Source organism: Vibrio sp. 99-8-1, assembly GCF_013114595.1.
Taxonomy (GTDB): Bacteria; Pseudomonadota; Gammaproteobacteria; order Enterobacterales; family Vibrionaceae; genus Vibrio.
In genome coordinates, this window is record NZ_VTXE01000015.1 from 1 (window position 1) to 57,671 (window position 57,671).

General features: G+C 42.3%; 51 protein-coding genes and 1 other RNA gene (1 of these 52 running past the window's edge). 32 read left to right on the top strand and 20 right to left on the bottom strand.

What is annotated here, in order from left to right:
* Window positions 1-150: 150 nt before the first annotated feature.
* The 8 genes from F0227_RS10015 to smpB all read right to left on the bottom strand — a co-directional run bounded on the left by F0227_RS10015 (window position 151) and on the right by smpB (window position 8,990).
* Window positions 151-903 carry a LuxR C-terminal-related transcriptional regulator gene (locus tag F0227_RS10015; RefSeq protein ID WP_171753062.1) on the bottom strand — a complete coding sequence of 251 codons (753 nt, stop codon included), beginning with the start codon at window positions 901-903 and terminating at the stop codon, window positions 151-153.
* 303 nt (window positions 904-1,206) lie between these two features.
* Entirely contained in the window at window positions 1,207-3,078 is a 1,872-nt protein-coding gene (locus tag F0227_RS10020) for a methyl-accepting chemotaxis protein (protein ID WP_171753063.1), read from the bottom strand.
* 448 nt (window positions 3,079-3,526) lie between these two features.
* Window positions 3,527-3,682, bottom strand: a complete 156-nt coding sequence (locus tag F0227_RS10025; protein WP_171753064.1) for a hypothetical protein — start codon at window positions 3,680-3,682, stop codon at window positions 3,527-3,529.
* A gap of 466 nt (window positions 3,683-4,148) precedes the next feature.
* Window positions 4,149-4,397, bottom strand: a complete 249-nt coding sequence (gene hipB, locus F0227_RS10030; protein ID WP_171753065.1) for a type II toxin-antitoxin system antitoxin HipB — start codon at window positions 4,395-4,397, stop codon at window positions 4,149-4,151.
* Between the two features lie 540 nt (window positions 4,398-4,937).
* Complete coding sequence (locus F0227_RS10035) at window positions 4,938-5,960, bottom strand: AAA family ATPase (protein ID WP_171753066.1); 1,023 nt, start codon at window positions 5,958-5,960, stop codon at window positions 4,938-4,940.
* Complete coding sequence (locus F0227_RS10040) at window positions 5,945-7,510, bottom strand: AAA family ATPase (protein ID WP_171753067.1); 1,566 nt, start codon at window positions 7,508-7,510, stop codon at window positions 5,945-5,947. The genes F0227_RS10035 and F0227_RS10040 overlap by 16 nt, the downstream gene beginning before the upstream one ends.
* A gap of 559 nt (window positions 7,511-8,069) precedes the next feature.
* Window positions 8,070-8,436, bottom strand: a transfer-messenger RNA (tmRNA) gene (gene ssrA / locus F0227_RS10045).
* Window positions 8,437-8,504: 68 nt separating this feature from the next.
* Window positions 8,505-8,990, bottom strand: a complete 486-nt coding sequence (smpB, locus tag F0227_RS10050; protein WP_171753068.1) for an SsrA-binding protein SmpB — start codon at window positions 8,988-8,990, stop codon at window positions 8,505-8,507.
* Window positions 8,991-9,101: 111 nt separating this feature from the next.
* On the opposite strand from smpB, the gene F0227_RS10055 reads away from it, so the two are divergent.
* Together F0227_RS10055 and F0227_RS10060 are read left to right on the top strand one after the other, a co-directional pair.
* Complete coding sequence (locus F0227_RS10055; RefSeq protein WP_171753069.1) at window positions 9,102-9,530, top strand: SRPBCC family protein; 429 nt, start codon at window positions 9,102-9,104, stop codon at window positions 9,528-9,530.
* Between the two features lie 18 nt (window positions 9,531-9,548).
* The gene (locus F0227_RS10060) at window positions 9,549-9,860 is read left to right on the top strand and encodes an RnfH family protein (RefSeq protein ID WP_171753070.1); all 312 of its coding nucleotides are present in this window, start codon (window positions 9,549-9,551) and stop codon (window positions 9,858-9,860) included.
* Window positions 9,861-9,909: 49 nt separating this feature from the next.
* Here F0227_RS10060 and bamE read toward each other — a convergent pair whose 3' ends face one another.
* The 5 genes from bamE to nadK all read right to left on the bottom strand — a co-directional run bounded on the left by bamE (window position 9,910) and on the right by nadK (window position 16,183).
* Window positions 9,910-10,269 (bottom strand): outer membrane protein assembly factor BamE, encoded by a 360-nt coding sequence (bamE, locus tag F0227_RS10065; RefSeq protein ID WP_171753071.1) that lies wholly within the window; start codon window positions 10,267-10,269, stop codon window positions 9,910-9,912.
* A 435-nt stretch (window positions 10,270-10,704) separates the two neighbouring features.
* Window positions 10,705-11,964, bottom strand: coding sequence for an amino acid permease (locus F0227_RS10070; RefSeq protein ID WP_253822077.1), 1,260 nt, complete (start codon window positions 11,962-11,964; stop codon window positions 10,705-10,707).
* Between the two features lie 987 nt (window positions 11,965-12,951).
* Entirely contained in the window at window positions 12,952-13,080 is a 129-nt protein-coding gene (locus tag F0227_RS22030; protein WP_301338356.1) for a hypothetical protein, read from the bottom strand.
* A 348-nt stretch (window positions 13,081-13,428) separates the two neighbouring features.
* Window positions 13,429-15,090, bottom strand: a complete 1,662-nt coding sequence (gene recN / locus F0227_RS10075) for a DNA repair protein RecN (RefSeq protein ID WP_171753072.1) — start codon at window positions 15,088-15,090, stop codon at window positions 13,429-13,431.
* A gap of 208 nt (window positions 15,091-15,298) precedes the next feature.
* Entirely contained in the window at window positions 15,299-16,183 is an 885-nt protein-coding gene (gene nadK, locus F0227_RS10080; protein WP_171753073.1) for an NAD(+) kinase, read from the bottom strand.
* 166 nt (window positions 16,184-16,349) lie between these two features.
* Here nadK and grpE point away from each other — a divergent pair, with 166 nt between their 5' ends.
* The 8 genes from grpE (at window position 16,350) to tadA (ending at window position 23,571) form a co-directional block, all read left to right on the top strand.
* Complete coding sequence (grpE, locus tag F0227_RS10085) at window positions 16,350-16,961, top strand: nucleotide exchange factor GrpE (RefSeq protein WP_171753074.1); 612 nt, start codon at window positions 16,350-16,352, stop codon at window positions 16,959-16,961.
* Window positions 16,962-17,192: 231 nt separating this feature from the next.
* Window positions 17,193-19,118, top strand: coding sequence for a molecular chaperone DnaK (gene dnaK, locus F0227_RS10090; RefSeq protein ID WP_171753075.1), 1,926 nt, complete (start codon window positions 17,193-17,195; stop codon window positions 19,116-19,118).
* A gap of 186 nt (window positions 19,119-19,304) precedes the next feature.
* Window positions 19,305-20,447 (top strand): molecular chaperone DnaJ, encoded by a 1,143-nt coding sequence (gene dnaJ, locus F0227_RS10095; protein ID WP_171753076.1) that lies wholly within the window; start codon window positions 19,305-19,307, stop codon window positions 20,445-20,447.
* A gap of 222 nt (window positions 20,448-20,669) precedes the next feature.
* Window positions 20,670-21,179: a prepilin-type N-terminal cleavage/methylation domain-containing protein gene (locus F0227_RS10100; protein ID WP_171753077.1), complete on the top strand. Its 510-nt coding sequence runs from the start codon at window positions 20,670-20,672 to the stop codon at window positions 21,177-21,179.
* A complete protein-coding gene (locus F0227_RS10105) occupies window positions 21,160-21,747 on the top strand; it encodes a hypothetical protein (protein ID WP_171753078.1) in 588 nt (195 codons plus the stop codon). Before F0227_RS10100 ends, F0227_RS10105 begins: the two co-directional genes overlap by 20 nt.
* A gap of 1 nt (window position 21,748) precedes the next feature.
* Window positions 21,749-22,138, top strand: coding sequence for a hypothetical protein (locus tag F0227_RS10110; RefSeq protein ID WP_171753079.1), 390 nt, complete (start codon window positions 21,749-21,751; stop codon window positions 22,136-22,138).
* Complete coding sequence (locus F0227_RS10115) at window positions 22,128-22,580, top strand: prepilin-type N-terminal cleavage/methylation domain-containing protein (RefSeq protein ID WP_171753080.1); 453 nt, start codon at window positions 22,128-22,130, stop codon at window positions 22,578-22,580. The genes F0227_RS10110 and F0227_RS10115 overlap by 11 nt, the downstream gene beginning before the upstream one ends.
* Window positions 22,581-23,061: 481 nt before the next feature.
* Window positions 23,062-23,571 carry a tRNA adenosine(34) deaminase TadA gene (gene tadA / locus F0227_RS10120; protein ID WP_171753081.1) on the top strand — a complete coding sequence of 170 codons (510 nt, stop codon included), beginning with the start codon at window positions 23,062-23,064 and terminating at the stop codon, window positions 23,569-23,571.
* Between the two features lie 344 nt (window positions 23,572-23,915).
* Here tadA and mltF read toward each other — a convergent pair whose 3' ends face one another.
* A complete protein-coding gene (gene mltF, locus F0227_RS10125) occupies window positions 23,916-25,520 on the bottom strand; it encodes a membrane-bound lytic murein transglycosylase MltF (protein ID WP_171753175.1) in 1,605 nt (534 codons plus the stop codon).
* 280 nt (window positions 25,521-25,800) lie between these two features.
* Between mltF and purL the strand changes: the two genes are divergently transcribed.
* Entirely contained in the window at window positions 25,801-29,694 is a 3,894-nt protein-coding gene (gene purL / locus F0227_RS10130; RefSeq protein ID WP_171753082.1) for a phosphoribosylformylglycinamidine synthase, read from the top strand.
* Between the two features lie 773 nt (window positions 29,695-30,467).
* Entirely contained in the window at window positions 30,468-30,701 is a 234-nt protein-coding gene (locus F0227_RS10135) for a DUF3622 domain-containing protein (protein WP_171753083.1), read from the top strand.
* Window positions 30,702-30,782: 81 nt separating this feature from the next.
* Here F0227_RS10135 and F0227_RS10140 read toward each other — a convergent pair whose 3' ends face one another.
* A complete protein-coding gene (locus tag F0227_RS10140) occupies window positions 30,783-32,252 on the bottom strand; it encodes an aminoacyl-histidine dipeptidase (protein WP_171753084.1) in 1,470 nt (489 codons plus the stop codon).
* Window positions 32,253-33,190: 938 nt separating this feature from the next.
* On the opposite strand from F0227_RS10140, the gene F0227_RS10145 reads away from it, so the two are divergent.
* The 14 genes from F0227_RS10145 (at window position 33,191) to pgpA (ending at window position 46,063) form a co-directional block, all read left to right on the top strand.
* Entirely contained in the window at window positions 33,191-34,480 is a 1,290-nt protein-coding gene (locus F0227_RS10145) for an NCS2 family permease (protein ID WP_171753085.1), read from the top strand.
* A 46-nt stretch (window positions 34,481-34,526) separates the two neighbouring features.
* Window positions 34,527-34,985 (top strand): xanthine phosphoribosyltransferase, encoded by a 459-nt coding sequence (gene gpt, locus F0227_RS10150; protein ID WP_171753086.1) that lies wholly within the window; start codon window positions 34,527-34,529, stop codon window positions 34,983-34,985.
* A gap of 327 nt (window positions 34,986-35,312) precedes the next feature.
* Window positions 35,313-36,554: an esterase FrsA gene (frsA, locus tag F0227_RS10155; protein WP_171753087.1), complete on the top strand. Its 1,242-nt coding sequence runs from the start codon at window positions 35,313-35,315 to the stop codon at window positions 36,552-36,554.
* Window positions 36,555-36,791: 237 nt separating this feature from the next.
* Window positions 36,792-37,196 carry a sigma factor-binding protein Crl gene (gene crl, locus F0227_RS10160; RefSeq protein WP_171753088.1) on the top strand — a complete coding sequence of 135 codons (405 nt, stop codon included), beginning with the start codon at window positions 36,792-36,794 and terminating at the stop codon, window positions 37,194-37,196.
* Window positions 37,197-37,317: 121 nt separating this feature from the next.
* Complete coding sequence (gene proB, locus F0227_RS10165) at window positions 37,318-38,457, top strand: glutamate 5-kinase (RefSeq protein ID WP_171753089.1); 1,140 nt, start codon at window positions 37,318-37,320, stop codon at window positions 38,455-38,457.
* 10 nt (window positions 38,458-38,467) lie between these two features.
* Window positions 38,468-39,733: a glutamate-5-semialdehyde dehydrogenase gene (locus F0227_RS10170; RefSeq protein ID WP_171753090.1), complete on the top strand. Its 1,266-nt coding sequence runs from the start codon at window positions 38,468-38,470 to the stop codon at window positions 39,731-39,733.
* Window positions 39,734-39,882: 149 nt separating this feature from the next.
* Window positions 39,883-40,332 carry a transcriptional regulator NrdR gene (gene nrdR, locus F0227_RS10175; RefSeq protein ID WP_171753091.1) on the top strand — a complete coding sequence of 150 codons (450 nt, stop codon included), beginning with the start codon at window positions 39,883-39,885 and terminating at the stop codon, window positions 40,330-40,332.
* A 3-nt stretch (window positions 40,333-40,335) separates the two neighbouring features.
* Complete coding sequence (ribD, locus tag F0227_RS10180; RefSeq protein WP_171753092.1) at window positions 40,336-41,445, top strand: bifunctional diaminohydroxyphosphoribosylaminopyrimidine deaminase/5-amino-6-(5-phosphoribosylamino)uracil reductase RibD; 1,110 nt, start codon at window positions 40,336-40,338, stop codon at window positions 41,443-41,445.
* 7 nt (window positions 41,446-41,452) lie between these two features.
* A complete protein-coding gene (locus tag F0227_RS10185; RefSeq protein WP_171753093.1) occupies window positions 41,453-42,109 on the top strand; it encodes a riboflavin synthase in 657 nt (218 codons plus the stop codon).
* A gap of 77 nt (window positions 42,110-42,186) precedes the next feature.
* The gene (ribBA, locus tag F0227_RS10190; RefSeq protein ID WP_171753094.1) at window positions 42,187-43,299 is read left to right on the top strand and encodes a bifunctional 3,4-dihydroxy-2-butanone-4-phosphate synthase/GTP cyclohydrolase II; all 1,113 of its coding nucleotides are present in this window, start codon (window positions 42,187-42,189) and stop codon (window positions 43,297-43,299) included.
* A 110-nt stretch (window positions 43,300-43,409) separates the two neighbouring features.
* Window positions 43,410-43,880 carry a 6,7-dimethyl-8-ribityllumazine synthase gene (ribE, locus tag F0227_RS10195; RefSeq protein WP_171753095.1) on the top strand — a complete coding sequence of 157 codons (471 nt, stop codon included), beginning with the start codon at window positions 43,410-43,412 and terminating at the stop codon, window positions 43,878-43,880.
* On the top strand, window positions 43,880-44,347 hold the full coding sequence (gene nusB / locus F0227_RS10200) for a transcription antitermination factor NusB (protein WP_171753096.1): 468 nt from the start codon (window positions 43,880-43,882) through the stop codon (window positions 44,345-44,347). Before ribE ends, nusB begins: the two co-directional genes overlap by 1 nt.
* A 240-nt stretch (window positions 44,348-44,587) precedes the next feature.
* Window positions 44,588-45,559: a thiamine-phosphate kinase gene (gene thiL / locus F0227_RS10205; RefSeq protein ID WP_171753097.1), complete on the top strand. Its 972-nt coding sequence runs from the start codon at window positions 44,588-44,590 to the stop codon at window positions 45,557-45,559.
* Window positions 45,560-46,063, top strand: coding sequence for a phosphatidylglycerophosphatase A (pgpA, locus tag F0227_RS10210; RefSeq protein ID WP_171753098.1), 504 nt, complete (start codon window positions 45,560-45,562; stop codon window positions 46,061-46,063).
* A 113-nt stretch (window positions 46,064-46,176) separates the two neighbouring features.
* Here pgpA and dxs read toward each other — a convergent pair whose 3' ends face one another.
* Genes dxs through xseB form a run of 3 tightly spaced genes read right to left on the bottom strand, consistent with a single transcriptional unit; the run spans window position 46,177 to window position 49,220 of the window.
* Window positions 46,177-48,060, bottom strand: a complete 1,884-nt coding sequence (gene dxs, locus F0227_RS10215) for a 1-deoxy-D-xylulose-5-phosphate synthase (protein WP_171753099.1) — start codon at window positions 48,058-48,060, stop codon at window positions 46,177-46,179.
* 21 nt (window positions 48,061-48,081) lie between these two features.
* Complete coding sequence (gene ispA / locus F0227_RS10220; RefSeq protein WP_171753100.1) at window positions 48,082-48,966, bottom strand: (2E,6E)-farnesyl diphosphate synthase; 885 nt, start codon at window positions 48,964-48,966, stop codon at window positions 48,082-48,084.
* 2 nt (window positions 48,967-48,968) lie between these two features.
* Window positions 48,969-49,220, bottom strand: a complete 252-nt coding sequence (gene xseB / locus F0227_RS10225) for an exodeoxyribonuclease VII small subunit (RefSeq protein ID WP_171753101.1) — start codon at window positions 49,218-49,220, stop codon at window positions 48,969-48,971.
* A 377-nt stretch (window positions 49,221-49,597) separates the two neighbouring features.
* On the opposite strand from xseB, the gene pomA reads away from it, so the two are divergent.
* The 6 genes from pomA to rlmM all read left to right on the top strand — a co-directional run bounded on the left by pomA (window position 49,598) and on the right by rlmM (window position 55,692).
* Window positions 49,598-50,362: a flagellar motor protein PomA gene (pomA, locus tag F0227_RS10230; protein ID WP_171753102.1), complete on the top strand. Its 765-nt coding sequence runs from the start codon at window positions 49,598-49,600 to the stop codon at window positions 50,360-50,362.
* Window positions 50,363-50,374: 12 nt separating this feature from the next.
* Window positions 50,375-51,361 carry a flagellar motor protein MotB gene (locus F0227_RS10235; RefSeq protein ID WP_171753103.1) on the top strand — a complete coding sequence of 329 codons (987 nt, stop codon included), beginning with the start codon at window positions 50,375-50,377 and terminating at the stop codon, window positions 51,359-51,361.
* A 116-nt stretch (window positions 51,362-51,477) separates the two neighbouring features.
* A complete protein-coding gene (gene thiI, locus F0227_RS10240) occupies window positions 51,478-52,926 on the top strand; it encodes a tRNA uracil 4-sulfurtransferase ThiI (RefSeq protein ID WP_171753104.1) in 1,449 nt (482 codons plus the stop codon).
* A 372-nt stretch (window positions 52,927-53,298) separates the two neighbouring features.
* The gene (locus tag F0227_RS10245) at window positions 53,299-54,207 is read left to right on the top strand and encodes a transcriptional regulator GcvA (protein ID WP_171753105.1); all 909 of its coding nucleotides are present in this window, start codon (window positions 53,299-53,301) and stop codon (window positions 54,205-54,207) included.
* The gene (locus F0227_RS10250; protein WP_171753106.1) at window positions 54,200-54,604 is read left to right on the top strand and encodes a DUF423 domain-containing protein; all 405 of its coding nucleotides are present in this window, start codon (window positions 54,200-54,202) and stop codon (window positions 54,602-54,604) included. The genes F0227_RS10245 and F0227_RS10250 overlap by 8 nt, the downstream gene beginning before the upstream one ends.
* Window positions 54,601-55,692, top strand: a complete 1,092-nt coding sequence (gene rlmM, locus F0227_RS10255) for a 23S rRNA (cytidine(2498)-2'-O)-methyltransferase RlmM (protein WP_171753107.1) — start codon at window positions 54,601-54,603, stop codon at window positions 55,690-55,692. Before F0227_RS10250 ends, rlmM begins: the two co-directional genes overlap by 4 nt.
* A 173-nt stretch (window positions 55,693-55,865) precedes the next feature.
* Here rlmM and xni read toward each other — a convergent pair whose 3' ends face one another.
* Both xni and ppnN read right to left on the bottom strand, forming a co-directional pair.
* A complete protein-coding gene (xni, locus tag F0227_RS10260) occupies window positions 55,866-56,636 on the bottom strand; it encodes a flap endonuclease Xni (RefSeq protein ID WP_171753108.1) in 771 nt (256 codons plus the stop codon).
* 119 nt (window positions 56,637-56,755) lie between these two features.
* Window positions 56,756-57,671, bottom strand: the 3' portion of a protein-coding gene (gene ppnN, locus F0227_RS10265; RefSeq protein ID WP_171753109.1) for a nucleotide 5'-monophosphate nucleosidase PpnN. It continues 443 nt past the right edge of the window; only the last 916 of its 1,359 coding nucleotides appear in the window; its start codon lies beyond the right edge, outside the window — the gene reads right to left on this strand; the stop codon is at window positions 56,756-56,758.

Genomic DNA, 57,671 nt, shown 5'->3' on the forward strand with positions numbered 1-57,671 from the left:
GCCAATAAAACTCGCCCTTTGGGAGCACATCAACACGCCCATTTCTGCGTCAGATAATCTTGAAAGGGAATGCCATTCCTTCAATTATCTTTCTTGAACTGAACCTGTTGATGTCGCTCTGAATCCAGCATCTTGAGGTCACTGAGTATATTACCAATTAAGAACAGGATTATTATTGTAGTAATCACAAATTAGTTGGTTTTGATGGCGCGCACCAAACTTACGCAATATTTGCTTAATTTGGGTTCGCGTCGTCTCTTTAGACACCTTCCTGAGTTCGGCAATTTCACTGCCATTAAACCCTTTAAGCAGCAAAACATACACTTGATATTCGGCATCACTTAAATGATCTAGTTTGGTGTTCGTTATGGTGTTTCTTTGATAGTTAACCCATGATTTTTCTAGAGATTGTTGAGTTAACCAGTTATTGGACCATTTGTGGAGCAGTAGCCAAATCTCATTCAGTTTTAACTCTTGCGAATAAGAAAGAGCTTCTGGGCTATGGCAACTCAAAACCATTATAAAGCCACCTTCTAATTGGTGAAGGCCACTATAAGTGTGAGAAAAACCAATAGTAGGTATTAAAATATCATTGAATATCGAATTTTTAATGTGATGTACCGGAAGCAAACTCTGCAAATAGACAATTCGGCTAGTGCATTTGTGTTTTAAGTAGGTTTGTAGATAGACATCATGCTCTTGAAGCGCTTGATAAATGCTGATTTGATGCTCACTAAAGCCAACTACTTTTTGCTTCACTGAGACTCGTTCACTATTAATAATGGAAAACAAAACATTTTCTACTCCTAGCTGTGCAAGCTCATTCTCAAGAATGTGATTCAGGAAGATAGAAGGGTCAGACAAGTTTTCACCTTCTTTGCTAGGAAACAATACTTTTCTCATCGTTAATGCTCGATTCCTTATTATTTGCGAACGCCTAAGTCTAGTCCTGCATTAATGAAAGTAATATCAGATAATTTCGCACGATTTGTTCGAGAAAATCATAGTTAACAGTATGCGTAGGAGAAAGTCAGTAAGGTTGTAGATGGTAAATAAATCACTTTGTACAGCCTATTGAGCATTTAGATCATGATGATCTAAATGCTCAACGAACGGTAACCGACAGACAGAGTGAATGCAGAGCTTATAAAAAAGCCCTCTCAGTTTAATAACGGAGAGGGCTTTGAATGGAGTTTACTTACTTACTTACACTTTAAAACTATTTAGCAGCTTGTCTTGCGCGTTCACGTTTGCTATTTGAGTAACCATAGCGGCGTTTGCGTTAGAAGCTGCATTGGCAACCTGCTCTGACAGATTTTTAATGTTCAGAGTATTGGTATTTACCTCTTCAGCAACAAGGCTCTGTTCTTCCGCAGCCGATGCGATGTGGGTGTTCATATCGCTAATGGTGACGATCAATTGCTGGATATCGTCTAGTGCAGAGTTGGCACCTGATGCCTGTTCAACGGCCATTTGTGCAGCCTGCTGGCTTTCACCCATCGCCTGAGAAACAGAACGGGCACCAGACTGAAGTTGATCGATCATCGTTTTAATTTCAGTGGTCGACTGCTGGGTTTTTTGTGCCAGTGTTCTGACTTCGTCAGCAACCACGGCAAACCCGCGACCTGATTCACCGGCACGAGCGGCTTCAATGGCGGCATTCAGTGCCAGTAGGTTGGTTTGATCGGCAATATCGTTGATCACTTTCAAAATGGACTCGATATTGTCTGATGCTATTGCCAGCGATTTGACTTCGTCTACTGCATGTTCAATTTTTAGCGACAAGCTTTCAATGGTCTGAGATGTATTACTGACCAGTTCGCTGCCGTTATTAGTGGCATCTTCTGCATCTCTCACTGAGGTTGCGGCAGACTGAGCATTGTTCGCGACTTCTGAAGAGGTGAGGGACATCTGGTGCATGGCTGTTGCCAGTTGTTCCAGTTCGCTAAGCTGAGTGCTCATGGCCATGGAGGAGTTCTTAGCACCTTCTGCGGTCATTTCTGTACCTTGCTTGATACTGACACTCAACTCTTTGGACTGTTTTAGTTGATCTTGTAGCTTGGCAACAAAGGTATTAAAACCAGAGGCCAGAACAGAGAACTCTTCATCCGTATTCGGGTTTAGACGCTGAGTTAGGTCACCGTCACCAGTGGCGATATCTTCAATCGCGCTATTTACATCGTTTAGCGGACGCATGAAACGACGAATAAGATACGTCAGGGCAAGAATACTCAGTACCAGCGCAATGATTGAATAAATAATAGAACTGTTACGTAGATCGTCGATAGCAGAATACGCCAGCTCTTCATCAACAACGGCACCCACATACCAATCTAACTCAGGGATTCTGCTAAAGGTGATCTGAAGTTCGTCTCCGTCCAGTTCGATGCGTTGAACACCTTCTTTGATAGCAACGCCGGGAAGAAACGCCTCTAAGTTTTTGCCGTTATAATCATTTTTCGGGTGGGCAATAGTCCCTCCTGAACGGGTAACAATAAAAATGTAACCGGATTCAAAAGAGTTGAACTGGTTTACCGCATCAGACAGGTTAGTAAGAGAAACATCAAAGAACATGCTGCCGATAAATTTGCCGTTGCTCTGTACCGGACTGCCGATGGAAACGTTGATTTCACCGGTTGAATTGTTCAGGTACGGTTCTGTTAGTACGACCTGCTGCTTCTGTTTAGCAAGCTGATACCATGGGCGAACTCTCGGGTTAAAGCTTTCATCCGCTTCCCAACTGTCCACATTCTCCAGCATTTTTCCGTTAGCTTCGTAGCCCATACCTGCTGCGAGGAATGACTTTTTCACTTGTGGCTGTTCGACCACTTGCTGTACATGGGGGTAGTTTTCAGCAGAAAGCTGAGCAAATTCGGTGATGCTCTTCGCCAGCGCTTTTTGTGCTGACAGTTCTGAGGTGGTGTAGTTTTCTACGCTGGTCAGCATTTCACTGATATCGGTTTTCACCTGAGCTGCGATATGAGCTTTCACTGTATAGAGTTGTTCTACCGTTAAAAATACAACGGTTAAAACCAGCATCAGTGATGATGCTGCAACGATCTTATAATTAAACTTCATGCTTTTGATTCCAAATAAACAAAGCAATATGCAACATGTTGCTATTTATGGTATTGAGTAAGCATTTTAATACGTAAATCAATGTATTTATGCTGTTTATATCACTGAATTATATAAATAATTCTATTTTCAACTCGTTTGGTTAACATTTACACGTATAACTGTGTTTTGTTGCATAGATGTTTTTGTTTGCTTTCTATTCTGTACTAGTCGACTGTAATGAGCTGATAACGAAACTGCTAAAATGATACAAACGAAAGACGGAAGTGAACGACACCTTTCAGTTCGTCATTTCATTGGGCTCTATTTTTTGCGAAAAAGTAGATAAGTAGTAGAACGATGATGCGGGTAGGGAGGCGCTACTCTCTAAGATGTTGCTCTACGAACTGTCAATTTAAGAGAGTAAAAACTGCCAGCCAAGATAACTCGCTGGCAATTCATATCATGGTTATGCCATATCTTGCTGTTTATGGTGATTTAACAACGTTAATAGAAATAGGCGGATTTCATTCTCTTCTGCACTATTCAGCTTGCTGTTTGTGCTGGCGTTTAAAATAAAATCTTCAACTTGCAGGTAAAAATCGGATTCACTATCGTGGTTCATGGGAACCTCCTGGAGCTCACTTCTATATTCTTGCATTAATAAGACGTGCAAAAATGTTATACGAATAGAGCAGCAAAATAGCTGATATTCATTCGTTTGGAGTTATCTAACTCAGGGTCCCAATCCTGACACTGGATTTTGCCAGTGCAGGGTAAGCATATGTTCTCTTGGGGGAAAGTGTCAACGGCCAGCTGGAAGGCAGAGGAGAAATAATTGTTTCTAAATGCAATGCTAAGCAATAGGGGGATTATGTTTTGTGGTTCCACTACTTTGAGAGAATCTTCAACCTTAAAAAGGAACAGAATCCGCGTTCGCTTATGTTAATGCCCCCGAAAATTCTAGTTTTATATAGCTAAATCTTCTTAACTATTTTCTTAGTATTCTCAAAAATCGAGTCTACGATAATTATTATGCTTCTCTAGAGTGCCAACAAGTTCACCATTCATGTATGCGATTAGCTTCTGCATTACCAACTCTCATCATCATTTTCATTTAACGAAACTATCTGTGATTTTTCTTGGATACTCAATGTTAGGTCCATTGCCTGGACAAGTTTGAAGAAGGTTGAAAGTGTTGTTTTGTTAGGGGTGTTCTCGAAGTTCGAGATCGTCGCTTGCTTGATACCGACTTTTTTTGCTAGTTCTGATTGTGTCCAGCCATTCTTCTGACGTATCAGTAGCATCATATCTGCTAATTGTTTTGGACTATATATCATTTTTTCCGGCTCTCTATAGAGTTAAGGTACACCTTCAAGATACTTAATTATCCTTTAGTGAGGAGAATTGAAATTATATCCCCACAAGAGGATAAAGTCTGCATTATCCCCACTAAAGGATGAGTGATTGGTTATCCTTTAGTGGGGATATTTGGTGACCTAAAAGGGCATAAGGAACTGAGGCTCAGCGGTATCTATTGAATCACAGACTTCTGTATCTGCCATCTCATTCGTATTATTACTATGTGAAGGACTCTCAGGGGGTGAGGTTGGTGTGTGGACTGAGTGTTTATTGAGGTTGCTGTCTTTGTTTATTTGCTTGGTAAAAAGAAATTTCAACTTATCACAAAAACAAAAAGGCCACCCGAAGGTGGCCTTTCCAAACGTTTGGTGGGCTGGCGTAAGTTGAATTTGAAATTTAGTTGTTTGTTTATTAAGGTTTTTAGTTGTGCTGATTTTTTCTTGGAATACCTTTTGGAATACTAACTGCTGGAGTCAGCTATCCCAAAGTCAATTATTGACGAGACTTTATACTGGTATTCAATGTTTAAAGTCATCTAGCAAACGTTGAGAAACAAAGTACAGATTCCCCTTTGCTCGAGTACAAGCTACGTAAAGTTTGTTCGCTGTAGAAGGAGCTAAGTTAGCTAATTTTCCGTTAGTATAGGCTTTTAGGGTGGTTGGATTTAGAACTATACAAATATCGCCAAAATCATCTAGCCCCTTTGTATTCCCCCAATTGTCTGTCCACCCTGTGTATTTATGACTTTCTCTAAAAAATAATTTTGCTATGGATTCGTTTGTCATTAATTTCGCTATCTTTTCTGGTGTATCAATTAGCTCAAGGCTTACTTCATCTTCCCGATGAGAGGCTATTGGAATACCAAGGTTTTCACTAACAAACTTGCAAATGGTAGGGCTGCATCGATGACTATGAGATAGCACTTCTAGATCAATAGTATATCCAGCATTTTTGAGCTTCAAAAGATAGTTTTCGAGATTGCTGTGTAGGCTGTTTTGCACATTACCATCTCTGCTAGTGTCGAATGTGTGTTGGTAAAAGTCCCCAACTAACAAAACCTCTACGTTAGTTGCTGAGAGGGCACACAGTAAGTTGAAATCATTTGCTGCAAAATCCTGCACTTCATCAATACAAAAAAAATCAAAGTACTTTTCTATCCGCTTAGAAATATCAGGTATTCCATCAAAGTCAGTCATGAGCTTTGCGATTCGGTTATGATAAAGTCGATGTCCTTGATCTTGGTAGTGATTTAGAGTCTTTCTTTTAGCAAATCTAAGAGGTTCTTTATAGCTAACCCCCTTTATTTTTATTTGATTACCTATAATAGGGCGAACACAAAATGACATAAGAAAGGAGAAGTAAGTGAATATGCGAACGCCTTTCGGAATAACTCCTAGCTTTTTCAATATGCGCTTCTTTAGATTAGCAGTATTATTGATAGTGTAAGTAACAATTAGAGCACGGCTATCCACCTCAATTTTATCAATAATATGCTGGGTTTTCCCCGAACCAGCTACGGCAAGAACTACTCGCTTATCCATTCAATAGCCTCTCGAATATATGCAGGTACGGTTATTTCTTCTGCTTTTTCATCGAGCAGTTTAAACGCAGATATCGTTTTATTCTTCAACATATAATCTTGTGGGGCGAGTTGAATGCGTCCACCTGAGAACAAAGCATCGCAAACTGCTTTATTATCTTGATACATACAGACTTCAAATGTATGTCTGGTGTTGTCCAAATCAGCGTATACTGTGATACATTCTGCCAAATAATCAGCATAATTATCGACACAGTTTCTCTGGTGATCATGGTCATTATCACGTATTACAGCAGTTCTAATATTAAGCAAATTAGATACTTCCATGTACCGTTTAAAGCTAGTACCACCAACTGATATTATATGAACGCCATCATCAGATGGAAGGTTGCCTTTAACTTGCTTGTATAAGCATTCCATGAGTATATATTCAGCATCTCCTTCAACTAAAATAACTTTTTCTGAAAGAACTAGTTCCAAGATATTGTGGTTAGGTGCTTTAATGAAAAACTTTGCGGTGTCTTTTGTTAGATCCGTAAGTGTTGCAGGAGAGTTTGCTGAGCTGTTCAGCAAAATTGACTTTCTGAGGTCTAACCTAGAACTGATAAGGCTACTATGAGTTGCTAGGATCACCTGATTGTTATGAGCTTTTTCAACTTGGCTGATCAGCTTGTTCATACTCGTATGGCTGAGATGATTCTCAGGTTCTTCTAATAGTAAAACATCTATAGATTTATCAGCATCACGCTCTCTAAGAGCAAATGCAGTCTTAATAAAGCATTGTTTTCCTTTGCCCCTATTCTCTATCGGGATTCCATCTTCTGTAAGAGTCAAATCTGTCTCTAAGTTGAACTTAGATCCTGAGCGGATAGTAAAATCATAATCATCTAATTCGTTGTTAATCACATTTAGATGATTATCCCTAAAAGTATTCTTTTGTTGTCTATATTCGTTCTTTAAGCTGTATCGAAGCGGCTGCTCAACTGTTGCATCATACATCGCTTTTACATACTGACTATTGGCGTATTCACTGTTAATTTGAGTGCTATCGATTGATAGGTAGCGTAGGAACTTTCTATATCCAGAATAGGAGTCACCATTAAAAGTAGTGAACCTCGCTACGTAGAATTCGAACGGAAAGTTATCCCCTTCAGCTTCTAGAACTTGTTGTATCTCTTTGCTTAATTCATCATTCGGCTCACAGATGAGTTGGAGACCATCTGAGTTGACATTATCACTGTTGGTTTTACCGTTGAGGTCGGGGTTACCTGTGTCATTAAGAAACAATTCAATATGAAGGATGGGGAGGTTTTCAATTTTCTTATCACCAGAAAGGAAGTCTGATACTACACTTGCGTTGAGAAGAGCTTCAACTCCCAAGCTTTCTACTTTGCTTTTGCTGCCACTCAATACAAGTTCTATAGCAGTGAGAATTGTGCTTTTACCAGCTTCATTATCTCCAATCAAAACATTTCTTTCTGGATCAAGGTGTATTTCATAGTTGCTGAATTTTTTAAAGTTCTGAAGTTTTGCTTTTACGATGTGTACCATTGAGTTCCTCATCCATATAGTTTCTGGTGGCTTATTCTATCGTATTCATATTTATCTGAATGTTATAGATGTCACGGCAATCGATGGGGATTGAAGTCTGGTCACTGACGAAGTTGCGTTATCGTTACTCGGATGGGGACAAGCTTTGCTTTTTGCCTATTATTAGTCAAAGTAATTCAAATAATTGCATTCACAAATCTAATTAGGATTGGTGCTGACATGTTTCGGGTCAGGAGTGAATTAAGGCTTGTTATTAATTATTGAGGACATACATCTTAAAAAAGACTCCTAATAAACCGTTCTCATCAGCTCGGGAAAAAGGAGTTTAAATTAATACTGGATCTGGTTTCATTGGAAATGATCGGAAAAATAAAGATTTGCTACGTATTTTTATGAGATTTCTTGATTAGAGCTGTGTTTGAAGTTTCTAAAAAAGTAGCAAGGTGCGGTAGAGGTTAATTTAGCTGATAGTTGAGTGAGTGCTTCCAACTAACTCCGTATGAGTTTCAATGTATCACAAAAACAAAAAGGCCACCCGAAGGTGGCCTTTTCAAACGTTTGGTGGAGCTGGCGGGAGTTGAACCCGCGTCCGAAAATCATTCATCATTGGTACTACATGCTTAGTCGATCTTTACATTCACCAAATACCTGCGAACCGACACGCTAGTAGATGACTATCCTGAATTAAATTTCGAACTTCATCTCTCAGGCGGGAGAATCCGATCTAGCTAGTTTGGGTTTGATCCCCTGTTATTCCCCGTCTTACAAGCGGAAGCTAGGGCAGGAGAGCTCTCAGCAGGTTATTAAGCTGCTAGTGCGTAGTTTTCGTCGTTTGCGACTATTTTTTTGCGGCTTTTTACGTGGCCAACCGCCCCACGGCATGCACCTCAGACTGCAAAATTCCCGTCGAATCCTGGATCAGCCCCAAGTGGTTAACGAGCATAGTAACAGAAAACCTTTAAGAGTCTAGCTTTGCTCGTCTAAGTGCTTAAGATTAACGCAAATTACTCTTCATAATCCGCGCTTTATCTCTCGCCCAATCTTTTTCTTTCATGTCAGTTCGTTTGTCGTGAAGTTTTTTACCCTTCGCAACACCAACTTTAATTTTTACCCAAGAGCGAGACCAGTAGAGTGCCAAGGCGGCTAATGTCATGCCTTCTCTATTGATTCGTCCAAATAGGTTGTCTAGTTCGCGTCGAGACATTAATAGTTTGCGAACGCGAGTGGGGTTAGCAACAACGTGAGTCGATGCCTGATTAAGCGGGGTAATCGTCATGCCACTGATATAGGCTTCGCCGTCACGCATAAAGACATAGCTCTCTGCGATATTAACTTTGCCTTGGCGTAGTGATTTTACTTCCCAGCCCTGAAGCTCAAGCCCCGCTTCTATTTCATCATCGATAAAATATTCGTGGCGAACTTTTTTATTTAGCACAATAGTATTACTAGTTGCTTTGGATTTTGATTTTTTCTTTGCCATAATGGCGTCATTATACGGATAGTCCCTTGCTTGGGAAATCCTTATTTTGTATATCTACCTTGATAAGTCAGAAAAAGTTGCCAAAAGCAGCATTAAGAAACGAGAAAGTGTATGCCACAAGTTAGACGTTCAGCGTTAGTTTCCTTTAGCGCAGAGCAAATGTATAAGTTAGTGAACGATGTTGACCGTTATCCCGAGTTCTTACCCGGTTGTTCTGGAGCCAAGGTACTTGAGGCGAGTGACTCTGCTATGGTGGCGTCTGTTGATGTCTCTAAAGCGGGTATTAGCAAAACTTTTACCACTTCAAACAGTTTGCAAAAGAGCAACGCTATTTTGATGGAGTTGGTCGACGGCCCATTTAAATCACTCAAGGGTGGCTGGTATTTTACCGAGTTGGATGAGTCTGCCTGCAAAGTAGAGTTAAAGTTGGATTTTGAATTTTCTAGCAAGTTGATTGAAATGGCGTTCGGTAAAATTTTTAATGAGTTAACCAGCAATATGGTCAACGCATTTACTCAACGTGCCAAGCAAGTGTACTAATGAAAAGTAGGGATTTTTATGAACAGTGACTCTAGCATGATCCACGTTGAGGTGGTTTATGCGTTGCCAAATGAGCAGCGAGTTCTCACCCAAACGATCGATAAATCGTTAACGGTTGAACAGATCATCGTTCAGTCGGGGGTGTTGGAGATGTACCCAGAGATAGATCTCAGCAGCAATAAGGTGGGAGTATTTAGCCGAAACGTTAAGTTAGACGCAACGGTGCAGGATAATGACCGCATAGAGATTTATCGTCCGCTACTGGCTGATCCGAAAGAAATTCGTCGTAAACGGGCTGAGCAAGCAAAGCAAGCGGCGAGCAAAAAATAAAAAAGGCTCTTAATAGAGCCTTTCTTGAAACTGGAATATGGAATACTCGTTAGTTAATACTTTCGTAAAACCCGTCACCTTCTGGGTAGTCTCCCGTTAGGTTTAATAAGCTACCTTGGTTATTAAAGTTTACCACTAGGTTCTTTTGTACAGGATCTGAGTGCCCTTTGGTTTGGTGGAAAATGTAGTACCACGTATCAGGGTAGCCATTTTCAATCAACATAGGCGATCCTAAAACATAACGGACTTGTTCTTTCGTCATGCCAAACTTCAGTCTGTCGATGGATTCCTGCTCGATATAGTTACCCTGATTAATATCTATTCTGTAAACAAGTTTTTCTAAAAGGGAACAGCCCGTAAGCATTGTCAATGCTAGAGGAACCGCAACTAACCACTTCTTAAATTGCATAGTCGGTAAATCTTAATGTAGTAAATTGATAAAACAAAACTCGGCTGATAATAAACAAGCTTGACCAAGAAGTAAAAGGTGCTGTTAAACAGACGTAGATTAAGACCACAATATTTGAGATTTGTTGCAAAAATAATTAAAAGAGTCGCGATTGAGGCAGAAAAGGGAGCATTTTGGCTTTTAATCATGTTGTGAGTTTTATCTGCTGTGCAGCACTATGACATTGATATTGGTGGAATCCGTAATGTGACTGACCCTAACAAGTTGATTGTTTGAGGGCTTCGTCACTCTCTGTTGAGGCTTTGTAGACACGATTATACTCATGACAGTCTCAATTTTGTTTACTTATAAAATAGAACCCCACTAAAAAGTGGGGTGTCTTAGTCATTACAAATCAGTAAGTAACGATTTGATTGTATTGTGTTTTGGTGTTGATTATACAAATGCCAAAATAGGAGAAATACACAATAGAATACCTGTCACAATGATCAGGTTAGTTGCCATTCCTTTATATTTGTGTAGGTGTGGCACTTTATAAACAAGGTAAGCAGGGATCAGGCAGCCTACCAGTCCAAACACAGGGCTACAGATAGATGTGAATGAAAGGATTGGTGCGTTGATTGCGATTGCGCCCCATGCCAGCAGGATAATAAATACAGTTACTAGCTTGCTGATTAGCTGAGAGTCAATTTGAGATTCATCGTATTTGCGCAGTAACATGTTCATGGCTAAACCTGTACAAGCTTCTTTGAAAGCAAGGAACACACCAAAGAAAGAAGTAACAACGGCGAAGATATTGATGACAATACCTGCGATAGTCGCCCAGCTTCCAGGGAAATATTGAGCAACGATAGCCAGTGCTGAAATGTTCTGGTTCATCGCTTCAGCAGCTTGTTCCTGACTAATAGCAAAGGTAAATGACACGGCAAAAAAGAACACGATGACGAACAGAATTGCGAATGCAATTTTCATCGCACGGCTTGCTTTGTATCTTGCAACTTCAATCGACTTTTCATGAGAGCGGTACGAGATCACCATAGGGCTCAGAGACTGAATAAATAGAATTGAAGTAAGTGTAAACGGCAATGTAATGATGGCATTTTTGATCATCGGTCCCATGTCACCAATCGCAGGGATGTTATTCATGTCCCACTTAGCAATCAATAGTACACCCATGATAGCAACCAAAGAAAGCACTGTTACCGCCATAAACCCAGACAGTTTAAACAGTAACTTCTCACCTTTAGAGCCAATGAAGGATAGCAAACAGATAAGACCTAGGCCGTAAAACACGTTGTCACTCAGTTTACCTTCTGTCACTCCGAAAGAATGCAAGTAGGAAGCACTGTCGTTAGTTACCGCTAATGAGTAAACAAGCACCCAAATAACCAACATGACAAAATAAAGAGCACCAAGAACCATGCCCCAGTTTTTACCTAGATAGCCAGTGATCACCCCTGGGTAGTCGGTACACTCTTTTGATTCTGCCAGTGTATTGATGAACAATTTTTGAAATAGGTACATTGCTGGGTAGCCAATAATGGAAGAGAGAAGAAAAACCCAGAGACCCATAACACCAACTTGCACTGGCAAAAATACAATGCCAGCACCAATCGCCATGCCGATGCTCATTACTATCCAACCAATATCCACACTGTCGAATTTTACTGCTTCTTTCCACTCCTGAATGGACATATTGGCTTTTTCATGTGGTGCCATAGCACCTTGCAAATTAATGTCTTCAATAGCTTGTGTCATTATATGTCTCCGCTTGAATTAAAAATAACGCTATATAGTTTGTTTTTTAAGCTGTGATGTTCAGCTGATGGCGACAGGTTACGTGAAATATAGGAGAAAAAAATTTCATTCCACTCCTAAAATATACGAATAAGAGAATTTAAATCTCCATTTAATTTGCGAGCATAAAATGATTTCTTTGGTTTGATTGTGATCAAGTTAAGTAATTATTTAATAATGATTAAACGTGATGTTGATATCATTTTCTCATTTTAAATTTCTCTGCTTGAAATTCTAAACTGTTGACTTTGATCACGAAACAAAAAAGTAATGAGTAATTGAATGAAATTGTAGCTCTGAATGTCACTTTCTGAGTCTGTCTGCTGTTTTGTTTAGTAGAATTATAAAGGATTAGAGGGGGGTTATAGAGGGTTGGTTTTAACTTGTTGTAAATAATAGGTTTATTCTGTTTTGTTAAGTGTAAGGGGGAATAAGGTTTTGATTTGATGTTTATTTTTTATTTATTGTTGGGTGCGTTGAGCTGTATTTGTCTTAAATTAACTTAATGTCTATTGTGCTGTGTTCTGTTAAATTTATTGTAATTAATGGTTAACGGTTTTAACGTTTGGTTGTTATTTGTTCGAAATGGGTTTCTTGCTATTTTTTCTAATGAAAGGAGGTTGGATTTAATATTGGTTGATGGTTGGATTCTATAAGTGGAAATTATAAGTAGGAATTTGGTGTAATAAACGAAGTTAACAAGTAAAACCGTCCTGAGGTGTAAAAGTGTTACATTTAAGTTTGGCGAAAATAAAGTTAAGCATCAGTTGGTTTTATGCCACAGTTAACGATTTACTTCGGTGTTTGAGTCGCAAGTTGTTATATTGAATAAGGGCATAACCAGAATTTTTGTTAAAAAGAAAATCGCTTAATCTCTTCTGCATTTTATTTATCACCTCTGAGCTGCTGCATAGTAATAGTACAGGCAAGATCAGTTGGCTCTGTATGGTCTAATGAAGGAACTTGGCCTCCATTTATCAAGTGGGTAAACCCACCTTCAAGTATCGTGTTCATTACTATCCCGTCAATTTTTAACTGGCAAAAACTAGCGAGAAAACTCTGCCCGATTCAGTAATAAGGCGAGCCAGTTTGATAACAAGTTAACGAGCACACTATACGAGTTTTTAAGGAGATATATTTTTCCTTATTTGCTTTGATTTTACTGATATAGAGAAAATTATTCTCCCAAATGAGTGACTTGTTGCATTATCGATGACTAGCTCTAGAAATGTTACAGGCTGAAAATAGACAAATTAGAAGGATATTTGGGGCTGTTTTTAGAATAGCAATGAGTTTAAAAGTAAAGTTCTACCACACTCTAAGGGAGCAGAAGTATTTGCTCCCTTAGTTAAAATATAAGGATTATGCCGCAAGCAGCTCTTTGGCGTTAGCAAGGGTTGAGTCAGTGATTTGGCTACCACCCAATAACCTTGCCAGTTCAGAGACTCTCTGCTCTTGGTTAAGTTTGTGCATTTGTGTTTCGGTTTTGCCGGCTTTGGTCTGCTTGGCGACAAACAGTTGTTGGTGACCACAGCCCGCCACTTGGGGGAGGTGGGTAACACACAAGACTTGTGTCGACTCACCTAATGTTCTTAGCATTTTGCCCACTACTGCGGCTGTTGGGCCACTGATCCCTACATCGACTTCATCAAATATAAGGCTCGGGGTATCTACTTTCTGAGCGGTGATAACTTGTATCGCTAACGATATGCGAGAAAGCTCGCCGCCTGACGCCACTTTTGCGATGGCTTGTAAAGGTTGCCCCGGGTTGGTTGATACCAAGAAGGTAATTTGGTCTACGCCTAGAGGTGAGGCATGACTGCTGTCGCTGTTGATATCAATATGGAATTTGGCTTTTTCCATACTAAGTTCGTGCATGCTCTTGCTGATCAACTTATCCAGCTCTTTGGCATAACGCTTGCGAGATTTACTGAGTTTTTCAGCGCTGGTTAAAAAAGTCTGTTTTAGCGTGCTGACTTCTTGCTCCATTGCTTGCAGTTTCTCGTCTGAACAATCTAGCGCTTCAATTTGTTGTAAAAGCTCTTGATGATGTTGATACAGATCTTCAGCCATGACGTGATGTTTGCGAGAAATCGACATGACTTTAGAAAAGCGATCTTCTACCCATGCCATGCGCTCAGGGTTCATCTCTATGCCATCTACGTAGCTTCTAAGTTCGCTACTGGCTTCTTCTACCTGAATAATCGCTTCATCAAGCATGCTCGGCAGTGTCGCTAATTTGCTGTCTAGTTCCGTAAGCTGTGTTAGTGACTGGCTTGCAGATTGAAGCATCGCTAGCGCGTTTGTCTCTTCCCCTTCATAAAGTACATCAATGGCTTGTTGGCAATTGCTGGCAAGTTCACCACTATTGGCCAACCGTTTATGTTCTTGCTCTAGTTCGGAGAACTCTGTTTCTGTTAACGCGAGCTCATTAAGCTCTTTAATTTGGTACTGTAAAAGCTGTTTTTGCGCTTGGTTTTCTTGGCTATTTTGTAGCAGCTCTTTTAACTTATTCTTACATTGTCGCCATGCCTGATAATCGTGACGTACTTTTTCTAGTAGGTTTAGGTGTCCGGCATATTGATCCAGCATGGAGAGCTGATGGTCACTTTTCATTAACTGATGATGAGCGTGCTGGCCGTGAATATTAATCAGCTGTTGCCCTATTGATTTTAATTGAGATAGAGGAACAGGGCTGCCATTGATGTAAGCGCGAGAACGACCATCTTTGGTGATCAGACGACGTAGTATGCAATCATTGCCGTCAAGCAATTCATTATCTTCTAGCCAGCGTGTAGCGTGAGTATTGTTATCTAACTGGAAGGTGGCACATACTTCGGTTTTATCTTCACCTTGGCGAACCATTCCTGTTTCTGCACGACCACCAAGGCATAAGCCAAGGGCATCAATGGCAATAGATTTACCTGCACCTGTTTCACCGGTAATGGTGGTCATTCCTGCAGAAAGTTCAAGTTGTAGGGATTTTACAATGGCAAAGTTATTAACGCTTATGTCAGCCAGCATGTTGGATACCTGTGCAAATAATCAATACTGTATACTTAAACAGTATATACTGATTTTTTATACAGTAAAGTTGTTAGGCTGTTTTTTTTATGAGCAACTTCTCATTCTCTAGTTTAGCGACAAATGCTAACCGTGCGCTCTTGCATTGGGTTGCAAGAGCTCAGGTTTTGACTCATAAATTCACTATTAATTTATTGGCAGGGGCGATTTAAAATAGCTTGCTTGACCAGCCTAGCTTATTTCTAAGTACATGATAATAACTGTATTCTTCAGGGTGTATCAGTTTTAAAACGTTGTTGCTTTTAAAAATATTCACCTCGTCATGAGAGGAAACAGGCAGAGAAACTTGCCCATCGCAGCTTACTTCTAATGTGCCGCGATTGTTTGGCGATACCACCAACTTGATGCGCTTGTTGCCATCAACCACTAACGGTCTGCTGGATAAGGTGTGTGGGAACATCGGCACAATAGAGATGGCGTTTAAGCTTGGGGACAATATAGGCCCGCCACCAGAGAGAGAGTAAGCGGTAGAGCCTGTAGGAGTAGAGATAATCAGCCCGTCTGAACGCTGAGAGAAAGCAAAAGTGTCATCTATGTACACTTCAAACTCGATCATGTGCGCTATTTTTCCTGGATGCAGCACAACTTCGTTTAATGCTGAGTTATGACTTTTACGCTCTCCATGACGGTATACTTCCGACTCAAGCAAAAATCGCTCTTCTTCTGTGTAATGCCCTTCTAATACACTTTTGAGTATGAGTTTAAAGTCTTCAGGGTTTAAGTCGGTTAAAAAGCCAAGATTGCCACGGTTAATACCAATCACAGAAACATCAAAGCGAGACAGCACTCTTGCTGCTCCTAGCATATTTCCATCACCCCCAACCACAATGGCGAGGTCGGCTTTTTCGCCTATGGTTAACAAATTGGTAAAGTGTTCGCTCGGAATATCCTCAAGAATATCGGCCAATCTATCGTCGATTAAGGCGCTATACCCTTCGGCAATCAGCCAGTGGAACAATTCTTTGTGAGTTTGTACGGCTTTATGATCTCGGGGTTTACCAATTATTCCGATGACTTTAAAGGGCTTTTTCATGCAGATAATCCAAATACAGAGTAAAGGTAGCGGTTAACGCTTGAATCATTAATATCAATCCCCATAATAAAGGCAACTAAATCTAATACGCGAGTTTTATTTTTGATTTAGGTCAGACAACAGCGAAACTTGCGTAGAAAATTGAATTTCTAAGTTTGGAGATATCATGAGCAACGACGAAAAAAAGATGAATGAAGAAGAGCTACAACAGCAAAACGCAGAGCAAGCGACAGAAGCAGATGTAGAAGCAGTAGGTACAGACGGTGATATCGACTGGAACGAAGAGTCAGTACAAGATGAACAAGAAGCAAAAATCGCTCAATTAGAAGCTGCATTGCTTCAAAGCGAAGCAAAAGTGAAAGATCAGCAAGACTCTGTATTACGCGCAAAAGCCGAAATGGAAAACATGCGTCGTCGTACTGAGCAAGAGATCGATAAAGCGCGTAAGTACGCTTTAAATAAATTTGCTGAAGAATTACTGCCAGTTATTGATAACCTAGAACGTGCTATCCAAGCTGCTGATGCAGAAAATGAAGCAGTTAAACCGGTTCTTGAAGGAGTAGAGCTTACTCATAAAACCTTTATCGATACGGTTGCTAAGTTTGGTCTAAAAGAGATTAACCCTGAAGGGGAAACTTTTAACCCTGAGCTTCACCAAGCTATGTCTATTCAAGAGAGTGAAGACCATGAAGCTAACACAGTCATCTTTGTTATGCAGAAGGGCTATGAGTTAAACGGTCGCGTTGTTCGTCCTGCAATGGTTATGGTTGCAAAATAGTTTCGTCATCTCAGATAAAAGCTGCTTTCGGGCAGCTTTTTTTTGTCTATCAGAAAAATTAATTAGAAAAAAATCACTTCTTTTTTGTGTTTTCCCTTGAAAACCCATTCACAGCCCTTATCTAAGGGGCATAGAAGTAATAAACATATTGTGTGTAGGGTTGAAACCTTACACATTGCCCCCACATAGGGGGTATAGAAAATGAATAATTGAATTCTTGGAGATAGCCTGATGGGTAAAATCATTGGTATTGATTTAGGTACTACCAACTCTTGTGTTGCTGTTTTAGATGGCGATGCACCACGCGTAATTGAAAATGCTGAAGGTGAGCGCACCACGGCATCTGTCATTGCTTATACTGATGGCGAAACTTTGGTTGGTCAACCTGCCAAGCGTCAAGCTGTAACAAACCCACAAAACACGGTATACGCAATTAAGCGTCTTATCGGCCGTCGTTTTGAAGATGAAGAAGTTCAGCGTGATATTAAAATCATGCCATTTAGCATTGTTAAAGCTGACAATGGTGATGCTTGGGTTGAAGCGCAAGGCCAAAAAATGGCTGCACCTCAAATCTCTGCTGAAGTTCTTAAGAAAATGAAGAAAACAGCAGAAGATTTCTTAGGCGAAGAAGTAACAGGCGCGGTTATTACTGTTCCTGCATACTTTAACGATGCTCAGCGTCAAGCAACAAAAGATGCTGGCCGTATCGCGGGTCTAGAAGTTAAGCGTATCATCAACGAACCAACAGCGGCTGCTCTGGCTTACGGCCTAGACAAAAAAGGCGGCGACCGCACTATCGCTGTTTATGACCTTGGTGGCGGTACATTTGATATCTCAATCATCGAGATTGATGAAGTTGAAGGCGAGAAAACATTCGAAGTATTAGCAACCAATGGTGACACTCACCTAGGTGGTGAAGACTTTGATAACCGCATGATCAACTACTTGGTTGATGAGTTCAAAAATGAGCAAGGTATCGATCTTAAAAACGATCCACTAGCAATGCAACGTGTGAAAGAAGCTGCTGAAAAAGCGAAGATTGAGCTTTCTTCTGCACAACAAACGGATGTAAACCTACCGTACGTTACTGCTGATGCTACTGGTCCTAAGCACATGAACATTAAAGTGACTCGTGCCAAACTTGAGTCGCTAGTTGAAGATTTAGTTCAACGTTCTCTTGAGCCTCTAAAAGTGGCTCTAGCAGATGCTGACCTATCTGTTGGTGACATCGATGATGTTATCTTGGTTGGTGGTCAAACACGTATGCCAATGGTTCAGTCTAAAGTTGCTGAGTTCTTTGGTAAAGATGCACGTCGTGATGTAAACCCTGATGAAGCCGTTGCTATGGGTGCAGCAGTTCAAGGTGGTGTACTTGCGGGTGATGTGAAAGACGTTCTTCTACTAGACGTTACGCCTCTGTCTCTAGGTATTGAGACAATGGGTGGTGTAATGACTAAGTTGGTAGAGAAAAACACCACTATCCCAACGAAAGCGAACCAAACTTTCTCAACAGCTGAAGATAACCAAAACGCGGTAACTATCCACGTTCTTCAAGGTGAGCGTAAGCAAGCAATGTACAACAAATCTCTAGGTCAATTTAACCTAGAAGGTATTCAAGCTGCGCCACGTGGTATGCCTCAAATCGAAGTAACTTTCGACCTTGATGCTGATGGTATCCTGCACGTATCTGCTAAAGATAAATCAACAGGTAAAGAGCAGAAAATCACTATCCAAGCGTCTGGTGGCCTAAGTGATGATGATATCGAGAAAATGGTACAAGAAGCAGAAGCGAACAAAGAAGCTGATAAGAAGTTCGAAGAGCTAGTAACAACTCGTAACCAAGCTGACCAAATGATTCACGGCACTCGTAAGCAAATTGAAGAAGCAGGTGATGCTCTTCCAGCTGAAGAGAAAGAGAAAATTGAAACAGCTATCAAAGAGCTAGAAGAAGTGAAAAATGGCGATGACAAAGAAGCCATTGACGCGAAAGTTCAAGCGCTAATGACAGCCGCTCAAAAGCTGATGGAAATTGCACAGCAACAAGCTCAAGCACAACAAGCGCAAGGTGGTGCTGAAGCAGGTCAAGAACAAGCTGCTCCAGAAGAAGATGTTGTTGACGCTGAGTTCGAAGAAGTGAAAGAAGACGACAAAAAGTAATTGACTGCTTTTAGTTAGTTTTTATTCAAATCAGTTGCGGGCGTCGGAGTTTTCTCTTTCGCCCGCAAATTTGTAATTAGTGAGTCAATCTAGATAAAGCGTTTGGTAACAGAACCGTTATCTAGATTGATACAACAAACCAAGTAGCACAAGGTTATTTGGGGCAAGAAATTGGTAATTTAAAAAATGTCAAAACGTGATTTTTACGAAGTATTAGGCGTTGGTCGTGATGCCTCTGAGCGAGATATCAAAAAAGCGTATAAGCGCCTTGCGATGAAACACCACCCGGATCGCAACCAGGGTGATGAGAGCTCGGCTGAGCAGTTTAAAGAAGTAAAAGAAGCGTATGAAATATTAACCGATCCGCAAAAGAAAGCGGCGTATGATCAATATGGTCATGCTGCGTTTGAACAAGGCGGAATGGGTGGCGGCGGCTTCGGCGGTGGTAGTGCCGATTTCGGTGACATTTTTGGGGATGTATTTGGCGATATCTTTGGCGGTGGTCGTCGTGGCGGTGGCCAGTCTCGTGCTCAGCGTGGTGCGGATCTTCGTTACAATATGGAACTCTCTCTTGAAGATGCCGTTCGTGGTTGTGAAAAAGAGATTGAAGTACCAACATTAGTTGGCTGTGAAGTGTGTGATGGTTCTGGCGCGAAAAAAGGCTCAAGTGCACAAACTTGTGGAACCTGTCATGGTCACGGGCAAGTACAGATGCGTCAAGGCTTCTTCGCGGTTCAACAAACGTGTCCAACTTGTAATGGTAAAGGCAAGATCATTAAAGACCCATGTGACTCGTGTCATGGTCAAGGCCGTAAGCAGAAGACGAAAACCCTTAATGTTAAAATACCAGCCGGTGTTGATACTGGTGACCGTATTCGTCTATCTGGCGAAGGCGAAGCAGGAGAGCATGGCGCACCAGCGGGTGATCTTTATGTTCAGGTTCATGTTAATGAACACCATATCTTTGAGCGTGATGGCAACAACTTATATTGCGAAGTGCCGGTGAGCTTTGCTCAAGCCGCACTGGGTGGTGAAGTTGAAGTTCCAACGTTAGATGGCCGTGTTAATTTGAAAGTGCCTACAGAAACCCAAACAGGTCGTATGTTCCGTATGCGTGGTAAGGGTGTGAAGGGCGTTCGTGGTGGCGGTGTTGGTGACTTAATTGTGAAACTGGTTATTGAAACCCCAGTTAAATTAAGTTCTCGCCAAAAAGAACTGTTGCGCGAGTTTGAAGAAACCTGTGGTGGAGAAGCGGCGAATAAGCACAATCCTAAATCTGAAGGTTTTTTCAATGGTGTGAAAAAGTTCTTTGATGACCTAACCAGTTAATTGGCATCCGCCATTTAATTCATCTGATTTTCTAAGCCAGCGTTACGCTGGCTTTTTGTTTTCTTCTCATCTGTTTTTCGATCTATATCTGGTTATTTCGGTTTCTATTGCGTTTAGAAATAACGAATATTGGATCTGTTTCCAATCCCGATCGCTTGTTCCTGCAACTTCCTCTGTTGTTTATTAAGATTCGTTTGTGCCGGTAGTCAGTGGAGTGACGAGATGCGTAAAGGATTTACCCTTCTAGAGCTGGTGATTACTTTATCTGTGATTGCTGTTTTACTCTATTCTGCCATGCCAAGTTGGGATCAGTTTGTAGAACGTTTTCGGCTACGGTCTACAGCGAGCCAGTTGCAGGGTGTATTTGTTGCTGCGAAAAGGGAAGCGATTACAAGAAATGAGGATATTTGGTTACACATCTCTGTCCATCCCCTAGCCGGAGAGTATCAATGGAACATCACACTCAGCACTCATCAAGAGGAAACTAAAAGCACAGAGTCACAGTCCAGCGGTGCCATTGCTGTTTATGAAGGTAAGGCCGTGTTTATCTCTTCAAACCGCAGTGTGGTTAAGCTGCTTGGTAAAAATGGAAAGTTTTCCGCTGCGGGCCATATCGAGTTTAGTCAGAATAGATCCAAGCAGCCCTCCTTTAAACTGATCTACCATCATATAACCGGAAGGGTTCGTGTCTGCTCGGTAAACGGGAGTTACTATGGCTACAGCTCCTGCTAAGTTTCGTCGTCAAAGCGGCCTTACTCTTATGGAAGTGCTGCTAGCCTCAGTTCTAGGACTCACTCTGCTTTCACTTGCGGTTAACATTATGCTATCGACTCAAAGAGTTGTGTCACGAGATGCAAATCGTCTTTATTTACAGCAAAGTAGCCGCGATATATTGCGTTTTTTGTCCGACGACATAAGAAGGGCGGGTTATAATCCGCTGCAAGATGCGCCGTTAAAGCTTCTCTCAGCCTCAAGCGTGATTGAAATAGAGCCGTCATCGATAAGCTACGTCTATAAAAAACCGCTGGGCTACGCTTACACCGCGATAAAATATGATAGTAAGCGGCAACGCTTACTTCTCTGCTCTTCAACAGAGCAACAACGTCCAGTGGTTAATAGCTGTCGCTATTTTTACTCGCTTTTTGACGAAAATAGAATTGAAGTGCATCAGTTTCAGGTCGAGAGAAAGCGTTTATATTCTAATATGTCGACCTCATTGCTCAGTATTACTTTAACGGTCGCGCTTGTTTCTGACTCTCTTCCTCTCTCCATGACGATAACTGTTTTCTCAAGGAGTTGAGATGTCTACTCAAGCTGGTGCAGTGGTACTTTTGGTGGTTAGCGTACTTATGAGCGTGGCACTGTTGATTTCGGTTTCTCACTCCCAATTGGTCTATTTGCAGGTTAAACAGGGAATGAATGAAGTGGCGGATCGGCAAAACTACTGGCTGGCGGAAGCTGGATTAGAGTGTGCCTATCTGCAAGTTAGTCATAGTTTTCCTCTGCAACACCCTTTGGACAATTGTGGTGTAACGCCTGCTGCTAGCGTAACAATATCCCCTATATCAAAGACGGTTTATCGTATTAACAGCCACTACAAGACGGTGAGTCTTAATCGGGATTTCTACTTTTCAATAGAGGATGAGCCTGACAGTCTCATGTGGCTACAAGGAAGTTGGTATGAAGAATAAAGCTAATCGTGCAAAGCAGAGCAGGGGGTTTAGCTTATTAGAAGTAATGGTGGCATCTTTAATTATAACCAGTGCAAGCATCGCGCTATTTCCCTTGCAGGTATCTTTGCTAAACAGTGCTGATGATGCGCTAACTCGTCAATATGCCTTATTTGCGTTAGAGAATCAGCTGGAAAAATTTATGAGCTACTCGAAAAGCGAAGGTGATAAAGAGGCCGATTTTGCGCTACTACAAGCTGGGAGTCGCTCGGTAGGGAAGGCAATCGACATTAGCTGGCAAGTCACTCCTATACGAGTTAATCCGCAAGGTGATGCTGGGCTTAAGAGTGAAAAGAATAAGCAGAGTGAAATAGCAGGGAAACAAGTAGTGATATCTGCAAAATGGCAAGACAAGCGAAGAAAGGTACAAACGATTCAGCTACAAACCGTGATCGCCAAGTGACCGTTATGGCACAAGGGCAAACATAGCGGTTAAATGGTTCTGCTAACTGAGAACATAACCTTAGCATTAATTAATATTAATTTGTTATAACTGCCATTCTAAATGCCTACATCGGCCAGTATTATTGCTTTCGTACCTTTTTGCTGAGGGTACAAATGAACTTGTTTAGTAGTAATAATAATTTAGTAAAGTGATACTCATTTGGTGATATAACTCCTCAATATCACCATTTTTTTTGTCCAAAATTCCCTTTCAAGATTATCTGACGCAGAGATGGGCGTGTTGATGTGCTGCCAAAGAGCGGGTTTTATTGGCTGCTGCTCTGTGTTACTGATTCTTGCCGTAGAATGACGATGCCTTCAAATCAGTGCCTTGATCAGCCGCCAATAAATTCTCGCTGAACAAGCACCTTGAGGTCACTTGAGTATATAATATCGAGCAGAATGAGTAATAAGCATGTTTTGATATAGGGTAATTGCTAGTGAGCGACGACATCGCCAATACGTTTTCAGAAAAAGATCATTATTTTATGCAGAGAGCAATCGAGCTGGCGTCTATGGCTGAGCAGCAAGGCGAAGTGCCGGTAGGTGCGTTGCTGGTAAAAGATGATGAAATTATCGCAGAAGGGTGGAATCGCTCTATCGGTTGTCATGACGCGACTGCTCACGCTGAAATTGAAGTGCTACGTAAAGCAGGGCAGGTGTTGCAAAACTATCGTCTGTTGGATACTACGTTATATGTCACCTTGGAGCCGTGTCCTATGTGCGCGGGAGCCTTACTGCACAGCAGGGTGAAACGTATAGTATTTGGTGCACCCGATTTAAAAGCAGGCGCCGCAGGTACGGTATTGAATCTGTTTGAACATCAAGCTGCGTATCATTACGCCGATGTTGAGTCGGGACTGTTGCAGCAACAGTGTAAATCTCAGCTGCAAGCATTTTTTAAACGGAGAAGAAAAGAGAAGAAGGCGGCGAAACAGTCTTTAACATAAAGTTAGTCACGCTTTATTTACGGTAGAAATAGTTGCCAATGACGACCCTGTTAGCAGCAACAGACGTCACAACTCATCGATAATTAATAACGGGTCAATCAGAGAGACTATTCTGAAAAAGTTTCGCTCTGAACAAAGGCTCTGTGACGCCAGATAATTTTCTTTTTGTTATTTGCCAACATTCGTTTACGGCGATTTGCCGATGCGACTTTGTTACTCAGTTTATTTTGTTGTCTCTTGGAAAACATAGATTTCTCGCTATTATAATTTAGTATTCGTTTGCCTATAAAGTATAGGTGAATATTATTACTAAAGTGTGAAACCACCTGTGACAACCAAGATTGTTACTCTGTCTTTTTACTGTCGCTCTGTTCTGGTTGCTTTGGTGGTTCGCTTTCTTTCTGCTTATCTGTTTTCTGCTTTTCATCAGACGGTGAAGAAACATCAGCTGATGGTATTTTGTCTTGCCCTTTTTCTGGTGGGCCTATAATTTCCCCATTTTCATCCAGCGGTATATCGATAACTTGTAAGCCGTTAATGTCTATTTCAGAGTTAAGTGCTTCTTGCTGCTCGACATGCCCAATGATTGACTGGTAGTAGCGGCGAATGTTCTCTACATAATTTCTCGCTTCATCACCACGAGCATAACCGTAGCGAGTGGTGCTGTAGTATTTACGCTTTTTAAGAAGTGGTAAGCGGTCTTTAACGTCACCCCATGCGTCCGGATTGCCATTCTGTCGTTTTGTTAAACGTCGCGCATCCATCATATGGCCGTAGCCAATGTTATATGATGCGAGGGCAAACCAGATTTTCTCATGAGCAGGAATGGAGTCTGGCACTCTATCAACGATTCTGCGTAAGTAGTCTACGCCACCACGAATGGACTGTTCTGGATCTAGACGATTTTTCACTCCAACGGATTTAGCGGTCGGTAAGGTCAACATCATCATGCCGCGAACCCCTGTAGGTGAGACGGCATTGGGGTTCCAGTGTGATTCTTGGTAAGAGAGTGCTGCGATCAGTCTCCAATCAAACTCTTGTGAGTACTTTTTAAATAGTGGCTCCCATTCTGGCAGTTTACTGTCCAGAGCACGAATAAAGGCGCGAGTATCGACATAATCAAAGCTGTCTACGTGACCAAAGTATTTTTCTTCTAGGGTAGCAAGCTCGCCAGATTGATTAATGCTGCCAAAATACTCAATTATTAGAGCGTATAGGCTTTCATCATCCCCTTTACGCATATACCAAGATATAGGCTGATCTTCTGTTAGCTCGTAAGCAACCGCAATATCAGGATACAGACGCTGAGTCAGAGATAACTCAACCGAATCGGCAACCGTAAATGAGAGCTCACCAGTCGATACTTTTTTGAGTAGATCTTTAACATCAGAGTTAGAGTCTACAGAGAAAGTGAGCTCTGGCATTTCTTGCTGGAGATTTTCTAGCGTTGGTACAAAGTGAGAGTCCGCTACCACAACAAGTTGATCATTTCCCTCTTGCAGTTTCTCGATCAGTTTTTTGTTGTTTCTTGGCCGCCAACTATTTTTTTTGTAGGCAACTTGTTGGCTAACATAGTAGTAGGCGGGAGTGGCACGATAGCGATTTATTCGATTGGAGGTTTGGCTTAACCCAGCAGCCACGATATCTATTTCATCATTATCTAATGCGGGAAATAGCCCAGAGAAACGATAGACGGGTTTCATCTCTAGTTTTACCCCTAAATCATTAGCAAATTTTTGTGCTAACTCATAATCCAATCCTGTTGGTCCATCTGGGCCAATGTAGTAAGAGAGTTGATTGTTTAAGGTACCAACTCGTAATACACCTCTTTCGCGTACTTTATCGAGTTCACTCTTAGGATTGGAATCGATCTGACAGCCGGAAATGAGTGCAACCAGAGAGAGCAGCAACAGGACTTTTGCTTTAGGTGGAAAGGCAATTCTTAACATTAAATAGTGGATTCTCATTAGTTTACTAAGCTCTTTATATCAGAGCGCAGGCGAGGGGCAAAGAATCATTAAAGAAAACAGTGATTATTTTCTGATTTATCTATGAATGGTCATGAAATTGAAAAAATGACGCAAACGGTTGCTTTTTGTGTTACGTCACAAAACAATTTCATCTATAATACGCCGGAACCAATAGGTAGCATTGGTGTGAATTTACGTGGTTTGTTAGTTAACTGTTTGAATTTATACCAATATTACCTAACTAAAGAGACCTAAGCACATGAGAATTTTGCGTGGTTCCCCAGCTCTTTCAGAGTTTCGTGTGAATAAACTGATTGAACTTTGTCAGGAGCAAGGCTTACCTGTTACTGATTTATATGCTGAGTTTGTCCATTTTGCTGATCTGAGTGAAGATTTGCATCAGTCTGAACTGGAGAAGTTAGAAAAATTACTTACCTACGGACCGACAATAAAAGAGCATAAACCACAGGGTACTCTTATTCTTGTTACTCCTCGCCCCGGAACCATCTCTCCATGGTCATCGAAATCGACCGATATTGCTCATAACTGTGGGTTAAATAAAGTTAAACGCTTAGAACGAGGCTGTGCTTACTATATCGTTACAAGTGCCCCTTTGTCCCCGCAACAGAATAGCGTGGTGGAGTCACTGATTCATGATCGTATGATGGAATCGGTATTCTCTTCATTGGAGATGGCTCAGCAGCTGTTCTCTGTTTCACAACCTGCCCCTGTGGTCGAGGTTGATGTACTGGCTGGTGGCCGAAACGCATTAGAGCGAGCAAATACAGAATTAGGTTTGGCTTTAGCTGATGATGAAATCGACTACCTAGTTGATAGCTTTAAAGGGCTAAAGCGAAATCCGAATGATATTGAGCTGATGATGTTTGCACAGGCAAACTCAGAGCACTGTCGTCATAAAATATTTAATGCCGACTGGACCATTGATGGTGTTAAGCAGGATAAATCGCTGTTTAAAATGATCAAAAACACTTTCGAAACCACTCCAGAGCATGTGTTGTCAGCTTATAAAGATAACGCAGCAGTAATGACTGGCTCTAAAGTTGGTCGATTCTTCCCTGATCCAGATACTCGTGAATATGGTTATCACCAAGAAGATGCCCATATTTTAATGAAGGTCGAAACTCATAATCACCCAACAGCAATTTCTCCGTGGCCGGGCGCATCAACAGGATCTGGTGGTGAAATTAGAGACGAAGGTGCCACAGGTATTGGGGGGAAACCAAAAGCGGGATTGGTTGGTTTTACCGTATCAAACTTGAAAATTCCGAATTTCGTTCAGCCTTGGGAAAGCGATTTTGGTAAACCGGGGCGAATTGTTACTGCGCTAGATATTATGCTAGAAGGGCCATTAGGTGGCGCAGCATTTAATAACGAATTTGGTCGTCCAAATCTGCTCGGTTACTTCCGTACTTATGAAGAGAAAGTAAATTCCCATAATGGTGAAGAGGTTCGTGGTTACCATAAGCCGATTATGATCGCTGGTGGTATGGGAAATATTCGAGATGGCCATGTTCAAAAGCGTGAAATTCCAGTGGGAGCCAGCCTAATTGTACTTGGTGGGCCTGCTATGAATATCGGTTTAGGTGGTGGTGCTGCCTCTTCCATGGCATCAGGACAGTCGGCAGAAGATTTGGATTTTGCTTCTGTTCAGCGAGAAAACCCAGAAATGGAACGCCGTTGTCAGGAAGTGATCGATCGTTGCTGGCAGCTTGGAGAAGAGAACCCAATTGCCTTTATTCATGATGTCGGTGCTGGTGGTATCTCCAACGCACTACCTGAGTTAGTGGATGATGGCGAACGAGGTGGACGATTCCAGCTTCGAAATGTGCCAAATGATGAGCCAGGAATGAGCCCGTTAGAGATCTGGTGTAATGAGTCTCAAGAGCGTTATGTTCTCGCCGTTGCACCTGAAAATATGGAAATATTCGATGCTATATGCCAGAGAGAGCGAACCCCTTATGCGGTTGTTGGTGTGGCAACAGAAGAGCGTCATCTAACGCTGGAAGATAGCCATTTTGATAACACACCTATTGATATGCCAATGGATATCTTATTAGGTAAGACGCCAAAAATGCATCGCGAGGCGACCACTCTTAAAGCGAGTAATGCGGCGTTAGAGTGTGGTGATATCGAAATTAATGAGGCTATTGAGCGCATTCTACGTTTGCCTGCGGTAGCGGAAAAAACGTTCTTAATTACTATCGGTGACCGTTCTGTTACGGGCTTAGTTGCGCGAGACCAAATGGTTGGGCCTTGGCAAATTCCAGTTGCCAACTGTGCGGTAACGGCTGCTAGTTACGACACTTATCACGGTGAAGCGATGTCGATGGGTGAGCGAACGCCAGTCGCATTGCTCGACTTTGCGGCGTCAGCAAGGCTGGCTGTAGGTGAATCCCTAACCAATATTGCGGCTACTGATATTGGTGATTTAAAGCACATTAAACTTTCGGCTAACTGGATGTCTCCAGCTGGGCACCCGGGAGAAGATGCCGGATTATACCAAGCGGTCAAGGCGGTCGGTGAAGAGCTTTGTCCTGCGCTAGGGCTAACGATTCCTGTTGGCAAAGACTCGATGTCGATGAAAACGAAATGGCAGGATGATGGAGAAGATAAAGAGGTAACCTCTCCTCTATCACTAGTGATTACTGCTTTTGCTCGTGTTGATGATGTTCGTAAAACAGTGACTCCACAACTACGTACCGATAAAGGTGAGTCTAGCCTGCTACTTATTGATTTAGGTAACGGCAAAAATCGTATGGGAGCCACTGCGTTAGCTCAGGTGTATAAACAACTGGGGGATAAACCGGCCGATGTTGATAATGCACCGCAATTAAAATCGTTTTTTAACGCAGTACAGAAACTCGTTAGTGAAGATAAAGTGGTGGCATACCATGATAAAGGTGACGGCGGTCTGTTTGTAACCTTAGCCGAAATGGCGTTCGCTGGTCATTGTGGTGTAAATATAGACATCCAAGAACTAGGTGATTCTCCGCTTAGCGTACTATTTAATGAAGAGTTAGGGGCGGTTATTCAGGTTGAAAATAGCCAACTGGATTATGTTATGTCAGTGCTTAACTCATTTGAGCTTGCAGATTGCAGCCACATAATTGGTCAAGTGGAGCAGAGTGATAGCATAAGCATTGCTGTTAACGGTCAAAATGTGGTGTTGCGTTCTAGAACGGAGCTGCGTTCGATTTGGGCTGAGACGACTCATAAAATGCAAGCGCTTAGGGATAATCCAAAATGCGCAGATCAAGAGTTTGCCGCTAAATCCGATAAGGATGATCCCGGCTTAAATGTACATTTAACCTTTGATGTAAACCAAGATGTTGCAGCACCTTACATAGCTAAAGGTGCAAAACCTAAGATGGCGATACTACGTGAGCAGGGTGTCAACTCTCATGTAGAGATGGCCGCTGCATTTAATCGTGCCGGTTTTGATAGTGTTGATATCCATATGAGCGACATCTTAACAGGACAGGCAGTACTAGATGAATATCATGGATTAGCCGCGTGTGGTGGCTTCTCTTATGGTGATGTTTTAGGGGCTGGTGAAGGTTGGGCTAAATCCATTCTATTTAACCCCCAAGCGCGAGATCAGTTTGAAGGCTTCTTTAATCGAAAAGATACCTTCTCATTAGGTGTCTGTAATGGCTGTCAGATGCTCTCAAATCTACATGATCTTATTCCGGGAGCCGAGTTGTGGCCAAGATTTGTCCGCAATGAGTCTGAGCGTTTTGAAGCGCGCTTTAGTCTAGTTGAAGTACAAAAATCAGATTCACTATTTTTAGCTGGAATGGAAGGTTCTCGTCTACCTATTGCGGTTTCTCACGGAGAGGGACGCGTGGAGGTTCGCGATAGTGACCATCTATCTGCAATTGAACAATCGGCAACGGTCGCGCTGCGATATGTAGACAATAACGGTGTCGCTACTCAGCAATACCCAAATAACCCGAATGGTTCGCCAAATGCTATTACAGGTTTAACAACTAAAGATGGCAGAGTGACTATCATGATGCCTCACCCGGAGCGTGTGTTCCGTACGGTTGCTAACTCTTGGGCTCCTGATTCATGGGGTGAGAGTGGGCCGTGGATGCGGATGTTCCGTAACGTGCGCGTTAATATCGGTTGATAACGGCGTGACGACCACCATTTCTGCGTCAAAGGTGCTCATTTACACTTGTAAACTGCGCGCCTTTTCCTTGAGCTGGTGGCCGTCACTTGTTCTAAACCGATATTAAGTTTTTGGAAAAACCTCGTAATGACACCAATTCCGCTTAAACAGGTGCTCATTTACACTTGTAAACTGCGCGCCTTTTCCTTGAGCTGGTGGCCGTCACTTGTTCTAAACCGATATTAAGTTTTTGGAAAAACCTCGTAATGACTCCAATTCCGCTTAAACAGGTGCTCATTTACACTTGTAAACTGCGCGCCTTTTCCTTGATCTGGTGGCCGTCACTTGTTCTAAACCGATATTAAGTTTTTGGAAAAACCTCGTAATGACACCAATTCCGCTTAAACAGATGCTCATTTACACTTGTAAACTGCGCGCCTTTTCCTTGATCTGGTGGTCGTCACTTGTTCTAAACCGATATTAAGTTTTTGGAAAAACCTCGTAATGACACCAATTACGCTTAAACAGATGCTCATTTACACTTGTAAACTGCGCGCCTTTTCCTTGATCTGGTGGCCGTCACTTGTTCTAAACCGATATGAACCTTCGGCAAACAGACATTACGAATTTAGTAGCCTACACTCCTTTCTTTTTAATAACTGGCGGTTACTTGTTTCAAACCGGCAATTGTTGATTGGTGTTTTTATTTGCAGCAATTTACGGACGAATATGTTTAAATGCGCCCATAAAAAGGAGCATTGGCTCTTTTATGTACAGTAATGGGAATGAAAATGAGTAGCAGTAAGAAGTTTAGCTATAATGTTGTTGAAAAACGTAGTGGCTGGACTGCAGAAATTGTACGCCAAGTCTCTTCAAAGCGTAGTGTTGTATCGAAAAGAGAAATGGGCTTTGAATCAGAAGCCGATGCGATTGCTTGGGCAGAAAAAGAGCTACCAAGCTTTATTGCTCTGCAAGCTGATCGTAATAAACGCAAATCTGCGATGCGTAAAGCTGATCAAGAGTAATGCTTAAAGATTAAAAAAGGGCCTGACATTTAATGATGTCAGGCCCTTTTGCATTCAGTATTAAGGTTATTGAGAAATGGACTATTTCTTAGGGATATTCTCTAAAATAGCAACCATTTGTTCCCAAAATAGTGCCACTGTACTGATCTCTACTTTCTCATCAGGAGAGTGAGGGAACTTGATCGTTGGGCCAAATGAAATCATATCCATATTTGGATACGGTTCTTTAAACAGGCCACACTCTAGACCAGCGTGAATCACCATAATGTTTGGCTTGTTACCGTAAATGCCTTCATAAACATCGCGGAAGATATGCATGATTTCAGAGTCGGCATCAGGTTTCCATCCAGGATAAGCGCCGTTAAACTCAACTTTTGCACCTGCTAGTTTGGCAATAGAAGCGAGCATTCCTTCTACCTGACTACGTCCTGAGTCGATAAGGGAACGAATCAAGCAGTGAACAATAACTTTACTCTTCTTAGTCGTGATAACACCGACGTTTAAGGAAGTTTCTACAACACCTTCGATATCATCACTCATTCTAATTACACCGTTAGGACAGGCATTTAATCCGGCGATAAAACGATCTTGTGATTCTTGTGCAAACATCTGATTTTCAGTTTCAACAATTTCGTATAGCGGAAGGATATTGGTTTCAATCTTACCTAACTCAGATTTAAGAATATTAATGAACTTGGTGAACAGTTCATTTAACAGCCCCTCATTGACCATAGGTACCGCTACAGTAACAAAGGCTTCTCGTGGAATGGCGTTACGGAGGCTGCCGCCACGGAAATCAATAATGCGTAATTCTAGTTCTTCTGCGTGACCCGCTAAGAATCGGCCAAGTAGCTTGTTGGCGTTACCACGACCAGTGTGAATATCACAACCTGAGTGTCCGCCTTTTAGACCTTTCAAAGACAGTTCTCTAGTAACATAACCTGCAGGAATTTTTTCACGTTTAACATCAAAAGTGATGGTGCCATCGATACCACCAGCGCAGCCCATATAAACTTCGCCTTGCTGTTCTGAGTCAGTGTTAAGCAGTATGTCGCCTTCAAGCCAACCTTCTTCAAGGCCAAATGCGCCTGTCATGCCAGCTTCTTCATCAATGGTAAGTAGCACTTCAAGAGGGCCATGTTTAATTTCATTAGAAGCGAGCACAGCTAAACAAGATGCCATTCCCATGCCGTTGTCGGCACCAAGAGTGGTTCCTTTTGCTGTTACCCAATCACCGTCGATATAAGGTTGAATCGCATCGGTTTCGAAGTTATGTTTTGTGTCTTCATTCTTTTGAGGAACCATATCAATATGGGCTTGTAAAACCACACCTTTACGGTTCTCCATCCCTTCTGTTGCTGGCTTTTTAATAAATACGTTACCAGTGGCGTCTCTTCTTACATCAAGGCTTTGCTCTTTAGCCCAGTCAACAATGTACTGTGCTAATGCTTCTTCATGCTTGGAAGGGTGGGGAATAGAGCAAATTTTATCGAAAAACTGCCAAACAGGCTCTGGCGAAAGAGTGCTTATTTCCGAATGATAATTAGACACAGATTACTCCTTTTAAAGGCCTGAAACCTTTATTTATATATAGTCAAACTTGTTAAGGGCTGCATCATATCACTGAGAAACTAACGACAGAAGGGTTGATTGGAAAAGTCTTGAACTAAGTTGTAACGATTATTGATTACCCAGTCACTTTCTGTAATTAACTTACATGTAATGCGGTTTTATATAGCTTCAATAAAATAAATGTGACTTTCGTCACTTTTTTGTTGTAATTAAATTTCATGATGATATGGTAGCACCATCTTCTGAGACGAAGAGTAAATGCTCAAGGAAAAGAGCCCGTACATCGCCTCCAGGGAACCGAGAGTCAAACAACATTAATTGATTAAAAGGTGATAAATATGAAAGGTTTAGTTTCTTCAGAGTTTTGGGTTAATTCATCAGTTTACACTCAAAACTTCCAGTATCCTTCTAGCTTCGGATACTAAGCAAAATTCGCAATTACTTGTGATATGAACGTTAAGTTCAACCCCCATATATTGGAATTTTATTACAACCCATTTGGTTGAAAATATTCTAACGCCACTTCAGTTTGAGTGGCGTTTTTTTTATTTTAAAATGTAATCCATTACATTTTTGTTCTGTTATGAGGGTTATTGCATTGGCTATGAAGATATGAGCCAAATGAAGCGATTATACGGCAATTAATTAGCCTTTAATGGCTTTTAAATATTGATATAGAACAAATAAACATCACTGTGGTCTCAGGCTAATAAATAACAATATGTTGATTTTAATCAGTCTCTTATGATGATTTTTAACATTGACTGATATGTTGTTAAACATTGTTTTCTTTAAATTTACTGCTTTTATATAAATTGAGGCTGGAATTTGTAATTTGATAACTTTATAATTCGCGCCAATCGTTTACGCAATCGTTTACTATTTAATTTAAAATTTAGTTTTAGGGAAAACTTATTATGCTGGAAAAGCTATTTAAGCTCAGTGAAAATGGGACTAATGTTCGCACTGAAGTGATCGCAGGGATGACCACTTTTCTAACCATGGCTTACATAATTTTTGTAAACCCGGCCATTTTGTCTGAAACAGGCATGGATCGTGGTGCCGTTTTTGTAGCAACTTGTTTGGCCGCGGCTATTGGTTGTTTCATCATGGGCCTTATTGCTAATTATCCTATCGCTCAAGCTCCGGGAATGGGGTTGAACGCTTTCTTCACTTACTCTGTTGTTTTTGGCATGGGGTACACCTGGCAAGTGGCTTTAGGGGCAGTATTCTTTTCCGGTATTTTGTTTATCCTATTGAGCGTATTCAAAATTCGTGAGTGGATCATTAACTCCATTCCTATGTCTTTAAGAACAGGTATCTCTGCTGGTATCGGTCTTTTCTTAGCGTTTATTGCTCTTCAAGGCGCAGGTATTGTTGGTGACAACCCGGCAACATTGGTTTCTTTGGGTTCAGTGACCTCACTACAAGGTATTTTGGCTGCGATTGGTTTCTTTTTAACGATTGCTTTAGTTCACCGTGGCTTTAAAGCGGCGGTAATGATTGCAATTTTGGTGGTTACCGCATTAGGTGTGTTGTTTGGTGATGTTCAATTTGGTGGAATCATCTCTACACCACCAAGTATCGCGCCAACGTTTATGCAGCTAGATATTTCTGCTGTGTTTGATGTTGGTATGATCTCTGTCGTATTCGCATTCCTGTTTGTTGACTTGTTTGATACTGCAGGAACCTTAGTTGGTGTTGCAACCAAAGCGGATCTAATTAAAGAAGATGGAAAAATTCCTCGTCTTAACAGAGCATTACTCGCTGATTCTACAGCAACCTCTGTAGGGGCCTTGCTTGGCACCTCAAACACAACTTCTTATATTGAAAGTGTTTCTGGTGTCGCATCGGGTGGCCGTACCGGATTAACTGCAGTTGTGGTTGGCATTTTGTTCCTACTTGCATTATTCTTCTCGCCATTAGCAGGTATGATCCCAGCGTATGCAACATCAGGCGCGCTATTTTATGTAGCGATTTTGATGATGTCAGGTTTAGTAGCAATCGATTGGCGCGACTTAACAGAAGCAGCTCCAGTGGTGGTTATTTGCCTACTTATGCCGTTAACTTACTCTATCGCTGATGGTATTGCGCTTGGCTTTATTGCTTATGCGGCGATCAAAGGCTTTAGTGGTAAAGGCCGTGAGGTTTCTATTAGCGTCTGGGTTCTAGCTGTCATTTTTGCACTTAAATTTGCTCTAGCGTAATTGCTATTGCTTTGCTATTTATCGAGCCAGAACAGGTATTATTAATATGAGTAATAAATTCATCATTACTTGGGACAACATGCAAGTGTATTGTCGCCAGTTAGCAGAGCGTCAAATGCCTGCTGAACAGTGGAAAGGTATTATCGGTGTGAGCCGTGGAGGTTTAGTACCTGCTGCAATTCTCGCTCGTGAATTGGGTATTCGTTACGTGGACACGGTTTGTATTTCAAGTTACGACCATGATCATCAACGTGATATGAGTGTGCTTAAAGCGCCAGAAGGTGATGGTGAAGGTTACTTAGTGGTTGATGACTTAGTTGACAGTGGCGATACCGCTCGTCAACTTCGTGAAATGTACCCTAAAGCGAAACTGATTACTGTATGTGCAAAACCTGCGGGTGCTGATCTTGTGGATGAATACATTGTTTCTATTCCTCAAGATACCTGGATTGAACAGCCGTGGGACATGGAAATCGCATACGTAGATCCTATCAATAAACCTTAACTGTGACTTTATTGAACTAATTTAACAATGCCCCGTTAGGGGCATTTTTTTTGCCCAACGAATTTGTGCAGCCTGTTAATACTGCTTGTTCGGTTAATACTTGTTTGTTCGGTAAATAAAACTGCGCTTCTTTAACTGCGTTTGAGCAGACACAAACACAATGTTGTTAAAGCAAAATACAGCTTTACTCGAGCAGATGTGGTTTGTTGAATGAAATGAATGGTTGCAGAAGGATATACGGTTTGTGGGCTTGGGTTTATTCTGGCTAGATAATTAATGCCATTGGTATATTATATTGTTATCTTCGCTATTTTTGTATGTATTACCATGTCTGAAAATCAAAAAAATCTATCAGAAAAACTGTTTAAGAAACATCGTCAGGGCAAAGAGACGTCAAGTTTGACGCAATATATGCCTAGTAGTCTCGAGTTTCTAGCGGAAAAAAAGCAGCAGGAACAGTACTCATGGTATCGAAACCTTCGTCGATATCAGTGGATATGGCAAGGTATTGACCCGATAGAGCAGGAAGAAGTGTTAGCACGCATCGCTTCCTCTGAACATTCACGCACTGAAGACCAATGGTTAGATACGGTGATTGGCTATCGCCCGGGAAACTGGGCTTATGAGTGGACTAGCTTGGGCATGAGACACCAGAAGAGAGCGGCAGATCTTACTGGGGATGAAGCTTCAGATGAGTTTTTCACTGCGAGTTTATGTTTTAGTATTGCCGGTTACCCACATTTAAAAGGGGATAATCTGGCTATTCAGGCGCAGGTATTAGCGAGCTCTGCTTATGAAGAAGCAATGAAAAATAGCCGTTATATTACGCGTCAAATTAGTGTTCCATTCCAAGGAAAAAGCATTCAAGCCAATCTGCACCTTCCTCATACCGAACGTCCACTTCCTGTGGTTATTGTGAGTGCTGGTTTGGATAGCTTACAAACGGATCTGTGGCGAATCTTTCGGGATTATCTAGCAGAGAAAGAGATTGCTATGTTGACGGTAGATATGCCTTCGGTTGGCAGCAGCAGTCATTGGCAGTTAACCGAAGACTCATGCAAACTGCATCGGGCTGTTCTCGAAGAGTTGGCTCACTTACCTTGGGTTGACCACCACAGTGTTGGTTTGCTGGGTTATCGCTTTGGTGGAAATGCCATGCTGAGACTTTCGTTTATTGAGCAGGACAAAATAAAAGCGTGTGTAGCTTTGGGGGCTCCTATTCATGACACCCTCTCTTCGGCAGATAAAGTGAAGAATATGCCAAAGATGTATCTGGATGTTCTAGCGTCGCGTCTAGGAAAAAATGTTGTGGATGTAAACAGCTTAGCTGGACAAATGATGGCCTGGTCTCTGAAAGTTCAAGGGTTTTTAAGCAGCAAGAGAACCAAAGTACCTGTATTGGCGCTTGCTTTAGAAGGTGATCCCGTCTCGCCGTACTCAGACAATAAGTTGGCGGCACTGTTTAGTCACTACGGTAAAGCGAAACAAATTTCCTCTAAATCCATCTCCGTAGGTTATGAACAATCGCTAGATTTAGCGATTAAATGGCTGGAAGATGAATTAATCTAATGACAGGCTCTTCATTTTGTGTGTAGCATAGGGGACTATGTTAGTATTTTGTGAGAAACTAATATAGTTATTCCAGTGTGACCTCATGATGAAGGATTCATAACAATATCAATGTGTTCAGAACCAATAAAATAACAGAAGGAATGGCTTTCCTTACTATTTTCGCTGAACAAACATATTGAGGTTGCTTGAGTATATTAGGAAATCACCTTAAGTATAAAAAAATGGAGTTTTTATATGACCGAATTGGCGGCAGCACCAACACACTTCAGATTGCTTAGTGCGTTAAGAGCAATAGGGCCATATTTGCGAGAGTCAGATTCTAGAGAAGGGCATTACCTATTTGATTGTTTGTCGGTTTGCGTGGATGACAAAAAATCACCTGAAGAGCGGGAATTTTGGGGTTGGTGGATGGAACTCGATGCGGCTCCGGCAGCAGAGAGTCAAAACAGTTATATCGCGATGTTTCGGTTTGGTATTTATAACCAACAAGGTGATTGGGTTGCTAAAACGCTCCCTAAAGCTGCCCAAGTTGAGACCGCGAGAACGCAAACAGAATTTATTGCTAAGTTAGATAAAGTGCTGCAAGAGCGCTTTGAATTAAAGATGGAAATAGCGAAAGAATCAGAAGAAATTGCCTGATTTTCTAAGTAATAGTTATTATTTGTATCAAAAGGCGCTTTTTAGCGCCTTTTCTGCTTGTGTAATCACCGCTTGATTGATAAAACATCACTTCTAATGCCGTTCTCAAAATGTAATCAGTATGACAAGCAAAGCACAAAATCAGAAAACGACGCAAGCCAAGACAATTATCGTCAAACTTGGTACCAGTGTACTAACCGGAGGCACACTCCAACTAGATAAAGCTCATATGGTTGAGCTTGTTAGACAGTGTGCGGAATTGAAGAAACTAGGGCACTCTGTTGTTATGGTTTCTTCTGGTGCGATTGCCGCTGGTCGAGAACATTTAGCTTACCCCGCATTACCGAATTCAATGGCTAGCAAACAACTGCTGGCTGCGGTTGGACAGAGTCAGTTAATCCAAGTCTGGGAATCGTTATTTGCCATCTATAATATTAAGATTGGTCAAATGCTGTTAACCCGAGCGGATCTGGAAGACAGAGAGCGCTTTCTTAATGCCAGAGACACCATTAATGCTTTAGTCGATAACGATATCATTCCTATTGTGAATGAAAACGATGCAGTGGCTACCTCCGAAATCAAGGTGGGTGACAATGACAATTTATCCGCTTTAGTCGGGATTCTGTGTAGTGCAGATAAACTGTTGCTGTTGACTGACCAACCGGGACTGTTTACCGCAGATCCAAGAAGTAACCCTAATGCTGAGCTTATTCGTGAAGTGAGCACCATCGATGAAACATTACGCAAAATAGCAGGTGGCAGTGGCTCGTCATTGGGTACGGGAGGCATGGCGACCAAACTTCAAGCGGCAGATATTGCTCGTCGAGCAGGTATTGAGGTTATTATTGCAGCAGGTAGTGCTGAAAATGTGATTTATCAGTCGCTGGGCGAACAACCTCAAGGGACTCGATTTTTGCCATTACCAGAGGCGCTGGAAAATAGAAAACGCTGGATACTGGCAGGGCCAATCGCCTCCGGTGATATTACCATTGATGATGGCGCGATAAAGGCGGTTGTCGAAAGAGGCAGTAGCTTGCTAGCTAAAGGGGTAACAAAAATTACCGGTCATTTTGCTCGTGGTGAGGTGGCAAGAGTGCGAAATAGTAATGGCGAGCTGATTGCTAAAGGTTTGTCTAGTTACTCTAGTTCAGATTTAGTTAAAATTGCTGGAAAGCACAGTAAAGATATTGGTTCAACACTAGGTTATGACTATGGTTCAGAAGTGATTCATAGAGACGATCTGGTGGTGATTCATGAATAAGGAAAGTAACGTGGAACTCATTCAAATGGGAAAAGCAGGCAAAGATGCCGCTTTTCATCTGGCCACCGCGCCAACAGCACAAAAGAATCGCGCATTAGCGATTATTGCCGATGAACTTGAAGCTAACGCTGAAGATATTCTTGCTGCTAATAAAATTGATATTGATAAAGGCCGCGAAGCGGGGTTATCTGATGCTCTGCTAGATAGGTTGTTGCTCAACCCTGAAAGGATTCACGGTATAGCCAACGATGTTCGGAATGTTATTGGTTTGAATGATCCTGTGGGTAGTGAGTTAGATAGCAAAGTGCTCGATAATGGCATGTCTCTCTCTCGCCGCCGCGTTCCGCTTGGTGTTGTCGGCGTTATCTATGAAGCGCGTCCCAATGTGACGATTGATATCGCGGCTTTGTGCCTTAAAACCGGTAATGCCAGTATTTTACGTGGAGGAAAAGAGACCTTTTTCTCCAACATGGCGTTGGTGAAGGTGATACAGTTTGCGTTGCAAAAGGCTGAACTACCTGCCGCATCGGTACAATATATCGAGAAGCCAGATCGTGAGTTGGTCTCTCAACTGCTTAAGCTCGATGATTACGTGGATATGATCATTCCTCGCGGTGGTGCTGGTTTGCACAAAATGTGTAAAGAGAACAGCACAATCCCCGTCATTATTGGTGGCTTTGGTATTAGCCATATCTTTGTTGATAGCAGCGCGGATTTAGAAAAGTCACTGAAAGTTGTCGAGAACTCAAAAGTTCAGCGTCCTTCAGCGTGTAACTCCTTGGATACTTTGCTCATTGATAAAACGGTAGCAGAGTCATTTTTGCCAATGCTGGCCAGTCAGTTGAATGAGAAAGTGACGTTTGTTGCTGAGGCGAGAGCGAAGACTATCTTAAGTCACTGTGAGTTTAATAATACCGAATTGCTACGTGATGCTGGTGACGGTGACTTTGATACTGAGTGGTTAAGTTTCACTCTTGGCGTCAAAGTGGTCGACGGAATAGAAGATGCGATTGAACATATGCGAGTGCATAACGCGAGTCATTCTGATGCGATCATGACAAATAATCTTGAAAACGCAGAGCGCTTTATTAACTCCGTAGGTTCTGCCGCGGTGTATGTTAATGCTTCTACTCGTTTTACCGATGGTGCGCAATTTGGTTTAGGTGCGGAAGTCGCAGTATCAACACAAAAGCTGCATGCCAGAGGGCCAATGGGACTGGAAGAACTGACCAGTTACAAGTGGGTCGGCAAAGCGAATTACTTGGCAAGACCTTAAAAAACGATAAAATATTGGGCTCTATCACAAGAGCCCTTTTGGTTTCTCTCGCCAGTGTTTTTTTATTCCGTTACACTGTGTCGACAATTCGATAATAATCACCCCTAGCTCTTTCTCAGAGTGGGGAACAATAGTGCCATGGAGGTAATATGCATTGCCCGTTCTGTTCAGAGAATGATACTAAAGTCATTGATTCACGATTAGTTGCAGATGGTCATCAAGTTCGCCGTCGTCGTCAATGTTTAGCTTGTAATGAACGATTTACCACGTTTGAAACCGCAGAACTTGTTATGCCTAAGGTGATAAAATCTAATGGTAATCGAGAACCATTTAATGAAGATAAAATGGTTGGTGGCGTTCAGCGAGCATTAGAGAAACGTCCGGTCAGCGCAGATTCTATAGAGTTGTCGATTAGTAATATTAAATCCAAATTAAGAGCAACCGGTGAGCGAGAAGTTCCAAGTGCTATGGTCGGTAATTTGGTTATGGAGCAACTGAGAATTTTGGATAAAGTTGCCTATATTCGTTTCGCTTCGGTTTATCGTAGCTTTGAAGATATTAAAGAGTTTGGCGAAGAGATAGCCAAGCTGGAAGATTAAACCATGAGTGAACGCTTCACCTGCTTCGATTATGACATGATGTCTCGTGCCATTTATTTAGCGAAGAAAGGGCGTTTTACTACTGCCCCTAATCCAAATGTTGGTTGTGTGATCGCTAAAGATGGCGCTGTTATCGGTGAAGGTTATCACTATCAAGCAGGACAACCTCATGCTGAAGTGTTTGCACTGCGTCAAGCAGCGCAACACGCTGAAGGGGCAATCGCTTATGTCACGTTAGAGCCTTGTTCGCATTACGGCCGAACTCCCCCCTGTGCTGAAGCGTTAATAAACGCCAAAGTTGCTAAAGTTATTTGTGCAATGGAAGATCCTAATCCACAAGTGGCGGGCAGAGGAGTCGCCATGCTTCGCAAAGCGGGAATAGAGGTCGAAGTCGGCTTGCTTTCATCAGATTCTGCAGCATTAAACCCTGCCTTTATTAAACGCATGACTCACGGAACGCCGTTTGTTCAATTGAAATTGGCAGCCAGTTTAGACGGGCGCACTGCGCTGAGTAATGGTGTTAGCCAATGGATAACCTCTCCAGAGGCAAGACAAGACGTTCAGCAGTTTCGTGCCCAAGCAGACGCTATTCTCTCAAGCAGTAAAACGGTTATTGATGATAATGCCTCGCTCAATGTTCGCTGGAGTGATCTGCCGTGTTCGATTCAACATCACTATCCTCAAAAGGATGTGCGACAACCTATCCGTATCATATTAGACAGCAAAAATAAGTTAACAGAATCTCTGAAGCTGTTTGATGGAGATGGAACTATAGTTACCGTAGCCAATACTGAAGTCGCAGACCTTCAGGTTGATTTGGATAACAGTGGGCAGTTAGATCTGTCGCAAGTATTGCAACAGGCGTGTCTCAAATACAACACTAATCATATTTGGGTGGAGGCCGGAGCATCACTGGCTGCAAGCTTTATTGAACAGGGATTAGTGGATGAGTTGATTATCTATTTAGCACCTAAATTAATGGGCGCAGATGGAAGAGGGTTGGTGAATATCCTTGGCTTAGAAAGTATGCATCAAGCGATAGATCTAACAATTAAAGATATGCGAATGGTTGGAACCGATATCCGATTAATTGCACAGATAAAGAATAAGTAAGAGTTATATGTTTACTGGAATTATTGAAACAGTGGGTAAGTTAGCTGCCATCACACCCAAAGGGGATGATATCTCCATAACGGTGAATAGCGGAAAACTGGATATGTCAGATGTTAAATTAGGCGACAGTATTGCGACTAATGGTGTTTGCTTAACGGTTGTCGCTATGACAGAAAATAGCTATACCGCCGATCTTTCATTAGAAACATTAAAAATGACGGGATTTACCGACTATCAAGTGGGTGACAAGGTGAATTTAGAAAAAGCCATGTTACCTACGACTCGATTTGGCGGTCATATTGTTTCTGGGCATGTAGATGGTGTCGGCATCATTGTTGAACGTAATCAAGTGGGTCGCTCTATAGAATTTTGGGTAGAGCTACCTGAAGAGCTAACTAAGTATGTCGCCCATAAAGGTTCAATCACAGTCGATGGCATAAGTCTGACGGTGAATGATTTAAGAAAACAGGCTTTTAAGCTAACTATAGTGCCACATACCTCTGATGAAACGACCATCAATAATTTTCAGGTCGGAACAAAAGTGAATTTAGAAGTAGATGTTCTTGCTCGATATATGGAACGTCTGCTTCAAGGTAACAGCAGTACAGAAAAAAAAGAGTCAGCACTGACCATGGAATTTCTGCAACAAAACGGGTTTGCATAATAGAGAAAATCAGCGGTGAACCTCTTATGGGGGAAGTACCCAGTAACGATTTTCGAAAATATATAGGACAAAGAACAATGCCAATTAGTACGCCACAAGAAATTATCGAAGATATCCGTTTAGGAAAAATGGTTATCCTCATGGATGATGAAGATCGCGAGAATGAAGGCGATATCATTATGGCCGCGGAGCATATTACTCCAGAAGCGATTAACTTTATGGCGACGCACGGGCGTGGCCTTATCTGTTTAACTTTGACTAAAGAGCGCTGTATTAATCTTGGTTTGGCGCCAATGGTCCAAGATAACAATGCTCAATACACCACCAATTTCACCGTATCCATTGAAGCTGCCGAAGGTGTTACAACCGGTATTTCTGCTGCGGATCGTGCTGTCACTGTTCAAGCCGCGGTCGCTAAGAATGCAAAAGCCGCTGACCTTGTTCAACCGGGTCATATTTTCCCTCTTGCGGCTCAAGAAGGCGGGGTTTTAACTCGCGCAGGGCATACTGAGGCAGGGTGTGATTTGGCTCGTCTTGCTGGGCTAGAGCCTGCATCGGTTATTGTGGAAATTTTAAATGATGATGGCACCATGGCGCGTCGTCCTGACTTGGAAATTTTTGCTGAAAAGCACGACATTAAATTGGGAACAATCGCTTCTCTGATTGAGTACCGAAACAATACCGAAACCACTATTGAGAGAGTCGCTGAGTGTAAACTGCCAACTGAGTTTGGTGATTTTGACTTGGTGACCTACCGCGACACCATAGACAACGAAATACACTATGCTCTTCGCAAAGGAGAAGTGGTGGCAGAGAAACCTTGTCTGGTGCGTGTTCACTTACATGATGTCTTTACTGATCTTCTTCGTTCAAATCGTAACGCTGAGCGCAGTTGGACACTCGATACTGCCATGAAGCGTATTGGGGATGAAGGTGGTGTGTTGGTGATTCTTGGTCACGAAGAGCCGACCGATCTTCTGGTTCACCGAGTGAAGATGTTTGAGCAACAAGATAAAGGTGATGCACCAACAATGGCGAAGAAACAAGGTACTTCACGCCGTGTTGGAATCGGTTCTCAAATTCTGTCAGACATGGGAGTGAGCAAAATGAAACTGCTCTCTTCTAATGATAAGCGTTACCATGCTTTAGGTGGATTTGGGCTGGAAGTGGTTGAGTACGTAACCGAGTAATAAAAGAACGTGCCGGATTGGTGTGAGCCTCTAGTTTTTGTAGATATTGCTCACAAATTTGTGCTAGAATCCGGCGATTCTCACTTTATGGATTAGTTGAAGGAAGGCTTATGAAAGTGATCGAGGGTGGATTCCCGGCTCCAAATGCAAAAATTGCTATCGTTATTTCTCGTTTCAATAGCTTTATTAATGAAAGTTTACTTTCTGGTGCTATCGATACTTTAAAGCGTCATGGACAAGTAAACGAAGACAACATTACTGTTGTTCGTTGCCCCGGTGCAGTAGAGCTACCTCTTACAGCTCAACGTGTTGCCAAAACAGGTAAGTTTGATGCAATTGTATCTTTGGGCTCTGTGATTCGTGGTGGTACACCACACTTCGACTATGTATGTAGTGAATGTAATAAAGGTTTAGCGCAGGTTTCTCTGGAATATAGTCTTCCAGTAGCTTTCGGCGTACTTACCGTTGATACTATTGATCAAGCCATTGAACGCGCAGGAACCAAGGCTGGTAATAAAGGTGCAGAGGCTGCACTAAGCGCACTTGAGATGATCAACGTTCTTTCTGAAATCGATTCCTAATGGGGGCCAGTGTGAAACCAGCCGCACGTCGTAATGCACGTCAATTTGCTTTGCAAGCAATATATTCTTGGCAAGTAACCAAAGAAAATGTTGCCACACTTGAAGAACAGTTCTTATCTGGTGATAAGTATAGTGAAGAGGAACATCAAGCTGATGAACCTGCACTACTTGCTCCAGAAACAGACGTCACTTACTTTCGTGATTTGTTGACTGGTGTTGTACTTAGTCACACTGAACTCGATAGCAAACTTCGCCCATACCTTTCTCGCCCTATGCAAGATTTGGATATGATGGAGTTAGCGTTATTGCGATTAGCAATGTATGAAATGACTCGTCGTGACGATGTACCATATAAAGTGGTTATCAACGAAGCGATAGAGCTGGCAAAAGTGTTTGCCGCAGAAGATAGTCATAAGTTCGTTAATGGGGTGCTGGATAAAGCCGCACCACATGTTCGCAAGAAATAAGTAATAAAACGAAATAAGGCCAGCACTTGCTGGCCTTATTTTTTGCTAACCTATTTAACCTCAACACGGGATGATTTAAGTCTCTCAGCACAGCCCTTTTAGCGTCTAACAGCGCTAAAATTGCCATATTGAGTCTTATTGACCTATAACTTAATGAAAATACAAGATATATTGACTTTCTTATCCCGAGTTAAAGTTATTTAGATCTCATTTCTATTCCACATTACACGTTAAGAAATTATGTCTGGTGAATTTAGTTTAATAGAAAAGTATTTTACTCATCGTCAAAGTCAGCGGAAAGATGTTCTGCTTGCTGCGGGAGATGACTGTGCCATTGTTACTGCGCCTGAAAATGCACGAATTGCGATTACTACGGATACTTTGGTAGCAGGTACTCACTTTTTGTTTGATGCTGACCCTGCTTGGATTGCACATAAAGCTTTAGCATCGAACTTAAGCGATCTTGCTGCAATGGGAGCTACGCCTGCTTGGGCATCGATGGCCCTTACACTTCCACAACAAGATGATGTCTGGTTACAGAAGTTTAGTGATGCATTTTTTGAGCTGGCAGACTATTTTAGCATCCAGCTTATTGGAGGGGACACCACCAAAGGGCCATTAGCGATAACCTTAACCGTTCAAGGATTTGTACCCGAAAACCAAGCTCTGCGTCGCGATGGTGCTCAATTGGGTGACTGGATATATGTGACTGGCGATCTTGGTAGCAGTAAGGCCGGTTTACAGGTTATTTTAGATGAAACTAAGCGTAGCCGTCCATTTGCTGAACAGCTGGAGCAAGCCCATTATCTTTCCACTCCGAGAATTTTAGCCGGACAATCTCTGTTGAACATTGCTTCGTCTTGCGTTGATATTTCTGATGGCTTATTGGCGGATCTCGGCCATATTTTACATCGCTCTCAGTTAGGGGCATATATTGATGTGGACAACCTGCCTCTGTCTAAATATTTGATTGAATATTGTGGCGACCATGAAGCCGCTCAAAAAATGGCGCTCACCAGTGGTGAAGAGTATGAACTCTGTTTTACGGTGCCAGAGCAATTCCGTGGTAGCATTGACAGCTCTCTTTCTCATATTGGCACTACGGTTACTTGTATCGGTCAGATACGCCCACAAGGGGTATTTGAGCTATCAAAACAGGGCAAACGTCTTAATTGGGAACTTAATGGATATGATCATTTTGAGGTTAACTAGATGAACCCTTTAGATAAACTCTCTTTATCAAATATCTGGCATTTGTTGGCGACAGGATTTGGTAGTGGCCTTTCTCCTGTGGTGCCCGGTACCATGGGGACGTTAGCCTCAATTCCTCTTTATCTTTTACTGGTACAAGCTTCGTTACCTGTTTATTTACTGGTGATTGTTATCACGGGTATTGTTGGGGTGAAAATTTGCCAAGTGGCGTCAGATGATATGGGCGTTCATGATCATGGTTCAATTGTTTGGGATGAGTTTGTCGGTTTTTGGATAACCATGAGTATTGTTCCAATGCTTAAAATCCCTGCGACAGAGTGGAAGTGGTTGATTGCCGGATTCATACTGTTTCGCTTTTTTGATATGGTCAAACCGTGGCCAATCGGTTGGCTGGATAAGCGCATTCACGGCGGATTAGGGATCATGATAGATGACGTTGTTGCCGGAATAATGGCGGCAATAGCACTTTATCTAGTGGGTCGTTATGCAGGGTGGTTAGTCTAACTCGTTAATGAGTTAGCGGCGAAACGTTTATTTTTAAAAAAACCACACAATAAACAGGTTATTGTGTGGTTTTTATCTCTGTTCTCCCAGCATTAATTTATGCTAGCGTGAGATTATTTTACCAAGTAGTCGCGTATCGACTGTTCAATCCCTTCCGCATCTAAACCGAGTTCGTGTAGCATCTCTTGCTGTGAACCCTGAGCGATAAACTGATCCGGCAAACCGAGGTTTAATACTGGCTTAATAAGTTTTTCTTTCATTAAGAACTCAACCACGCCAGCACCAGCACCGCCAGCGATAGCGTTTTCTTCTACTGTAATAAGCACATCGTAATGCTTCGCTAATTCAGTGATCAGCGCGGTATCTAGCGGCTTAACAAAACGCATATCTGCAACGGTGGCATCTATTGCTTCCGCGGCGATAAGCGTCTGCTCTAGCATGGTACCAAAGCTCAAAATAGCCACACTGGTTTTATCTGTGTCTGGCTTAGCAGTACGGATCACTCTTCCTTTACCTATCTCAAGTGCGGTCATTTGCTGCTCAATTTTGCTCCCTATACTGGTTCCTCTAGGGTAACGAACAGCACTCGGTCCGGTATGTTTATGACCGGTGTATAACATTTGCCGACATTCATTTTCGTCACTTGGCGCCATTATCACCATGTTGGGAATACAGCGCATAAAGCTTAAGTCAAATGCACCTTGGTGAGTTTGACCATCTGCACCCACAATACCAGCACGATCGATCGCGAACATAACCGGTAGATCCATAATGGCGACATCATGAATTAGCTGGTCATACCCTCGTTGTAAAAAGGTGGAGTAAATAGCGACGATGGGGTTGTTACCTGCAATCGCCATGCCTGTCGCGAGTGTTACAGCATGTTGTTCTGCAATAGCAGTGTCGAAGTATTGTTCTGGAAATTCTTTTGAGAAGCGCACCATGCCTGAACCTTCACGCATGGCAGGAGTAATGGCCATAAGTTTGGGATCTTGAGCGGCCATATCACACAGGAAATCACCAAATATTTTAGAGAAAGAAGGTTTGCTTCCGTTACTTTTTGGCAAACTGCTCTCTTTAGGGTCAAATCGTGGTACGCCGTGATAACCAATAGGATCTTTTTCCGCAGGCTCATAGCCTTTGCCTTTCTTGGTCATAATATGCAAAAACTGAGGTCCTTTAAGGCCACGCATATTTTTTAGAGTTTTCACCAACTCATTGACATCGTGCCCATCAATAGGACCAATATAGTTAAAGCCTAACTCTTCAAACATGGTTCCCGGAACAACCATGCCTTTTAGATGTTCTTCAGTACGACGAACCAGTTCTTTAATAGGTGGTACACCAGAGAGTACTTTTTTACCCCCCTCACGAATGGAGGTGTAGAGAGTGCCAGATAATACTTGCGCTAGGTGGTTATTGAGAGCGCCAACATTCTCGGAAATGGACATCTCATTATCGTTGAGTATCACCAACATATCAGAATGGACATCTCCAGCGTGATTCATCGCTTCAAATGCCATCCCGGCTGTAATCGCACCGTCACCAATCACACTAACCACTTTTCTGCCGAGATCTTCTTTTCCTGCGCTGATGGCTAAACCTAAAGCGGCGCTAATGGATGTTGAAGAGTGGCCTACAGAAAGTACGTCGTATTCGCTCTCTTCTCGCCATGGAAATGGGTGAAGCCCATCTTTTTGTCGTATGGTTGGAAGTTGATCTCGACGACCCGTTAGAATTTTATGGGGATAGGCTTGGTGGCCAACATCCCAAATAAGTTTATCAAACGGGGTATTATAAACGTAATGTAGTGCTACGGTTAGTTCGACAGTACCTAACCCTGAGGCTAAGTGGCCACTTGACTGGCTTACTGAATTGAGCAAGTAGGTACGCAGTTCATCGCATAATTTAGGCAGTGTCTCTTTAGGTAATGAGCGAAGCTCATCCGGAGTATCTGCTAGTGCTAGTGTAGGATATTTTGAAATATCAAGAGTCATAGTATTCAGCGCTTATGGTGGTTAGTTTTTGCGCTCGACGACGTATCGGGCGAACTCTTCAAGTAATGAGGTATTGTATGGGATTGACTCTAAAGCATGAAGTGCTTCCTGCAATAGAGAGTGTGCTTTTTGTTGAGCACCTTCTAGCCCCAATAGTGATGGATAGGTGGACTTATTTAAGTCTTGATCTGAGCCTTGTGGTTTTCCAAGGGTTTCAGTATCGCTAATAATATCTAAGATATCGTCTTGAACCTGAAACGCGAGCCCTAATGCCTCTGCGTAGCGATCCAGTTGAGGAAGTATCGCTTCTCCTGCGTCACCCGCTGCGAGGGCGCCCATTCTGATTGCACACTTAATGAGTGCGCCGGTTTTATTTTTATGAATGGTTTTTAGTTGGTCTAACTCTACAGTGCGGTTTTCTGCTTCAAGATCTAAAGCTTGTCCAAGACACATGCCGCTGGCACCAGAAGCCTTGGCTAAAAGCTGAATCATTTTTATACGTTTTGCTTCACCTTGCTGCGACAGCTTGCCTTCAGAAAGAATAGTAAAGGCTAAGGTTTGTAACGCGTCACCCGTTAATATCGCAGTGGCTTCATCAAACTCAATGTGGCAGGTTGCTTTACCACGACGAAGTTCGTCATCATCCATTGCTGGAAGATCATCATGTATCAGAGAGTAAGCGTGCACGCATTCGATGGCTGAGGCCGGTGTATCTAGAGCGGTTAACTCACAGCCTAGCATTTCTCCGGTAATATAGACCAGATAAGGGCGAGCTCTTTTTCCTCCAAGCAACAGACCATAGCGCATTGCTTGAATTAATGATTGTTGTTGATGGTCAAATTGAGACAACCAAAATTCCAGTTCGGCACTGTTTCTGTTTTGATATTGGGAGTATCTAGCGTTCATGATTACTCTTCTATTGATTGAGTATGCTGAAACGCGTCAAGATTGGCATCGTCGCTCTTTTCTAACAAAATAGAGACACGCTGTTCTGCCTGAGTTAATTTTGCTTGCCCTTCACGTGCCAGAGCAATGCCACGTTCAAAGTTTTTTAGCGCATCATCGAGGGCAAGATCACCAGATTCCATCTGCTCAACAATCGTGTCCAGTTCGTTTAATGTTGCTTCAAACGTCATATTTTCAGGTTTTTTGCTTGCCATGATTTTTCTACTTCTAATGAGGTGTTAGAACGTTACCTTAGTGCACGATTAGGGTCAAACGAGAAAGGTTAACAGTCTTGTAAATTATAATCTTGTATAGTTAGTCAATTATATACCCATTTAGCCTCAGTACGCATGTATAGATTGCCAGTATCGATAATCTATTTCCTTATATATGCAGGAATGTGCTCTGAGAGGGCATAGAAGGGAAAGAGTTACTTGGAAATTCCTCTATCTGGGCTTATCCTGTAAACGAAAGAATAATTGGCAAAATATGATATTTTTCAAACAAATCATTAAATAATCATAGAGTATTGCCGATAGCATGACTATTCCCTCACTAACTGCATTCAACTAACTAGCATAAGAGGTGCTTAGTGGATTTAGCAACATTAATAGGTTTAATCGGCGGTTTTGCCTTTGTCGTAATGGCAATGATTTTAGGTGGCAGCCTTGGTATGTTCTTCGATACTACGTCAGTTTTGATCGTAGTAGGCGGCTCGAGTTGTGTTGTCTTGATGAAATTTACCTTAGCGCAGTTCTTTAGTGCTTTTAAAATTGCGGGTAAAGCATTTCTGTTTAAAACCGATGATCCAGAAGATCTTATTGCGAAGATCGTAGAGATGGCTGACGCTGCTCGTAAAGGTGGATTTTTGGCTCTTGAAGAGATGGAAATCAGCAGCAGTTTTATGCAGAAAGGGATCGACCTGCTTGTAGATGGGCATGATGCTGAAGTCGTTAGAGCGGCGATGCAGAAAGATATATCATTAACTGATGAACGTCATACCCAAGGAAGTGGTGTATTTAGAGCTTATGGTGATGTAGCACCAGCGATGGGTATGATTGGTACATTGGTTGGTTTGGTTGCCATGTTATCAAACATGGATGATCCAAAATCCATCGGTCCTGCAATGGCGGTTGCTCTATTAACCACACTTTATGGTGCCATGCTGGCAAACATGCTGTTTTTCCCTATTGCGGACAAATTGTCACTGCGTCGCGAACAAGAAAAGCTAAATCGCCGTTTGATTATGGATGGTGTATTGGCTATTCAGGATGGACAGAACCCTCGTGTTATCGATAGCTATCTGAAGAACTATCTCAATGAGAAGAAACGTGTTCTTGATGTCGATAATGAGTAAGGAAAAGATGTAATGGAAGAAGAAGATTGCAAATGTCCGCCCCCCGGCGCGCCATTGTGGATGGCTACCTTCTCTGATCTGATGTCACTGTTGATGTGCTTTTTTGTACTCTTACTTTCTTTTTCTGAAATGGATGTACTGAAGTTTAAGCAGATCGCGGGTTCGATGAAATTTGCTTTTGGTGTGCAAAATCGCCTTGAAGTGAAAGATATTCCTAAAGGAACGAGTGTGATTGCACAGGAGTTTCGACCAGGGCGACCTGAACCTACGCCTATTGATGTCATTATGCAGCAAACGATTGATATCACTCAGCCCACTCTTGATTTTCATGAAGGGGAGTCAGATAAAGCGGGTGGTAAGAACAGAGATGCAGGACAACAAACGGGCGGTCAATCTCCTGAAGTTTCAACAAAAATGAATCAGAACACCCAGTCAGAATCTGAGCAACAGCAAGACCAAGACCAAGAGTCACAAGGTGAAGCTCAAGCTGATTCTATGGCAACGGAATCCGATGCGTTAGAAGAGACGATTAAGAAAGCACTGGAGCGAGAGATAGATCAAGGCGCATTAGAAGTCGAAAACTTAGGGCAAGAGATCATTATCCGCATTCGTGAAAAAGGTGCATTCCCTGCAGGTTCTGCTTTCTTACAGCCTAAGTTCCGACCTTTGGTCAGACAAATCGCGGATTTAGTGAAAGACGTACCTGGTGTCATACGAGTATCGGGTCATACCGATAATCAACCTCTCGACTCTGAACTTTATCGTTCAAACTGGGATTTATCGTCACAACGAGCGGTATCCGTCGCCCAAGAGATGGAAAAAGTGGCAGGGTTTGATCATCAGCGATTACGCGTAAGGGGAATGGCAGACACAGAGCCGTTAAATCGTAACTTAACGCCGACTCAACGTTCACAGAACCGAAGAGTAGAGATTGGTATACTGCAAGGTAAACCACAATATAGCGATGAAGTTAGCGTACAGCAGCCTGAAACAAATTAACCTTAGCTGGAGATAAGTTAAATTATCGCTAGTTTGTTTAATAGGGGGAAGATACCTTGGTGTCTTCCCCCTTTTTCTGTATAATTTTGCGCCTCAGTTTTATAGCGAATCCACTTATGAAATTTATTGTTAAACCTCATCCGGAAATTTTTGTTAAAAGCGAATCTGTCCGTAAGCGATTTACTCGCATCCTAGAATGTAATATTCGTAATATTATTCAAAAGCGAGCCGAATCGGTTGCCGTTTTTAATCGACGTGATCATATTGAAGTCACCGCTAATAGTGATGAGTTTTATCAGCAAGTTCTGACGGTGCTAACTCATACTCCCGGGATTCATCATGTGCTAGAAGTTCAGCAGTCTGAATTTAAAGACATGCATGATATTTATGAGCAAGTACTTCAGCTGAGCGCCAAAAAAATTGAAGGAAAAACCTTTGTTGTACGTGTTAAGCGTCGCGGCAAGCATGAGTTTACCTCTATTGAACTGGAACGCTACGTTGGTGGTGGTTTAAACCAAGCAGTAGAAAGTGCCAAAGTAAGACTGAACAAACCTGAGGTGACGGTCAATATTGAGGTCGCCAATGAGAAGCTCAATCAGGTATTGGCTCGCCACAAAGGCTTAGGTGGTTTTCCATTGGGTACTCAGGAAGATGTGCTTAGCCTTATTTCTGGTGGTTTTGATTCTGGTGTTTCCAGTTACCTACACATTAAGCGTGGGTCTAAAACGCATTACTGCTTCTTTAACTTGGGTGGTCCTGCGCACGAAATTGGCGTGAAGCAGGTGTCTCATTTCTTATGGAATAAGTACGGCTCATCGGCCAAGGTGAAGTTTATTGCGGTAGATTTTGAACCTGTAGTGGCAGAAATCTTAGAAAAAGTTGACGATGGCCAGATGGGCGTTGTGCTTAAGCGTATGTTTATGCGCGCAGGTGGCATGATTGCTGAGAAGTTTGGCATTGAAGCATTAGTTACGGGTGAAGCATTAGGCCAAGTATCCAGCCAGACTTTGACTAACTTACGCCATATTGATGGAGTAACCGACAGCTTAATTCTGCGCCCACTGATTAACTGGGATAAAGAAGACATCATTGATCTCGCTCGCAAGATTGGTACCGAAGATTTCGCAAAAGTAATGCCTGAGTATTGCGGTGTTATTTCGAAGAAGCCGACAGTTAAAGCGATAAAGTCTAAGCTGGAAGCGGAAGAAGAGAAGTTCGATTTTTCTATTCTTGATGACGTGGTGTACAACGCTCGGGTAATGGATATCCGTGATATAGAAAAAGAGACCCAACAGCAAGTCCCTGACGTGGAGTTAGTGACCGCGGTTGAAGAGCACGCCATTGTTCTAGATATTCGTAGCCCTGATGAAGAAGACGATAACCCGTTGCAGTTGGATGGTGTTGAAGTAAAACACCTACCATTTTATAAGCTAGCGACAAAGTTTGGCGATCTGGACCAATCTAAATCGTATCTGCTTTATTGTGATCGTGGCGTGATGAGTCGCTTGCAAGCACTCTATCTTCAAGATCAAGGATTTAACAATGTGAAAGTGTATCGTCCTTAATTAAAAAGCAAAATTGTGATATTGAACGGCTAACTTCGGTTGGCCGTTTTTTTATGGCTAGAAATTGAGACAAAAAAAAGCACCGCCATAAGGCAGTGCAAAATAAATTTTTTGACAGACAGGTCAAATTTATACAGGAAGTATGTATCAGGCCACAAGGGTTTGAAGCAAGACACAGTGGTAGAATTCTACCTCAACTCGAAGTCGAGTTTTGCAAACACAACATCGCAACATCAAACCAATTGATTCAAAGAATCAAGCCGTTCAGGAATGAGCTGCGAAGCGAAATATAGAATTTCTCTGGCTGTCAGGCAATGGACATTTTATAATGTTTCAGATAAAAAAAACTAATGTGTTAACCAGAGGTTATAAATGTCCAGAAGATTGCCCCCGCTAAACTCGTTGAAAGTCTTTGAGGCAGCGGCTCGACACTTAAGTTTTACTCGTGCTGCAGAGGAGTTATTTGTGACTCAGGCAGCGGTTAGTCATCAAATAAAAGCATTAGAAGAATTTTTGAGTATAAAGCTGTTTCGGCGCCGCAATCGCTCTCTGTTATTAACCGAAGAGGGGCAGAGTTACTTTTTGGATATCAAGGATATTTTTAGTGCCATTGCCGAAGCGACGGATAAGGTGCTTGAAAGGCATGAGAAGGGGGCGTTAACGATTAGTTTATCACCCAGCTTTGCTATTCAATGGTTAGTTCCGCGGTTGGCAGACTTTAATCAACAAGAGCCTGACATTGATGTGCGAATTAAAGCGGTTGATCTTGATGAAGGGTCGCTGACAGACGATGTGGATGTTGCCATCTATTATGGTCGTGGACATTGGCCGGGGCTTAAGGCTGACAAGCTCTATCAGGAGTACTTAGTTCCTTTATGTTCTCCTAAGTTATTGGTGGCTAAAAAACCACTGATGAGTTTAGCGGATTTAAAAGACCATACCTTGCTGCACGATACCTCAAGAAAAGAGTGGAAGCAGTTTGTTAAGCAGAATCAGATAGAGGGGGTTAATGTTAATCATGGCCCGATATTTAGCCACTCTACAATGGTGCTACAAGCCGCAGTACACGGACAAGGTGTGGCACTAGGAAATAACGTACTCGCCCAGCCAGAGCTCGATGCAGGCCGTCTGGTGTCGCCATTTGATGAAGTTCTGGTGAGTAAGAATGCGTTTTACGTTGTGTGTCATGATAAGCAAGCGGAATCTGGTCGGATCGCGACATTTAGGGATTGGATGTTGGCAAAAGCGGCCAGTGAGCAAGAGGTGTTGATTGATGAGTAATCGTTGGGCTTATTTACTTGTATTTGCCGGCCTATCCGGAATGATGGTGGTTGGGCTAGGGGCATTTGCTGCACATGGACTGAAATCGGTGTTGTCAGACTATCTATTAGAGGTGTTTAAGACCGGAGTTCAGTATCAAGCATGGCATACCTTTGCGGTTATCGCCTGTGCGGTGCTGATTCGAGGAGTAAATTGCCCGAAAGTGCAAAAAGGGCTTTTCAGCGCGTCAATTTGCTTTATCATCGGCATCTTTTGTTTTAGTGGCAGTCTTTATGGGCTAGCACTAACTGGTGCTAAATGGTTTGGTCCAATCACTCCGTTTGGTGGATTAATGTTTATTATTGGTTGGGGAGTGTTTACCTTCTCTGCCCTAAAGCTTACTAAGGATACCCAATGAAACAGGTAATGCTGTATTGTCGCTCTGGATTTGAAAAAGAGTGTGCTGGAGAAATTCAAGATAAAGCGACTCAGCTAGAAGTGTTTGGGTTTCCGCGCGTAAAAAATAACACCGGTTATGTGCTGTTTGAATGTTATCAACAGGGTGATGCTGATCGACTAATTAAGAACATCGATTTTCAATCACTTATTTTTGCCCGTCAAATGTTTGCCATTGCAGCAGAATTTAGTGAGTTGCCAAAAGATGACCGTATTTCACCAATATTGGTTGAGCTGGCAGACAGTGACGCGTTTCCTGTTTGTGGTGACTTGCGAGTTGAAACACCGGACACCAATGAAGCAAAAGAGCTGTTGAAGTTTTGTCGTAAATTTACGGTTCCATTGCGTCAGGCAATGAGAGGTAAAGGGTTACTGTATAAGAAAGATAACGCTAAGAAGCCTGTACTGCATGTCTGTTTCGTCGCTCCCGGTCATTGTTATGTTGGTTACTCTTATACCAGTAATAACTCTCAATTTTTTATGGGCATACCGCGATTGAAATTTCCTTCTGACGCGCCTAGCCGTTCGACTCTAAAGCTAGAAGAAGCATTTCATGTGTTTATTCCAAAAGAAGAGTGGGAGACACGATTAGCGTCAGGAATGTGGGGCGTTGATCTGGGGGCGTGTCCCGGAGGCTGGACTTATCAGTTGGTGAAGCGTTCCATGTTTGTTCATGCGATTGATAATGGCATGATGGCAGATAGTTTAATGGATACTGGGCAAGTGAAGCACCATATGGTGGATGGTTTCAAATTTGAACCAGCCCGAAAAAACGTAACTTGGTTGGTGTGCGATATGATAGAAAAGCCATCAAGAGTGGCGAAACTTATTGGTGAATGGATTTATCGTGGTTGGGCAAAAGAGACCATTTTTAACCTGAAATTGCCGATGAAAGGTCGCTATGATGAAGTGTTGGAAGATATTGAAACACTAAAGCAGTTTCTGACTGATAATGATGTGAAATATAAGCTTCAAGCGAAGCACCTATATCATGATCGAGAAGAGATCACGGTTCATATCCAGTGTTTATCTAATATCTCTCCAAGATAATTAGTCCGCTAAGTGAGCAGAAGCATGGTTAACTCTATGTTTCTGCTGATACTGTCTCTCTACCTACATTCCTGTTGTCATTACCTAGTTAGTCCTAAGTTTACCTAATCAATTTAGATCGGTATCAAGCGAAGTCAGATAGACTCGAAAGATGGCAGTTGTCTTGGGTAAAGTTAACTCGGTTGATAACGAAGATCTTGTAGGTTAAAACCAAGTTCTATATCCGTTTTTAATGTCGCAATGGTTTTGCATGTTCTGGCTAAGGCGATATGTTCATCTAATTTTTTTCGGTATTTTTCTACTAACTCTTGTGACTGGTAGGCGGATTCAATGTCATCAAATTGAGTGAGTATCTCCTTTGCTGCCTTGGGGCCAACTCCGGGAATACCTGAAACCTGACTAGAGCTGATGCCAGTAAGCCCCCAGTAGTCGGTGAGCTGTTGTGGCTTGATACCAAATTCATTTGCGACAAAATCGGCATCCAACCAGCGGTGTTGGAAGTAGTCACGTATTTGCAATGTTGGTGCAAGGAGTTGGCAGTAACCTTTGTCGGTAGAGATAATGGTCACTGTCTCACCGTGCGTGGCGACCTTTACCGCAAGCGTTGCAATCAAGTCGTCAGCTTCATCTCCTTCCGATAACAGAGAATCAATACCGAGTTTCCACCAAGCATCCTGTATAGACTCTAAGCCCTCTTTAAGTGGTTCAGGCATGGGTTTACGATTCTGTTTATAACTGGGCAGAACATCAGCACGCCAACCGCGATCTTGCTGATGGTGATCAAATACGGCGATAATATGGGTTGGTTGTGATTCGCTGGTGATACGGTTTATTGTACGCTTTGTGGTTTCTATTGTTCTTGCGATATCGGTGGGATCGGGTTGAGCAGAGTGGACTCGACGGATAAGGTTTAGCGCATCAATGATCACAAGATGAATAGACATAGTATTCCAATAAATAACAGGGGCTTAAATCAGCCCCTATTATAACCCTATTTACCGGTTCACCCAACCAACTATAAATTGGCACTATTAACCTTAACGGCTTGGCTATAGTGTCATTATTACTTTGCTGCGATTTTATAACATGGTGTATAAGTTGAACCGGGCAGTTTCATTCTTTGTTGTTTAACAAAGTCACTCAACAGCTTGTCCATTTTATCCATTAACTCAGGATCACCATCGATAACAAATGGCCCGTGTTTTTCTATCTCTCTTATCCCTTCAGCTTTCACATTACCAGCAACAATACCCGAAAACGCCTTTCTAAGATTAGATGCTAACGCCTCTTTGGGTTGATTCATGTGCAAATCTAAATTGGCCATGCTGTCATGAGTCGGGTCGAATGGTACTTGGAACTCATGAGGTACAGTGAGTGACCAGTTATAGCTGTAGGCATCTTCGGTTAGCTTCCGATGCTCACGCACATCTGGAATGGCTTCTTTGATTATTTGTGCTGCTTTAGCAGGGTTATCAATGACAATTTGATAGTGTGCCTGTGCTTCTGGACCAAGAGTGTCGCCAACAAAAGCATCAATGGAACGAAAATAGGCTTCGCTCTCTTTTGGCCCCGTTAGAACAATAGGAATAGGCTGATCTTTATTGTCTGGGTGCATCATGATACCAAGAATATAGAGCAGCTCTTCTGCGGTTCCAGGACCGCCAGGGAAGATGACTATGCCATGCGTCATACGAACAAAAGCTTCTAGACGCTTCTCTATGTCAGGCATAATGATGAGTTCATTAACAATAGGGTTAGGTGGCTCTGCTGCGATAATTGATGGCTCTGTTAACCCGATATAGCGTTGGGCATCAAAACGTTGTTTTGCATGGCCAATGGCTGCCCCTTTCATTGGTCCTTCCATGGCGCCAGGGCCACAACCGGTACAAATATTGAGATCTCGTAAGCCTAATTCATGGCCAACTTCTCGAGTGTATTGATATTCAACAGGATTGATGGAGTGGCCACCCCAGCAAACT

Bases quoted from the DNA above. Each gene is read 5' to 3' on its own strand.
- nusB (WP_171753096.1), top strand. From the start codon at position 43,880: ATGGGGGCCAGTGTGAAACCAGCCGCACGTCGTAATGCACGTCAATTT.
- recN (WP_171753072.1), bottom strand. From the start codon at position 15,090: ATGCTGGCTGACATAAGCGTTAATAACTTTGCCATTGTAAAATCCCTA.
- bamE (WP_171753071.1), bottom strand. From the start codon at position 10,269: ATGCAATTTAAGAAGTGGTTAGTTGCGGTTCCTCTAGCATTGACAATG.
- ispA (WP_171753100.1), bottom strand. From the start codon at position 48,966: ATGAACGCTAGATACTCCCAATATCAAAACAGAAACAGTGCCGAACTG.
- purL (WP_171753082.1), top strand. From the start codon at position 25,801: ATGAGAATTTTGCGTGGTTCCCCAGCTCTTTCAGAGTTTCGTGTGAAT.
- F0227_RS10115 (WP_171753080.1), top strand. From the start codon at position 22,128: ATGAAGAATAAAGCTAATCGTGCAAAGCAGAGCAGGGGGTTTAGCTTA.
- dxs (WP_171753099.1), bottom strand. From the start codon at position 48,060: ATGACTCTTGATATTTCAAAATATCCTACACTAGCACTAGCAGATACT.
- hipB (WP_171753065.1), bottom strand. From the start codon at position 4,397: ATGATATATAGTCCAAAACAATTAGCAGATATGATGCTACTGATACGT.
- ribD (WP_171753092.1), top strand. From the start codon at position 40,336: ATGAGTGAACGCTTCACCTGCTTCGATTATGACATGATGTCTCGTGCC.
- smpB (WP_171753068.1), bottom strand. From the start codon at position 8,990: ATGGCAAAGAAAAAATCAAAATCCAAAGCAACTAGTAATACTATTGTG.
- F0227_RS10025 (WP_171753064.1), bottom strand. From the start codon at position 3,682: ATGAACCACGATAGTGAATCCGATTTTTACCTGCAAGTTGAAGATTTT.
- pgpA (WP_171753098.1), top strand. From the start codon at position 45,560: ATGAACCCTTTAGATAAACTCTCTTTATCAAATATCTGGCATTTGTTG.
- xseB (WP_171753101.1), bottom strand. From the start codon at position 49,220: ATGGCAAGCAAAAAACCTGAAAATATGACGTTTGAAGCAACATTAAAC.
- F0227_RS10040 (WP_171753067.1), bottom strand. From the start codon at position 7,510: ATGGTACACATCGTAAAAGCAAAACTTCAGAACTTTAAAAAATTCAGC.
- dnaK (WP_171753075.1), top strand. From the start codon at position 17,193: ATGGGTAAAATCATTGGTATTGATTTAGGTACTACCAACTCTTGTGTT.
- xni (WP_171753108.1), bottom strand. From the start codon at position 56,636: ATGTCTATTCATCTTGTGATCATTGATGCGCTAAACCTTATCCGTCGA.
- F0227_RS10145 (WP_171753085.1), top strand. From the start codon at position 33,191: ATGCTGGAAAAGCTATTTAAGCTCAGTGAAAATGGGACTAATGTTCGC.
- mltF (WP_171753175.1), bottom strand. From the start codon at position 25,520: ATGTTAAGAATTGCCTTTCCACCTAAAGCAAAAGTCCTGTTGCTGCTC.
- ribBA (WP_171753094.1), top strand. From the start codon at position 42,187: ATGCCAATTAGTACGCCACAAGAAATTATCGAAGATATCCGTTTAGGA.
- nadK (WP_171753073.1), bottom strand. From the start codon at position 16,183: ATGAAAAAGCCCTTTAAAGTCATCGGAATAATTGGTAAACCCCGAGAT.
- ribE (WP_171753095.1), top strand. From the start codon at position 43,410: ATGAAAGTGATCGAGGGTGGATTCCCGGCTCCAAATGCAAAAATTGCT.
- F0227_RS10185 (WP_171753093.1), top strand. From the start codon at position 41,453: ATGTTTACTGGAATTATTGAAACAGTGGGTAAGTTAGCTGCCATCACA.
- F0227_RS10060 (WP_171753070.1), top strand. From the start codon at position 9,549: ATGAACAGTGACTCTAGCATGATCCACGTTGAGGTGGTTTATGCGTTG.
- F0227_RS10135 (WP_171753083.1), top strand. From the start codon at position 30,468: ATGAGTAGCAGTAAGAAGTTTAGCTATAATGTTGTTGAAAAACGTAGT.
- dnaJ (WP_171753076.1), top strand. From the start codon at position 19,305: ATGTCAAAACGTGATTTTTACGAAGTATTAGGCGTTGGTCGTGATGCC.
- F0227_RS10235 (WP_171753103.1), top strand. From the start codon at position 50,375: ATGGAAGAAGAAGATTGCAAATGTCCGCCCCCCGGCGCGCCATTGTGG.
- F0227_RS22030 (WP_301338356.1), bottom strand. From the start codon at position 13,080: ATGAACACGATACTTGAAGGTGGGTTTACCCACTTGATAAATGGAGGC.
- F0227_RS10035 (WP_171753066.1), bottom strand. From the start codon at position 5,960: ATGGATAAGCGAGTAGTTCTTGCCGTAGCTGGTTCGGGGAAAACCCAG.
- thiL (WP_171753097.1), top strand. From the start codon at position 44,588: ATGTCTGGTGAATTTAGTTTAATAGAAAAGTATTTTACTCATCGTCAA.
- grpE (WP_171753074.1), top strand. From the start codon at position 16,350: ATGAGCAACGACGAAAAAAAGATGAATGAAGAAGAGCTACAACAGCAA.
- frsA (WP_171753087.1), top strand. From the start codon at position 35,313: ATGTCTGAAAATCAAAAAAATCTATCAGAAAAACTGTTTAAGAAACAT.
- gpt (WP_171753086.1), top strand. From the start codon at position 34,527: ATGAGTAATAAATTCATCATTACTTGGGACAACATGCAAGTGTATTGT.
- proB (WP_171753089.1), top strand. From the start codon at position 37,318: ATGACAAGCAAAGCACAAAATCAGAAAACGACGCAAGCCAAGACAATT.
- F0227_RS10100 (WP_171753077.1), top strand. From the start codon at position 20,670: ATGCGTAAAGGATTTACCCTTCTAGAGCTGGTGATTACTTTATCTGTG.
- rlmM (WP_171753107.1), top strand. From the start codon at position 54,601: ATGAAACAGGTAATGCTGTATTGTCGCTCTGGATTTGAAAAAGAGTGT.
- crl (WP_171753088.1), top strand. From the start codon at position 36,792: ATGACCGAATTGGCGGCAGCACCAACACACTTCAGATTGCTTAGTGCG.
- F0227_RS10020 (WP_171753063.1), bottom strand. From the start codon at position 3,078: ATGAAGTTTAATTATAAGATCGTTGCAGCATCATCACTGATGCTGGTT.
- F0227_RS10245 (WP_171753105.1), top strand. From the start codon at position 53,299: ATGTCCAGAAGATTGCCCCCGCTAAACTCGTTGAAAGTCTTTGAGGCA.
- F0227_RS10055 (WP_171753069.1), top strand. From the start codon at position 9,102: ATGCCACAAGTTAGACGTTCAGCGTTAGTTTCCTTTAGCGCAGAGCAA.
- F0227_RS10250 (WP_171753106.1), top strand. From the start codon at position 54,200: ATGAGTAATCGTTGGGCTTATTTACTTGTATTTGCCGGCCTATCCGGA.
- F0227_RS10015 (WP_171753062.1), bottom strand. From the start codon at position 903: ATGAGAAAAGTATTGTTTCCTAGCAAAGAAGGTGAAAACTTGTCTGAC.
- nrdR (WP_171753091.1), top strand. From the start codon at position 39,883: ATGCATTGCCCGTTCTGTTCAGAGAATGATACTAAAGTCATTGATTCA.
- F0227_RS10105 (WP_171753078.1), top strand. From the start codon at position 21,160: ATGGCTACAGCTCCTGCTAAGTTTCGTCGTCAAAGCGGCCTTACTCTT.
- thiI (WP_171753104.1), top strand. From the start codon at position 51,478: ATGAAATTTATTGTTAAACCTCATCCGGAAATTTTTGTTAAAAGCGAA.
- F0227_RS10110 (WP_171753079.1), top strand. From the start codon at position 21,749: ATGTCTACTCAAGCTGGTGCAGTGGTACTTTTGGTGGTTAGCGTACTT.
- F0227_RS10070 (WP_253822077.1), bottom strand. From the start codon at position 11,964: ATGTCCATTCAGGAGTGGAAAGAAGCAGTAAAATTCGACAGTGTGGAT.